The organism is Bradyrhizobium sp. (assembly GCF_049519115.1).
Lineage (GTDB): Bacteria > Pseudomonadota > Alphaproteobacteria > Rhizobiales > Xanthobacteraceae > Bradyrhizobium.
This window is the reverse complement of the sequence record NZ_JBEKRB010000033.1, coordinates 1-57671: the sequence shown is the minus strand read 5'-3', so window position 1 is coordinate 57671 and position 57671 is coordinate 1. Positions and strand designations below refer to the sequence as shown.

Genomic DNA, 57671 nt, shown 5'->3' with positions numbered 1-57671 from the left:
CCATCGTTTCCTATCCTGTTTCGTTGTCTTTTCTACTGTTGCTGCTGTTGTTGCTGGCTCGGCTCCAGCATCCGCCGTTTTGCCAATTCGATCGCCTCGCGCAAGACATCGAGATCACCGATGTGATTGGCGAGGATGAGAACCAATGCGGCGTCGAGATCGGCGCTCGCCTCATCGCTCAACCCCCGGTGCGCCTCGAGGATCGCACGAAAAGCGTCATCGGGCTTTTCAAAGTTCGAACGGGTCGATAGCGCCATGGGGACCTCAACTATTGCCTGATGCGCGCTTCAGCGCCGCCTCGATCATATCCAGCGTTGGCTTTCGGAAACGCGCGGCGACATAGCCGTCCGGCCGAAGCAGGTAAGCGGTTCCTGGTTTAGCATCGTAACGCGCAACCATGAGGCCCGAGGAATCAGAGAATTCCTGCCCACCGATATGAATAACGCCGATATCGCCCGGCGGATCGATCGCCGCCCCATTTGCAAAGGTGAGCAAGGTGAAGCGTCTGCCGGCTTTCCGGAAAGCGTCGGTCAGATACTGGGGCTCGCCATCCTGCCCTGCCATCGGCGCGTCCACCATCGAGGCACCGGGACCTGGGCCACTGCGCCACTCCTCGTCATCGGACGTCGACAACGAGGTTTCGTAAGTGGAAGGCACCGAAAGCCGGCCGCCATTGACCATGCGCTTGCTGAATTCGGTTTCCTTTGCCAGCGACAGCACCGCTTTGCGCAACCGCGCCTCGTAAGGCGAATTCGGCGCCATGAAATCGGTCGAACGGGTGGATTCGCGAATGTTGTCGTCGGCAGCCTGGCTGCGTTCAGTGTGATAGCTTTCCAGCAGGGCTTCCGGCGACGCCTTGCGCAGCACACGGTCGAGTTTCCAGCCGAGGTTTTCCGCGTCCTCGAGACCGGAATTGGCGCCGCGGGCGCCAAATGGCGAAACCTGGTGCGCGGCATCTCCGGCAAAGATCACGCGACCGTGGAGAAACCGCGCCATACGCCGGCACTGGAATTTGTAGAGCGATATCCATTCGAAATCGAACTGGCCGTGACCGAGCATGCGCGCAATACGCGGTCGCACGTTTTCCGGCTGCTTCTCGACCATCGGATCGGCGCTCCGATCAAGCTGCAGGTCGATACGCCAGACATCGTCCGGCTGCTTGTGCAGCAAGGCCGATCTTCCGGCATGAAACGGCGGATCGAACCAGAACCAGCGCTCGGTCGGAAATGCCGCCGTCATTTTGACGTCCGCAATCAGAAACTGATCCTCGAACACCTGGCCCGAGAACTCCGCGCCCACCATTTGCCGCAACGACGAACGCGCACCGTCGCAGGCCACGACATAATTCGCCGCAATACGATATGCTCCGTCGGGCGTATCGATCGAGAGGATCGCATGATCGTTGCGCTGCTCCAGCCCGATGACCTTGTTGCGCCACCGCAGGCAGATATCGGGCAACTCTTCGACGCGATCGACCAGATAGGCTTCGGCGTAGAACTGCTGAAGATTGATGAAAGCCGGCCGCTTGTGCCCCCGCTCCGGCAACAGGTCGAACTGATAGAGCAGAGAATCCCCGTGAAAGATCTTGCCGACCTGCCAGACCACGCCCTTGTCGACCATGCGCTGGCCGACACCGAGCCGGTCCCAGAATTCGAGCGACCGCTTCGAGAAGCAGATCGCACGCGAGCCATCGCCGATGCGGTCGGCGTCGTCGAGCAGCACGACCGGTTGCCCGCGCTGGGCGAGATCGATGGCGAGCGACAGCCCCACCGGCCCTGCGCCGACCACGACGACTGGATGCCGGGCGACGTCCGCGCCAACAAAATCCTGATCGGCATGGCGACGGTAGCCGAATCTCGTTTTGGCCTGGCTGTCGGTTTGAAGTCTGGTCTGCGCCATCTGCTCTTAGGCTCTGGCCAGAGGAACCGGTCTCGCTAGTGGAGTGGATTTGACATTCGCTACCCATCTGGCCGCGAGTTCGTCAAGCGAATGTCAAATCCAAAACTCCACCAGAAACCTATATTTGCTTGTGGTCCTTTTGATTCTAACATTCGCAAAAGTGGCCACTGAGACGGGATGCGAACGTTAGAATCGGACCACTAGATTAGCAGATGACTGAGGAGACCGGAACGGCCGATGGCTACCGGAGCGTCTCAAAGCCATCCTCTCCTTGCTGTCTTCACTTTGCTACTTTTTCACTTGGTCGCGGTCACGACGATCTCGACGATATGCGGCGGCTCCAGTTCGACGCCGATGCAGGCCCGCATCGGGGGGTTGGCCCTGTCGACCCATTCGTCCCAGGCGCGGTTCATCTCGCTCTTCAACGCCATGCCGTTGATATAGACGATGGCCGACAGGATCCTGCTCTTGTCGGTTCCGCAGAGTGCAAGGCTTTCGTCAATTCGTGCCAGCGCTTTCACGCTCTGCTCATACATCGATGGTGTGACTGGGTCGGGCGCGACCGCCACGGTGAATACGAGGTCGTCGTGGACGACCGCGCGGCTCCGGGTCGCGGTGAGGCCTGGAAAACGATTGATCATGGCGACCGTGTCCTCCCTTCGCCGCGCGAATTTACGTTGCAAAGGAGCGCGACGGCGCCTGATGCAGCGCGAAGGCGTCGACCTTGTCGCTGGCGCGCGGATAGAGTTCGGCGACCTGCGGATCGTGGCCAGGAATAACGCGGTCGGGGTGACCGGCGATGCGTTCGACGGTTTCCCAACCCGCGCACATGTCGCCGATGTTGTAGACGATTGGAAAAGGACTGCGGCGATGCAGGTTGCCGTAGAAATGCGCCGCATCCGATGCCAGCACGACCGGACCGCGGGCGGTCGCCACCCGCACCACCTGCAAGCCGTCGGAATGACCACCGACATGATGAACCGTGACGCCGGGAGCAACTTCGCCCTCGCCCGCATGAAAGGTCACGCGTTCGCCGTAGACGTGGCGCACCATCAGCGTCACATGCTCGACTGAAAATGGATGACGCAGCGCACCAAAGCACATGCAGCGCCCGGTGGCGTAGCTCATCTCGCGGTCTTGCAGGTGGAACCGCGCCTTCGGGAACAGGTCGAGATTGCCGGCGTGGTCATAATGCAGATGGGTGACGATGACATCGTCGATCGCCTCGGGGGCAACGCCAAAGCGCGTCAACGCTTCCGCCGGGTTGAGCGTCAGCTTGCGGCTGCGTAAGGCCGCTTCTTCCGCATTGAAGCCGGTATCGACCAGGATTTTGCGGCCGCCACCCCGGATCAGCCACACAAAATAGTCGAGGTCGGACGCCGCAGTCTCGTGCGGATCGGGCGTGATGTAGTTCATATTGGGGGTGCGCGGCGACATGGTGGCGTAGCGGAGCGCATAAATTTCGTAGGTCGTTTCCATCGGTTCAGCTTCTTTATGTTTGGCCGACCGGCAGCAAGCCACTACCATCTGAAAAGGTCAAACCCCTGATACCCTCATGCCGGGCACACGAAAATGGCGGTCGCCCTCGGTGTGTCGCTGCAATGACATCCGCGACATTTCCCCACAACATGTGAACGCCACGCCGCGCTGGATCGACTGCATGGATAGCCGTTCATGTTGGATGCCTCGTTGGATACCTTGCGCGTCGATTTGCCAGCCTTGCAGAGGTTGACACCGCTTGTGAGCGCGGTTTGATAATGCAATTTTCGTGGGATAAAGTCGGCCGGGCGCGAGCCTGGGGTCGGCGTCTAGTGGCTGAATTGCCACAGAATTTGGTTAGACTGAAGCAGAATGACTGTTCGCTTTTCATTGCTGGCTGCCTTGGTGTTTTCGCTGGTGCCGATCTTCTCGTCCGCCGCGATCGCCGCCGACCGGTTTGCCCTCGTTATCGGCAACGCGAAATATCCCGACGCGGATGCGCCGCTGAAGGAGCCGGTCAACGATGCGCGCAGCATCGCCGACGAACTCAAGCGTGACGGCTTCACGGTCGAGGTCGGCGAAAATCTGACCGGCGACGGAATGCGCAAGGCGCTTGAGCGGCTCTATGGCCAAATCAAGCCGGGCGCCGTGGCTCTGGTGTTCTTCAGCGGTTACGGCGTCCAGTCCAACCGCCAAAGCTTCATGATTCCCGTCGATGCCCAGATCTGGACCGAGGCAGACGTCCGCCGCGATGGCCTCAGCCTCGAGACGGTCCTGGGCGAAATCAACAACCGCGGCGCGGGCGTCAAGATCGCGCTGATCGATGCTTCCCGGCGCAATCCGTACGAGCGCCGTTTCCGCAGTTTTTCGGCCGGGCTGGCGCCGGTGATTGCGCCCAATGGCACGCTGGTGATGTATTCGGCGGCGCTGAGCTCGGTGATGTCGGACAACGGCGGCGATCACGGCCTGTTCGTTCAGGAACTGCTCAAGGAAATCCGTGTTCCCGACCTGATGGCGGAAGAGACACTCAATCGCACCCGGGTCGGCGTGACTCGCGCATCCCGCAGCGAGCAGGTGCCCTGGATTTCGTCTTCGCTGGCGGAAGACTTCTCATTCATTCCGGGCGCCCGGCCGGCGGTTGCCGCCCTTCCGCAACAACCCGCCGCTGAAACTCCACCGCCGCCACCTGCGGCAAAGGTCGATCCTCCCACGCCGCCAAAGGCCGAGACGCCAGTCCCGCCGGCGCCCGAGAAGCCTGCGGTCGCAAGCCTACCGAGTAACGATCCGCCGCGATCGCCGCCCCAGCCCGCGCTCGCCGACGATCCCACCATCAAGAGCCTGACGGCCAAGCTCGTGGAAAATCCCGACGACGCCGGTTCCCTGTATCGGCGCGGCCAGGTCTATGCGAGCAAGGGCGCCTACGACCTTGCCATCAAGGATTTCGGCGACACGATCCGCCTCAACCCGAAGGACGTCGAAGCCTACAACAACCGGTGCTGGGTGCGTGCTGTGACCGGCGAGTTGCAGTCGGCATTGAGGGACTGCAACGAAGCGCTTCGGCTGCGTCCGAACTTCGTCGATGCGCTCGATAGCCGCGGATTGGTCAACCTGAAGAGCGGATTGGCCAAGAATGCCATCGCCGATTTTGACGCCGCCCTCAAGATCAATCCACGGCTGACGTCGTCGTTATACGGGCGCGGTCTGGCCAGACAGCGCAGCGGCGCCATCTCGGATGGCGAAGTGGACGTTAATAATGCGAAGGCCATGGACCCGAATATTGTCAAGGAATTTGCAGGCTACGGAGTGCGCTGAGCCGCCGATACTCCGTCTTTTAAAACTCCGACGGAGCGACCCTGAATTGCCCCGCGCGAATGCGCCCTGAAGGAGGAGTGCCCATGTCACGGAATTCGGCAAAGCGTGCCTTCATCGCGATGCTTTCATTTTTCGCCATCGGCGTCGTGCTTTCGATCGGCACCGTCAAGGCGGAGGATGTCACTGAGGACCAGATTCTCAGGGCGCTGGCGCCGGAGAAGAAACCGCTCACACGCAGCCTGTCGATGGGACCGCCGGTGCAGGCGGATCCCGCGGTAGCGGAGACCGAAGGAAAATTACTGCAATCACTGCACAATCGATCGACGCGTTCGTTGTCGATCGGCGAGCGCGAGCAAATCACCACCATGGTCAAGGACAAGCCGAAGATCGATCTGGAGATCAACTTCGACTACAACTCCGATCGGGTCAGCGCCAAATCGCTGCCCTCGGTTCAGGCGCTGGGACGGGCCCTTGCAAACCCCGATCTGAAGGGATCGACCTTTATCGTCGCGGGCCATACCGATGCCGCCGGCAGCGACGCCTACAACCAGGAACTTTCGGAGCGCCGGGCCGACGCGATCAAGCGTTATCTGGTCGAGAAATCCGGCCTTTCCGCCGCCGATCTCGTGACGGTCGGCTATGGCAAGACCCAATTGAAGGATCCCGCCAATCCGCTGGCGGAAGCCAATCGCCGCGTCCAGGTCGTCAACACGGAAAACAAGGCCAGCGCCTCGAAGTGAGTTGACGTTAGTGTGGCGGTTCAGAAGTCCGCATCATTTTTGCCGCGGGTTCGTCATGCGGACTTCTGAACCAAAGCCACACTAGAACAATAGGTTTGCTAGTGTCCTTTCGATTCCAAAGCTCGAATCGTGGCCCCGCAATATGCTACGAGCTTCGGAATCGGGACACTAGCCTGCCCGACAAGGAGCGCTGAGCCCGGCAATGAATCTGTCCCCATATCTTAAGCCAGCGCTGGCAGTTGTGGTTTTCATCTTGCTTGGAATCGGCTGGTACTGGTTTGAGCACCGCTCGCGTCCTGAAGAGAAGGAGACCGCGAGCAATGCGCTCGTCGTCGTCACCAAATCCACCAACGCCTGCTTCTCCGACCTGGTGCGGGTGACCGGATTTGCGGTGCCGCGGCGCGAAGCGGTGGTATCGGCCGATCAGGAGGGCTCGAAGGTCACGGATGTGCTGGTCCGCGAGGGCGAGATCGTCGCCGAAAACCAGGAGTTGGCGCGGCTCACTCCGCCGGGCGCTGCGAACAATCAGCCGCGCGCGCCGATCTCACTGCGCGCCCCGGCCGCCGGCCTCATCACCCAGGTCAACACCCTTGCCGGCGCTCCCGCTTCCCCACAGGCCGGGCCGATGTTCCGCATCGCCGTCAACAATGACGTCGATCTCGACGCCGAAGTGCCCGCGGTCCACATGATGAAGCTCAGTCCTGGCGCGACCGTGCGGATCAGCCGCGACAACGGTCCGGATATCGTCGGCCGCGTAAGATTGGTGTTACCGCAGATCGACCGCAACACCCAGCTCGGCCACGTCCGGATCACCTTGCCCGGCAATCCCGCGATCAAGATCGGCATGTTCGCGCAAGCCAGCATCGACGCCAAGCGCAGTTGCGGCGTTGCAGTACCGCGTACCGCCATTGACCATCTCACGGTTCAGGTGGTCAAAGGCAATGTCGTCGAAACGCGCAAGGTCAAGGTCGGGCTTGTATCCGACACCTCGACCGAAATCCTGGAAGGCCTCGACGTCGGCGAAATCGTCGTGGCGGATGCCGGCTCCTCGCTGCATGATGGCGACCAGATCAAGACAATGTTCGCCGAGGACATCGATCGGACACGGGTACGCTGATGGCACTCAATATCTCGGCATGGTCGATCCGCAATCCGCTTCCATCGGTGGTTTTTTCGATCGTCCTTCTGGTGCTGGGCTGGGTCAGCTTCACCAAGCTTGCGGTGACGCGACTGCCGAGCGCCGATATTCCGGTGATTTCGGTGGCGGTATCGCAATTCGGCGCCGCTCCCGCCGAGCTTGAATCGCAGGTCACCAAGACCATCGAAGACGGCGTATCCGGCGTCGAAGGCGTGCGGCACATTTCATCCTCGATCACCGACGGGCTGTCGCTGACGACGATCCAGTTTGCGCTGGAAACCAATACCGACCGTGCCTTGAACGACGTCAAGGACGCCGTCACCCGGGTTCGCGCCAACCTGCCGCAGAACGTCAACGAGCCCTTGATTCAGCGCGTCGACGTCATCGGACTACCGATCGTCACCTATGCGGCGATCTCGCCCGGCAAGACGCCGGAGCAACTGTCTTACTTCGTCGACGACGTCGTCAAACGCGCGCTGCAAGGCGTGCGTAACGTCGCCCAGGTCGAGCGCATCGGCGGTGTCGAGCGCGAAATTCTGGTCTCGCTCGACCCGGACCGCCTGCAGGCCGCCGGCCTTACCGCCGTCGACGTCTCTCACCGCTTGCGCGGCACCAATGTCGATCTCGCCGGCGGACGCGCCGAAATCGGCAAGAACGATCAGGCGATCCGCACCCTTGCCGGCGCCAAGACCCTCAACGAACTCGCCGGAACCATGATCAGCCTGCCGACCGGCGGCGAAGTCCGTCTCGACGACCTCGGCACGGTCACCGACACCATCGCCGACCGCCGGACCTTTGCGCGCTTCAACGGCGAGCCGGTCGTGGCGCTCGGCATCAAACGTTCAAAAGGCGCCAGCGACGTGGTTGTTGCCGCTGCCGTGCAGAAACGCATCGACGCGCTGAAAATCGCCCACCCCGAAGTCGACCTCAAGCTGATCGACACCTCGGTCGAATTCACCAAAGGCAACTACGAAGCGGCGATCTCGACCCTGTTCGAGGGCGCGATCCTGGCCGTCGTGATCGTGCTTCTGTTCCTGCGCGACATCCGCGCCACCATCATTGCCGCGATCTCGCTGCCGCTGTCGATCTTCCCGGCGTTCTGGGCGATGGATATTCTCGGCTTTTCGCTGAACCTGGTCAGCTTCCTCGCCATCACGCTGTCGACCGGCATTCTTGTCGACGACGCCATCGTCGAGATCGAAAATATCGTTCGCCATATGCGGATGGGCAAATCGCCCTACCGCGCCGCGCTTGAGGCCGCCGACGAAATCGGCCTCGCCGTCATCGCGATCTCGCTCACGATTATCGCGATCTTTGCACCGGCCAGTTTCATGTCGGGCATCGCCGGGCAATTCTTCAAGCAGTTCGGCATCACGGTCTCAGTGCAGGTATTTTTCTCGCTGCTCGCCGCGCGCTTCGTGACGCCGGTACTGGCGGCCTATTTCCTCAAGGATCAGCCGCACGACGATCCACCGCCCGGCCGTCTGATGCAAAGCTACACCCGGCTCGTGACCTGGTCGGTGAAACACCATTTGATCACGGTCCTGATCGGCTTCGGCATCTTTGCCGCCTCGATCTGGAGCATCACGCTGCTGCCGCAAGGCTTCCTGCCGGCGCAAGACACCGCGCGCTCGCTGCTCGCGATGGAGCTGCCGCCGGGCTCGCAGCTCGCCTATACCGAAAAGGTCACTGAAGATATCGTCGCGCGCCTGCGCAAACGCCCCGAAGTGAGAAACGTATTCGTCGATGGCGGCCGGGTGCCCCCGGGAACGTTCGAAGTCCGCCGCGCGGCGCTGATCATCAACTACACACCGAAAACCGAGCGCAAGATCACCCAGCGCGAGCTTGAACTTTCGATCAGCCACGAACTCGAAAACGTGCCGGACATCCGATTCTGGTTCCTTGACGAAAACGGACTGCGCGCGATCTCGCTGGTCGTGACCGGCGCCGACAGCAACATCGTCAACAACGTCGCCAGCGAACTCGCCAACCAGATGAAGCGGATTCCGCTGATCGCCAACGTGATCTCGGAAACCTCGCTCGACCGTCCGGAGCTTCGCATCCAGCCACGCGCAGACCTGGCCGCCCGGTTGGGCGTTTCCACCGAGAGCCTTTCCGAAACCATTCGCGTCGCCACGATCGGCGATGTCGGGCCGGCGCTTGCCAAGTTCGATGCCGGCGACCGGCAGGTGCCGATCCGCGTCCAGCTCGAGGATGCCGCGCGGGGCGACTTGCAGACCCTCGAACAGTTGCGGGTGCCGCTCGGCGGCGGACGCGGCGGCGTCCCGCTGTCGGTGGTCGCCGACATCAAGCTCGACCAGGGGCCGACCAGCATCAACCGGTACGATCGCGAACGGCAAGCAACTGTGGCCGCCGATCTCGTCGGCACCGCCGCGCTCGGCGACGCCACCAGGAAGATCAACGAACTTCCGGTCATGAAGAGCCTGCCCAAGGGCGTGACGGTCAACCCATCGGGCGATGCCGAAAGCCTCAACGAATTGTCGTCCGGTTTTGCCACCGCCATCACCGCCGGCCTGATGATGGTGTATGCAGTGCTGGTGCTGTTGTTCGGCACCTTCCTGCAACCGATCACGATCCTGTTCTCGCTGCCGCTGTCGATCGGCGGCGCCATCGTGGCGTTGCTCCTCACCGGAAAGCAGCTCACGACGCCGGTGTGGATCGGCATCCTGATGCTGATGGGTATCGTCACCAAGAACGCCATCATGCTGGTGGAATTCGCGGTGGAATCGATCCGCGACGGCAAATCGCGCGAGTTCGCCATCATCGATGCCGGCATGAAACGCGCCCGCCCGATCGTGATGACCACGATCGCGATGGCCGCCGGCATGATGCCTTCCGCGCTGGCGTTCGGCGCCGGTGGAGAGTTCCGCTCGCCGATGGCGCTGGCCGTGATCGGCGGTCTGGTATTTTCGACCGTGCTGTCGCTGGTGTTCGTGCCGGCGATGTTCATGATGATGGACGATATCGGCGTATTGATATGGCGTTTCACGAGCCGGTTCGTCACGCCGAACCACGACGATGACCAGCACGCTCCCGACCCAGCCGGAGATCGCAAGCCACCGGTCGCTCTGCATTCGCCGGCGGCGGAATAATCGGCCGAAGCGGCGGCTAATCGACCGGCTACTCACTCGGCGGCCGCGGCCCGACTGAACCTGAAGGGTGTCATAAGTCACATATCTTTGCCGCACACGCGGCTTACGTTTCATGGCGGTGGCGGAACCGCAGAGCCGATCTGGAAGCGCGACATGAAGGCTTTGAAAATCGCAAGTCTGGTGATCGCAGCGATTGTCGTGATCGCGGCGTTGCTCCTGGTCGTCGGAATCCCCTCTGGCTTCCTGACTTCGACCATGGCCGAGCGCATCGAGCGCGAAACCGGCTACCGCCTCACGATAGCCGGTTCGACCCGGATCGGATTGTGGCCCTCGCTCCACGTCACCATGAGCAATGTGACGATCGAGCGGCTGAGCGATCCCGACACCGGCAATCGCCTGACCGCAGGCGACATTCAGGCCGACCTGACGCTCGCCAGCCTTTGGTCGGGCCATCCGGAAGTCACCGATCTGGTGATCAACCGTCCTGAACTTCGCATCCCGTTGCGGCGCGAGCGGCAGGCAGCGGCCGGACCTACTTCCTCTCGGCCAAACGCTGCCCCGGACACCGACTCGAGTCCGCCGAAAATCAACCGCATCACCGTCACCGACGGCACGGTCACGTTCTTCAACACGCGTGACCGCGTCGAAAACCGCGTCGAAGCCATCGGCGCGCATGCCATCATCGACGCCGACCGTCGCCTCAGCGTCGACGGCGATGCGAAAGCCGGCGGCCGCCCGCTCACCTTCACCATCAAGGCGTCGCTGCCCGACGCGTCCGTGACGCGGCAAACCATTCCCGTCGAACTGTCGCTGCAAGCGCCCGGCCTGTTGCGCGCGCCGCTGTCGAGCAAGGCCGACCTTCGGCTCAACGGCACGGTTGTCATGATCAACGGCCTGTCCGGCGCCATCGGCGATGGCGCCTTCGACGGCTGGGCCTCGGTCGATTTCGCCAGCAAGCCGCTCGTGAAACTCGACCTCGACTTCCGCCGGCTGGATGTTGCGACCGCCACTTCGCCAACCGCGCCGCAAATCTCCTCGCCAGCTGCCGCGCCAGAAACCACCGCAGCCACCTGGAGCAACGATCCAATCGAACTTGCCGGACTCAACTATGTCGACGCGCAGGTTCGCCTCTCGGCCGCCGAGCTCAATCTCGGCAGCGCGCATTTCGCGCCCGCAGCACTTGAAGCATCGCTCGCGGGCGGCGTTCTCAAGGGCACAGTCTCCAATCTCGGCGCCTATGGCGGCCAGGGGAGCGCCACCATCGATATCGATGTCTCGCGCGATGCAACTAGCTATGCGCTCCACAGCGACCTCACCAACGTGCGCGCGCTGCCGCTCCTGAAGAGTGCGGCCGACTTCGACAGCCTCGACGGCCGGCTGCAAGCTAGGATCGAGGTTCGTTCGAGCGGCCAAAGCCGGCAGGCGATCATGTCGAATCTCGTGGGCACCGCGACGGCCAATTTCCAGGACGGCGCCATTCGCGGGCTCAATGTCGCGCAGATGATCCGCTCGCTGACGTCGGGCACGCTTTCGGGCTGGCAGGAAAGCCGCGAGCAGACCACCGATCTGACACAGCTTTCGGCTTCGTTTCGGATCGAGAAGGGCCAGGCGACGACGTCCGATCTCAATCTGGTCGGACCGCTGGTGAAGATGACAGGTACCGGCACCATCGACCTCGGCGCGAAGTCGCTGGCCTTGCGGGTCGAGCCGAAACTGGTGATGACCACCCAAGGCCAGGGACGTGCAAGCGACCCGGTGGGCTTCGGCATTCCCGTTGTCATCGTTGGGCCGTGGGCCAGCCCGCAGATTTATCCCGATGTCGCCGGCATCCTCGACAATCCCGATGCGGCCTATGCCAAACTGAAAGAAATGGGCAGCGGGCTTTTTGCTCCTGGTGCATCGGGTGGCGGCTCGGGCAATCCGGCCGGCGGCAACTCGCTCGGCGACACCCTGGGCAACCTGATTCAACAGGGGCTGAATGCGGCGCGCGGCAACACCACGCAACAGCCTCCCTCGCCGAATAACCCTTCCGCGCCGAACCCGAACGATCCCTCGCGCCAGCAGGACAATCAGCCGCTGAATAACATCATGAAGCAGCTTTTCGGGCGGTGAAGGCCAATCCAAGCATACTCGCAGTTCGCTTGGCCTTGCCGCTGGACCTCTGCTAACGATTTCTTGAGAGAACCCACGGGAATGCCGATGACTAACGCCGCCTCACGCCCCCTCCTCGCCCCGCTCGCGGCGGCCCTCCTCCTTCTCGCCTCCCCCGCGCTCGCCGCGGACGAGCCGGCCGCAAAGGATGCGCCGCAGGGCGCGACGGTGACAGTGCTGAAGGCGTCGAAATTCTGCTTCCCCAATCTGGTCGAGGCGTTCGGCATTCTGATCCCGCGCGAGGAGACTTTTGTGCGCCCGGACCGGCCCGGGCTGAAGGTCGCGGAGATCCTGACCGACGCCGGTGAGACCGTCAGCGCGGGGCAAAATCTCGCCCGGCTCGGGCTGCCCGAAGGCGGCACGATCCTGGTGACCTCTCCGGTCGCCGGCACGATCCTGAGTTCGACCGCCGCGATCGGCGCGCCCGCCTCGCCGCGCGGCGAAGCTTTGTTTTCCATCATCGCGCGCAACGAGTTCGACCTGGTCGGCATGGTGCCGACGCAGGACCTGCCGAAACTTGCGGTGAATCAAACAGCGCGCATCAAGGTCGTCGGCGCCGGCGAGGTCGAAGGCAAGGTGCGCCGCGTCGCCTCCACCGTCGAGCCGAACAGCCAGCTCGGCCAGGTGTTCGTCGGCGTCACCACCAACCGCAAGCTGTTCGTCAATTCAAGTGGCCGCGCCATCATCAAGACCGGCCAGAGCTGCGGCGTGTCGGTGCCGCTCACCGCCGTGCTCTATGGCGCGGGCGGCACGGTGGTGCAGGTGGTGCGGCGCGCGCGGATCGAGACCAAGCGGGTCGAGGTCGGGCTGACCGACGGCGGCCAGATCGAAATCCGCGACGGGCTGATCGAGGGCGACATTGTCGTGGCGCGGGCCGGCGCGTTGCTGCGCGAGGGCGATCCGGTGCGGGCGATTACGGCCGAGGCGGGAGCAAGGTAGGGGCGCGATATGGCCTGATCTAACCGGTGTCGTCCCCGCGTTCGCGGGGACGACGAGCTCTAGCGGATTTAAGCTCTCTAGCCGCCCGACTTGCCGGTCGCCTGGGCGTTGAAGCTGACGTCTTCCATCAGCGAGGAAGAGACCGAGGGCACCTGGGCGCCGCCCGAGGCCCGCGAGATCGCGACGCGGGTCTGGTTGAAGATCGCTTCCGCCGCGCGGGCCTGCTCGGGCCTGGGAGCGTTGATATGGGTGAGCAGTTCGGTCACCAGCACCGAATTTTCGCCGGTGGAATCATCGGCCACCGCGCCGGGCGTGGCCGAGGTCAGTATCAGCGCGTTATCAGGCACGGTGATCGGCGCCAGCCCATGGGAGAAGGTGCGGAAACGGCGCTCATAGGGGTTGCGGCGCGAGGCATCGAGCACCACAAGCTTGGCGCAGGCGCCGAAATCCTTGACCGCATCGAGCACGGATTCGACGCTGACGCCCTCGCGGCGCACATCGGCTTCCTTCCAGATCGTCGCATCGACCGGGATCATGAAGCTCTCGCGGCCGACCTGGATGCCATAGCCGCCGAAGAACAGCATGACGACCGAATCCGAGCGCACCTTCGACTTCAGGCGCGCGACGGCGCGGGTCATGTCGTCGTGGCTGGCGTCCTCGATGACGTCGACGTCAAAGCCTTCCTGGCGGAGCGCCGCGCTCACAGCGCGGGCGTCATTGACCGGCTGGGTGAGAGGCGCGTTGGCGTCGGGATAATGACCATTGCCGATGACGAGCGCGATCCGGGACGGCCGCCTCAAAGCATGAGCCGCCTGCTCGGAGCCAGCCGCCGTGGCGACATCCAGCGAGCGCATGTTCAGCGCAGCATGGGCCCCGATCGCCAGTGACACCGTGCCGACCAGCGCTGCCGCAACGGCAAGCGATCGCCGGGAAATGCGGAGTCCGGAGAACTGACCAAACACATTCATCACAGGTCTCATCACTATCCGTCGCGCAGTCTCGGCGCAGTCTTTGTCGCGCCAGCCAGCCATTGGGTTTATCGGGATTGGCGGCCGTTTGCCGCTCAATTATGCTCAATTTGCGGCGCTGCAACAAACAAAGCATTAACCTGCCCGGTGACCTTCCGGCAACCTTATTTGTCCGTTAACGGCTGATGGAACCGGCCCGCCGGGTTCCGCCTGTCACATAAAAGTCTCTCCCCAAAAGAAGCCGCCACCGCTCCCCATTTCCTTGAAATTGCTGCGTCTTTCGTGGCATTGCTGCTGGGACTTACCGTCTGGGGAGAGGCCCCCGCGCGAATGGCCGATTTTCGCGTGCGGGCCCGTTAAACGTGTGGGCAAGCCGCACGGAAAGACATTCAATGGCGTTTCATGAGATGACAGGCGCCGCCTGCCGCGCGCTGACGGCCCGAAAAGACGGACCATCGCTTTACGACGTCTGCGATCCCCTTCTGCTCAATGGCGCCGGCGGTGACCGGCATCTCGCTCAATTCTACCGGACCGCGCTCGCCAATCCGGGCTTAAGGCCGCTGCTGCGCCGGACCGGGCTCATCGAGTTGAACGACACCTCGAAGCTCGGCGCGTTGCGCGAGGCATTGGTGCGAGCGCGCGACGACGAGACCCCGGACTGGGCCGCGATCGGCCAGCCGGTCGCAGACCTCCTCGATACGGTCAAGCTGCACCACCCCCGTCCCAAGCCGTCCGCCCAAGTCGAGGCGGCGGCACCGAAGCTTGCCGACATCGAGCGGGTGATCCGCGCCTGCGGCGCGCACCTCTTGCGCTCGTTCGGGAAGAACGGCTTCATCCCGGCCTACGCCGCCTTCAACTTGATCGGCGACCCTGATATGCGCGGGCGCGAATTCCTGATGGCGCTGACCGGGCTGGATGCCCGCGGCTACAAGAATTCGACGCTGCTGTTCAACCTGGCGCGCATCTTCATCGCGCGTTCGCCGGCCCGCGAGCTGATCAATCCGCCCTGGAAAGGCATCGCCGAGCCGATGTGGCAGCCGATGCAGATCCGTCATCGCTCGGCCTATTACGACGCGTTCTATATCGAGTCGCTGCTGGGTTTCATCGAGAGCGGGCTGGCCTCGACCGAAGAAACCAGTGCTGCGAAGCGCGCCATATCAGCGATGGCCGATTTTTGCCTGGGCGCAAGCCGCGAGCAGGTCCGCGGCGTGGACGGCACCGCGTTCGACGTCGTCACCGCGATTGCACCCGCGCCGCATCCGCGGTTTTCGCGCTTCTTTGCCGAGATCAAGGAGAAGCTCGGCTTTGGCCTCTACGTGCCGGATTGCGACACCACGGCCTGCGCGTTCTCTGCGGCGACCCAAGCCGGGCTCGAGGATCCCTTGCTCGATCAGCCGCTGCCGGATTTCTACCGCGGATATCAGGTCAAGGCCGGCGCCAACGCGCCCAAGGTCACGGTGCCGATCAACGATCATATCGACTATGACGGCGGCATCGTCACCTGGATCGACAACATCAACGGCGATCGGCCCTACGGCAACGACCTCGATCCGACGCTCAATCTCGATGTATTGGAGGTGAGCTTCCGCAATCTGTCGCGCTGGAAGATCCTGGAGACGCCAGAGCGGCTCGATCTGTTGCGCGGCATCGTCACCTTCCAGAAAAATCTCGCCGCCAGCGGCGCCTTCACCAATCCGCGCTCGCACATCTATTATTTGCCGGAGCTTTATTGCGCCTATTTCGGCCGCTGTTATGCGGCCTTCATGGCGTTGCCTGCGGAAGCTCGGGCGACGATCGATCCCGACGGCGCATTCGAATTCATCCGCGAACGCGTGCTCGCCTATGTGCGCGATGACTTGATCACCCACGAGATGAACCCGTTCGATGCCGCGCTGGCGCTGGTCGCGCTCGGGCATCTCGTCGCCGAGGTCTCACACTTCACGGCACCACTTCATTGCATCGTGCACCATCTCGGCGAAGGCGGCCGGCATGGGCCGTTCAAGGCCTATGAGTGGAACAAGATGAAGACGCCGACCCGCATTCTGGTCGGCGGGCCGGAAGCCACTTCCGCCTTTGTGCTGATGGGCCTGTCGCTGGCGCGCGCCGCACTCACGCGGGTGCAAGGCTGATGCAAGGCTGGTGTAAGGCTGGCGTAAGGCTGATGAAGCGGAACTGACACCGCCAAATCCGCTAGCGTTCCGGCCAAATCCGCATCACAATCGAGGCCCATTGTGGCACACCCGTTGTGATTTTCCATTTTGAACCGGCCTTTTCACATGCGCCTGAAATTCCTGTTCGCAACATTTGCGCTGTTGCTGCCCGTGGCAGTACAGGCCGCCGACATCACCGGCACCGCGAAGGTTCGCGAGGGCGATACCGTCGTGATCGGAACCAGCCGGATTCGTCTCGGTGGCATCGATGCGCCTTCGGTCGATCAGCTTTGCCTGAACAGCAAGGGCGAGCGCTGGACCTGCGGGGCCGCGGCCCGCGACGAACTCATCAAGCATGCCGACAACAAGAGCTGGACCTGCCACACCAACCAGGCTGCCGACCGCCGCGGGAGAATTGTGGCGCGATGCGACGTCGACGGCGAAGACATCCAGAAATGGATGGTGCGAAGCGGATGGGCGCTGTCCTATGTGCGGTTCAGCCACGACTACGACGAGGACGAGAAGGCCGCGCGCGACGCCAAGTCCGGCATGTGGCAGGGCGCGTTCATCGCGCCGTGGGATTGGCGGGTCCGCAACAAGAAGACCACCATCCTGGGCGCCACCAAGCCGCCGGAGAACGCGCATGCCATCCTACTGGCCTCGGCCTCCGGATCGGTCGCGCCGTCGCCGGAATGCACCATCAAGGGCAACGTCAATCGCGCCGGCGAGTGCATCTATCACCAGCCGACCAGCCGCTGGTACGCCCGGATCGAAATGAAGATCAGCAAGGGGACGCGCTGGTTCTGCTCGGTCGAAGAGGCCGAAGCCGCGGGCTGCCGCGAGACCCGACGATAGGCCAAAGCGTTTTCGAGCGAAGTGGGAACCGGTTCGCAGAGCAATCAAGTTTACGCAGATTGCGTAGACTTATCTGCGGTAGAAAACGCGTCAAAACAAATGACCAGGGCCCGGTGACGAATTTCTTTGGCAACTCCTTTGGCATCATGCCGTCCCACCACCCGCATGGGCGGCTGGAGCAGTTTCTGCTCGCCGCACTCGCGGTTGTCATGGCCTATACCGCGCTGGCCTATCAGGTGCTGCCCGCGGTCTGGAGCCATTACGAGCATCAACGCCGCCTCAAGGATTTGCCGATGGTGACGCGCACCGCGCAAGGCATTCCCGGCGATCCCATCAATGTCGGCCTGATCGGCGACAAGCTCGACGTGGTCTGCGCTATGCAGGCGGCGGGTTGGTATCCGGCCGATCCCGTGACGGCGCGCACGGCCGTCGAAATTGCCGGCAGTGTGCTGCTCGACCGCCCCTACCGCCGCGCGCCGATCAGTCCGCTGTTCTATCTCGGCCGCCCTGAGGATCTCGCCTTCGAGAAGCCGGACGGCCAAAGCGCCGATCGCCGCCATCATGTGCGGTTCTGGCAGGTGCTGGATAAAGGCCAGGAGAATCGCCCGGTCTGGCTTGGCGATGCCACCTTCGATCGCGGCGTCGGCGTCAGCCACTATACCGGCGCGATCACACATCATATCTCCGCCGATATCGACGCGGAGCGGAGCCTGCTCGCCTCGGATCTCGAGGCCGCCCAGGTGGTCGACGCCAAATATCAGGTGACCGGCATCGGCGTCACACTCGCCGGGCGAAACGGCGGCGGCGATTCCTATTTCACCGATGGCGAGGTGTGGATCCTGCGGCTGGTGGTGGCGTGCCAAAAACGAACAACGCCGGCGGATGTCATTCCGAGCCCGATGGCGACCGAGATCAAGGACCAGATCTGGCACGCGGTCGCCGATGCACTGCCGCAGCAAGTCAAGGAATAGCGGGATCTGGGCCGCCGCATGACAGCCTCACCCGAATATCTTCCTATCCCGGGTTGAATTTCCCGGCATTCCCCTGCATCCCTTGTCGGGTCAAACGTTCAGAGGAATCACGAAAATGGCCGTTCGCGCGGGCCGGGAATTCCTGGCGATCCCCGGACCCACTACCATGCCCGACGAGGTGCTCCGTGCGATGCACCGTCCGGCGCTCGACATCTATTCGGAGGAGATGGTTCAGCTCTCCGACGGCCTGTTGCGCGACCTCTCCCGGCTGTTTGCCACCAAAGGCAAATCCTACATCTACATCGCCAACGGCCATGGCGCCTGGGAAGCGGTACTCAGCAACGTGCTGTCGCGCGGCGACAAGATCCTGGTGCTGGAAAGCGGCCGGTTTGCCGTCGGCTGGGGCAACGCCGCCGCCGCGATGGGCGCCGACGTCGAAGTGCTCCAAGGCGACTGGCGCCGCGCCGTTCGGCCGGCCGATGTCGAAGCGCGCCTGCGGCAGGACAAGGACCACAAGATCAAGGCGATCCTGGTGGTGCAGGTCGACACCGCGTCGGCCGCCTATAATGACATCGAAGCGATCGGCAAGGCGATCAAATCATCCGGCCATCCCGCGCTGTATCTGGTCGACACCGTGGCCTCGCTCGGCTGCATGCCGTTCGAGATGGACGCCTGGGGCATCGATGTCGCGATGTCCGGTTCGCAGAAAGGCCTGATGACCCCGCCGGGCCTGAGCTTCTGCGCCGTCAACGACCGCGCCCAGCAAGTACACAAGAAGGCGAACCTGCGAACGCCCTATTGGGACTGGACCGAACGCGAGGGCACCGAGCACTACCGCAAATATGGCGGCACCGCGCCCATTCATCTGCTGTTCGCGCTCCGCCAGGCCATCGACATGATCGACGAGGAAGGCCTTGAAAACGTCTTCCTGCGCCATCGCCTGCTGGCCGAAGCGGTGCGGTGCGCGGTGTCGGTCTGGGCCGAGGGGCAGGTGCTCGGTTTCAATATCACTGAGGCCAGCGAACGGGCCAACACCGTCACCACGGTGCTGATGGCCGACAGCCACGACCCGGTCGCGCTCCAGCGCTACTGCAAGGAGAAATGCGGCGTGGTGCTCGGCGTCGGGATCGGCGACTTGGCCGGTCAGGCGTTCCGGATCGCCCATATGGGCCACGTCAACGCGCCGATGATACTGGGCACGCTGGGCGTCATCGAGGTCGCGCTGCAGGCGCTCGGCGTTCCCCACGGCAAAGGCGGCGTCGAGGCCGCGATCGGCTGGCTCGGCGACAACGTTCCGGCCTGACGCTTAAAACCCTGTTCGCCGGAATCGAGACGCGGGGAGGCTTTCCGGCCTCCCCGTATTCGTGCTTATATTGATCTGGCGATAAATAAGCGCGAATTCCGTAACCACGGGTCTGTCCTGTCATAATCAGGTTTCCGCCGAGGGCGTCGATCTGGTCGCGGCGGAATGCGCGAAAAAACTGCAGGGAGCGGTTAATTGGCGTCGGTTGAATTGCGTGACCTCACCAAGCGATTTGGACCGGTGACGGTCGTTGACAACGTCTCATTACGTATCGATCACGGGCAACTGGTCTGCCTTCTCGGCCCCTCCGGCTGTGGCAAGACGACGACGCTGCGGCTGATCGCTGGTTTCCTCGAACCGACATCCGGCGAGATCCATGTCGGCGACCGCCTGGTGTCGGCGGCGGCGCGCACGATGCCGCCCGAACAGCGCAAGATGTCGATGATCTTCCAGAGCTACGCGCTGTGGCCGCATATGACCGTCGCCGAAAACATCACCTATGGACTCAAACTGCGGAAGCTCGATCGAGACACCATCGCCAAAAAACTCAGGGCGATCCTGCAAACCACCAAGCTCGAAGTCCTCGCCGAACGCTATCCCGGCGAATTATCCGGCGGCCAGCAACAGCGCGTCGCGCTGGCGCGGGCGCTGGTGGTCGAGCCGGAAACGCTATTGCTCGACGAACCGCTCTCCAACCTTGACGCCAATTTGCGCGAAGAGATGCGCTTCGAAATCCGCCGGCTGCATGACGAATACCGCTATACGACCGTTTACGTCACCCACGATCAATCCGAGGCGATGACGACGGCCGACCTGATTGCCGTCATGAGCGGCGGCAAGATCGACCAGCTCGGCACGCCGGAGGACATCTACGACCGGCCGCAATCGGAGTTCGTTGCGCGCTTCATCGGCTCCAGCAACGTGATCAAGGGTGTCGCCCGCGACGAGAACCACATCTCGTTTTGCGGCGCGACCTTGCGTGTGGTCGGCGCAAAGCTCACAGCCAATCAGGACGGAGCGGTCGCTATCCGCCAGCACGACATTGGGCTGTCGACCAGCGCGCCGCAGGGCAGCGAGAATATCGTCAAGGCGACGGTGACGCGGCAAGTGTTTCTCGGCGCCAACCGCGATTACGTGCTTGAGACCGCCGACGGCACCAACCTGCGCGCCGTCACCTTGCCGCAAACCGCTATTCCCGCCGGCACCGAAGTGTGGCTAACGTTGCCGCCGGAGCGCTGCCGGGCGCTCAGCCGGTAATCGAGGCTTTGATGACGCGGCGAACATTATCCAGGCGCGGGCTCATCAAAGGATCGGCCGCGCTGGGCTTTACGGTTTTCGCCGCCCCTCTCAAGGCGGCGGCGCCGGAGCCGGTCGCGATCACGCCGCAACTGATCGATGCGGCCAAACGCGAAGGCAAGGTCGTGCTCTATTCGGCGATGGATTTGCCCGTCGGCGAAAAGCTCGGCAATGCCTTCCAGACGCAACATCCCGGCATCGAGATGCAGATCGAACGCTCCGGCTCGGAGCGGCTGTTTCAGCGCATCGCGCAGGAGTTTTCTTCCGACATCCACGCCGCCGACGTGATCACGACCGCGGATGCGTCTCACGTCATCTCGTGGAAGCGGAACGGCTGGCTGGCGCCCTTTGTCTCGGAGGACGTCGCGAAATATTTTCCAAGCGAGTATCGCGATGCCGATGGTCTGTTTGCAACATCGCGCGTCTGGCTGTCGTCGATCGCCTACAACACCAATCTCGTCAAAGCCTCTGACGCGCCCGCGAGCTTCGCCGACCTGCTCGATGTCAGATGGGCCGGCAAGATGGTCAAGGGACACCCCGCTTATAGCGGCACGATCATGACCTCGACATTCGAGTTGGTTCGCGAACTCGGCTGGGACTATCTGGAGAAGCTATCGAAGCAGCGCGTGATGCAGGTTCAGTCATCGACCGATCCGCCGAAGAAACTTTCGCTCGGCGAACGCGCTATCATGGCCGACGGCAACGAATATAACGTCGTGCTGTTGAAGGAAGCCGGTCAGCCGGTCGAACCTATCTATCCGGCCGAGGGTACGCCGACCATTTCGGGTCCCACCGCCATCTTTGCGACCGCACCGCATCCCAACGCCGCGCGGCTGTTTCAGGCCTGGTTGCATACGCGCGAGACGCAGCAGTTTTTCACGGACTTCACTGCGCAGTATTCGGCTCACCCGCAGGTGGCGCCGAAACCGGGTCGGCGCAAGATTGCCGACATCAAGCTGATGAAGGAAGACCCGGTCGCGGTCGAGAAGATGACGGACGAGATCAAGACGCGTTATGCGCGGTTGTTCAGGGTGTGAGAATGCTTAGCCCTGTTCACCACCGTCATTCCGGGGCGCCTCGCAGACGCGAACCCGGAATCCATTGCGGCACATTGATATCCGGCGGAATAGATTCCGGGTCTGCGCCAATGGGCGCATCCCGGAATGACGGCGAGAGAGTTTGCAGATGACGACTATCGACACCCCCAAAGCCAAGATCGACTGGACCAAACCGGTGCTGTGGCTGTTTGCGGCCGTCATGATCGTATTGATCGTGCTGCCGATGTCGTGGCTTGCGATCTACAGCGTCACCGACAAGGCCAATCACCTGACGCTGCAGAATTTCGTCACCCTGTTCACCGATCCCGATTTCCTTGACCCACTGCTGACGACCGCAATCATTGCGACAAGCTCGGCCCTCATCTGCTGCCTGGTTGCCGCGCCGATGGGATGGCTGGTATCGCGCACCGATATGCCCGGCCGGCAAACCATCCGCGCGCTCGTCACCGCGTCTTTCGTGACGCCGCCGTTCCTCGGCGCCATTGCCTGGGAATTGCTGGCCGCCCCCAACAGCGGACTGCTCAATCAGCTTTATCGTTTTGTCACTGGCGCGGAAGCCGACGAGCACCTGTTCGACATTTATTCTCTGCCCGGAATTATCTTTGTCATCTCCTGTTACACGTTTCCCTTCGTATTCGTGCTGGTCGCCAACGCGCTCGACAACATGCCCGGCGAACTGGAAGACGCGTCCGCAATTCTCGGAGGCAAGGCCTGGACCACCGCGCGGCGCATCACCATTCCGCTCGCGCTCCCTGCCCTTGTCGCGGGCGCACTGATCGCCTTCCTGCAAGCCATGACTTTGTTTGGCTCGCCCGCGATCCTGGCGCTGCCGGCCGGCTTCCACACCATGACCACCAAGATCTGGAGCTTGTTCCAGTATCCGCCCAAGCTCGAACTCGCGGCCACCGCCGCGGTGCCGCTTTTGGTCCTGACCATTCTGCTCCTGCAGGGGCAGAAATTCCTGCTCGGCCGGCGCGGCTTTTCAGTGCTCGGCGGCAAATATGGCGCGCCACGCCGGGTCGAAATGAAAAAGTGGCGCTGGGCGGCGCTCGCCTTCTGCCTCCTGATCCTGCTCAATCCGGTGTTCCTGCCGTATTTCGCGCTGTTCAATGCCGCGTTCTCACCGAACGCCACGACGCTGGTGACGCCCTCGACGTTGACGCTGCACAACATCGTGTTCGTGTTCACGGAGCTTTCCTCGACCCAGCTGGCGCTGAAGAACACCGTGATCTTGGGCACCGCGACCGCCACGCTCGGCACTCTGCTTGCACTCGTGATCGCCTATGTCACGACACGCCGGATGATCGCAGGCCACCGTATCTTGGGTTTTCTCGCCACTGCGCCGGTCGCCGTTCCCGGCATCGTGCTCGGCGTCGGCCTGTTCCTGAGCTACACGCGGCCGCCGTTCGTACTCTATGGCACGCTCTGGATTCTCCTGATCGCGTTTCTGACCATCAACCTGCCGTCGGCCTATCAGCAATTGCAGGCGGCGTTCGCCACCGTCCATCCGGAGCTTGAGGAAGCGAGCCGCATCCTTGGCGCAACACGGCTGCAAGCGCTACGCCAGATCACCGCGCCGCTATTGCGCACCGCCGTCATCGCCACCTGGTGCTTTATTTTCATCGGCGTGATGCGCGAATTGTCCGCGGCAATCGTTTTGTTTACTTCGCAAACGAAAGTGATCAGCGTCCTAATCTACGATCTCAACGAAAGCGGCGATCTCGCCGCAATCTCCGTGCTCGGCATCGCCATGCTTCTGATCACCTTCGCGGTCGTGCTCGGCGTCAACCGGATTCCCATGTTCGGCGGCAATGCCAGCGCGCGGCTGCGGAATTAGCGGGCTCCACAGGCCGTAATTGCGAGCAGTCCAGTCGATCGGAAGCAAGATTCTGGATTGCTTCGTCGCTTGCGCTCCTCGCAATGACGGAAAGAGCCACTATCGCTCAGCATCTCCCAACCGATACGCCTCGACCTGCGCCTTGAGCCGGTCAAGAGGTTCCGTCGGCGCCGACGCATCGACGCGATATTTTCCTTGCGCGAGCCAATCCAGAACCTTCAAGTCGATCGCTGGCGAATGGTGGATCACGTCGGAATAATTATTCAGATCGTGGGTAACTTCGCTGACGCTTCGAAAATCGAACAGCCGGACGTTCGGGAAATTCGTCAGCCGCCGGCAAAAGAGGGCCGAGAACGCATAGACGCTTTGCAATGTCTCGGGTGACGTGTCGCGCAACGCCACCCATTGCAGGATCGAATAAGGCGGCAGATAGATATCGAAGGTCGCGCCCGGATTGGCGCTGATGAGACCAACCGCATCCCGCTCGAACACACGGACCTTCATATCGTAGTCGGTATCGTCCAGCAGGTAGTTGCTGCGAAGGGGATCAGTAATGTACCGGAACGCCGCCATCGCCCGTTTGGCCTTGTAGATCGCGGCGACGTCGTCGTTAGGCTGTAACGTGTTGATATCATCGACACGGGACAGCGGAAATTTGAACAGCCCTTCGTTCGCCATCGGCGCGAGGACCGGCTTCAACGGCGGGATCGATCGCACCACCGTCCACACCGACTCCCACGCCATCGCGCCACTGAGGAGGTAAGAGGCGATGCCCTTCACATTTCCCCGGTAAAGATCTGCCGGAAGGTACGTGTTCGCGTCGATGTCAGGCGTGTCGTGAAAGATCCAGTCGTCCACCTCCCAGATCACCCGCTTTGGATGCCGGGCCATCGCGGCGGCGAGCACGAACGCCTGTTCGCGGGAGCTTGAACCGCTCATCGCGAGCTTGAGCGACGTCACGCCCATGATCCGGTCGATGTCGCTCTGGCGAAAATGAATCGCGAGCGACGTCCCTATGAAAACCGTGTCAAACGTCTGGCTCCTGATCAGCCCGGCATTCTGGAGCCGGCTGTCCTGCGAATACACCGCCGTCAACAGCCGTGCGGGGCGGAAGATCTGCAGGGGATCGACCGTAAAATTGAGCGCCGCCGCCGCCAGCATGATGAGCAGGCTTGCGGCAAAGAAGCGAACTAGATTTTTGATCGATTGATCCACTAGAGTTCCGGTTCCGAAGTTCGCAAACTATCGTGGCTACCTCTGACGCGAACTTCGGAATCAAAGGAACTCTAGCAATTTATTGATCCTAGTGCGGCTTTGAATTTGAAGTTCCTATGACGAACTCCCGGCGAAACCGATAGGAACTTCAAATTCGCCGCACTAGAACCGGAAATAGATGAATTCGCTGTGGCGCTGGATGCCGAGAATTCCGAAGGCAAACGCCGCCGCGCCGCCGTAGACGAGCCATGGCCGCACCCGCCACGCGCTCACATTTTCGCCGACAAACCTGTTTTTGTGGTCGTAACCCACGATCGCTTGCGTATTCGGCGCGAACCAGGCAATCGCGGCATAGATCGCGATCATCAGGCTTTGGGCCATCTCGGTAGGACCGAACACAATCCGGCCGGGATCGGCCATGTCAGACAGCACCGATAGCGCGGAGGCCAGGCTATCGGCGCGGAAGAAGACCCAGGCGACCACGACCGCAAGAAAAGTGAGGAGAAACGCGACAACGCCGGCGGGGCGCGCCAAACGCTCAGGCGTCGGCGGGCCATAATTAACCCAGGCATGGTTGATGCAAAGGTAAAGCCCATGCAACGCGCCCCAGACGACAAATGTCCAGGCTGCACCGTGCCAGAGGCCGCCGAGAAGCATCGTGATCATGAGGTTCACATAGCGCAAGAGCCGGCCATGCCGGTTGCCCCCGAGCGGGACGTACAGATAGTCGCGCAGGAACTGCGACAACGTCATGTGCCAGCGGCGCCAGAAGTCGATGATGCTCGTCGCCTGATAGGGCGAATTGAAATTCAGCGGCAGGAAAATGCCGAACATCAGCGAGATTCCGATCGCCATGTCGGAATAGCCGGAGAAGTCGAAATAAAGCTGAAACGTGTAGGCCAGCGCGCCGATCCAGGCCTGATCGAACGACGGCGAGGCCTGGTTGAAGGCGAGCGCGACCAAAGGCTGGATGCCATCGGCAAAAACGGTCTTCTTGAACAGGCCGATTCCGAAAATAATCAGCCCATACAACATCAGACGCGGATTCGGCCGCTTCGTGTCATCTGATTCAAACTGCGGGATCATGTCCCGGTGGTGCAGGATGGGACCAGCGATCAAATGCGGGAAGTACGTCACGAACAGCGCAAAATGCGCCAGCGCATAGTGAGCGACCTTGCCCCGGTAGGCATCGACCAGGAACGCGATCTGCGTGAATGTGTAGAACGAGATGCCGACCGGAAGCAGGATGTTCACTACAACCGACGTCGAGAATATCGCGTTGAAATTGGCAGTCAGAAAGCCGGCATATTTGAAGATGCCGAGCACCATGAGGTCCCCGCTCACACCGACCGTCAACGCGGCAAAACGAGGGGCCGCGCGAAGACGGCGCGAAATCAGGAGCCAGCCGACAAGATAGTTGAATGCGATCGAGCCCAGCAGCAATGCCACGAACGGCCAGTTGCTGAACGAATAGAAAACCAGCGAGGCCAGCGCGAGCCATACGACCGGCGCCTGCGCACCGAAGCGGCCGGCGGCGAAATACCCAAAGAGAACAACCGGCAAAAAGACGAAAATGAAGGAATAGGAGTTGAAAAGCATCGGTTTCCTTGCGGGGGAAGCCGAGCCTAATCCTACCAGCCGTAAAATCAACAAGCTGGTCGGAGGCCATCATTCCGGGGCGCGAGCGAAGCAAGCGAGCCCGGAATCTATCTCACCTCTGGCTGCGTGGATAAATGGATTCCGGGCGTGCGCCTTGCGGCGCACCCCGGAATGTCGAAGATAAGAACGATCGAGGCGACGACAGCATCTGGCAATGTGCCCGGCAAACCCGATATGACATTGCAAACGATAAGAACAGAGTGACAAAACAGATGGACCAAAAGAGCCCCCTGACGCCGCCGGTCGCGCCGCGGCGCCCGCATGCCTTCACCACCCACGGCATTACGGTCGTCGATGATTATGCGTGGCTGAAAGATGAAAACTGGCAGGAGGTACTGCGCGGTCCGGCGATTCTGGATTCGGATATCCGCAAATATCTGGAATCCGAAAACGCCTACACCGAGAGCCTGCTTGGGCATACCGCGCCGTTGCAGAAGCGGCTGGTCAAGGAAATGCGCGGGCGCATCAAGGAAGACGATTCAAGCGTGCCCTCGCCCGACGGCGTCTACGCTTATTTGCGCAAGTTCCGCGAGGGCGGGCAACACGAGTTGTTCGGACGCAGTCCGCGCGAGGGCGGCGAGGCCGAGATCATTCTCGATGGCGACGAACTTGCGGCGCATCATGAATACTTCAAGTTCGGCGGCGGGCGGCATTCGCCCGACCACCGGCTTGAAGCCTGGAGCGCGGACACCAAGGGGTCTGAATATTTCTCGATCCGGGTTCGCGACTGGGCGACCAAGAAGGATTTCGACGACCTCGTCGAGGAGACCGATGGCACGGCGGTGTGGAATGCCGATTCGAGCGCGTTCTTCTATGTGAAGCTCGATGACAACCACCGGCCGATGCAGGTCTGGCGTCATCGTCTCGGCACGAAGCAGGCCGAAGACCTGCTGGTCTTTGAAGAGAAAGACCCCGGCTGGTTCACCCATATTCATGAAAGCGCCAGCGGCCGCTATTGCGTGATCGCCGGCGGCGACCACGAAACCTCCGAGCAGCGCCTGATCGATCTTTCCGACCCGAAAGCGACGCCGCGGCTGGTGGCCGCACGTGAAGAGGGCGTGCAATATTCGGTCAACGATCGCGGCGATCAGCTGTTCATTCTGACGAATGCTGACGGCGCCATCGACTTCAAGATCGCTACCGCGCCGTTGAATGCGCCGGAGCGGGCGAACTGGCGCGACCTGATTCCCTATCGCGAAGGCATCTATGTGCTCGATGTCGAACTGTTCTCTGGCCACATGGTGCGGCTCGAGCGCGCCAACGCGCTGCCGGCCATCGTCATCCGCGATCTCTCAAATGGCGAGGAACATGCGATTGCGTTCGACGAGGCCGCCTACTCGCTCGACACCATTGGCTCCTACGAGTTCGAGACGACGAATTTGCGTTTCTCCTATTCGTCGATGACGACGCCGAACGAAGTCTATGACTACGACATGGCGAAACGAACGCGCGTTTTGCGCAAGCGCCAGGAGATTCCGTCCGGCCACAACCCCGTCGATTACGTCACCACCCGCATCATGGCGAAATCGCACGATGGCGCCGAGGTGCCGGTTTCCATCCTGCATCGTCGCGATCTTGCGCGCGACGGCAACGCGCCGCTACTGTTGTATGGCTACGGCTCCTACGGCATGGCGATGCCGGCCTCGTTTTCCGCCAACCGGCTGTCGCTGGTCGACCGCGGCTTTGTCTACGCGATCGCCCATATCAGAGGCGGCGCCGACAAGGGCTGGGGCTGGTATCTCGACGGCAAGCGCGCGAAAAAAACCAACAGCTTCGACGATTTTGCGGCCAGCGCCCGTGCGCTGATCGCGGAGAAATATACCGGCACCAAGCGCATCGTCGGCCATGGCGGCAGCGCCGGCGGCATGCTGATGGGCGCGGTCGCCAACCGCTCCGGTGAATTATTCGCAGGCATCGTCGCCGAAGTGCCTTTCGTCGATGTCCTCAATACCATGCTCGACGACACGCTGCCGCTGACGCCGCCGGAATGGCCGGAATGGGGCAACCCGATCGAGAGCGAAGCCGATTTCAAGACCATCCTGTCCTATTCGCCTTACGACAACGTCGCGGCAAAGGACTATCCCGCGATTCTGGCGATGAGCGGCCTCACCGACCCGCGCGTCACCTATTGGGAGCCGGCGAAATGGATCGCGCGGCTGCGCGCGACCATGACCGGCGGTGGCCCGGTTTTGTTGCGCACCAATATGGGCGCCGGCCACGGCGGCGCGTCTGGCCGCTTCAACCGGCTCGACGAAGTCGCGATCGCGTATGCGTTTGCGCTCTGGGCGGTCGGGTTGGCGGAGAAGAGCGAGGCGTGAGCGTCTCGTGTCCCGGACGCGGCGCGTCACGAAGTGATGCGACGCAGCTCCGGGACCCACGGCTTCATGGACCCCGGATCTGCAGCGCACCGTTTCACGCTGCGCTGCGTCCGGGGAACGGCACAAGCGAAGAGCGAGCTTACCGCCCCTTCTCTTTCCGCCAGGCGGCGAAATCGACCGAGGTCTGTTCGTCGGTGGCCGGATAAAGCCCGAGGATCGATTTGCCTTTGTGGACCTGTTCGGTGACGAAATCCTCAAACGCCGTCATCTCGACGGCCTCATTGGCGATCTCGTCAGTCAGATGCGCCGGGATCACGATCACCCCGTCGCTGTCGCCGAGGATGACGTCGCCGGGAAAAACCGGTGCATCGCCGCAGCCGATCGGCACGTTGATTTCGATCGCCTGATGCAGCGTGAGATTGGTCGGCGCGCTCGGCCGGTGATGGTAGGCGGGAAAACCGAGGCTGGCGATTTCGGCTGAATCGCGAAAGCCGCCGTCGGTGATGACGCCGGCAACGCCGCGTTTCATCAGCCGCGTGACGAGAATGGCGCCAGCCGACGCGGCGCGCGCGTCCTTGCGGCTATCCATCACCAGCACCGCGCCCACCGGGCAGTCCTCGACCGCCTTGCGCTGCGGATGGGCGCGATCGCGGAACACCTCGATCTTGTTGAGGTCCTCGCGCGCCGGCATGTAACGCAAGGTAAAGGCCTCGCCGACCAATACCGGCTGATCGGCGCTTAGGGGGTGCACATCCTGGATCATCTGGACGCGAAAACCGCGCTTGAACAATGCGGTGGCGACCGTCGCGGTCGAGACGGTCTTCAGCTTGTCGCGGGCGGCGTCGGAAAGTTTGGTCATTGGTTCAATCCCTATCTATCGTCATTCTCTGATGTGCAATTGCGCATCGGAGATGCGCCGTCGCGACAAAATAGCGAGGTCATTTTGCGCGGAAGGCGCAGGCCCGGAATCTATTTCTCCCAGCATTCGTGCGGCATCATGTTTTCCGGGCTAGAGGCTTCGCCTCGCCCCGGAATGACGGTGAAGCTTAAAAAATCGACGGCTCGCCGACCGGCTTGCCGAACGTCGTTTCAAGAAAATCGAAGTCGCAGCCTTCGTTGGCCTGCTTGATGTGCTTGGTGAACATCCAGCCGTAGCCGCGCTCGAACCGCGTCTCCGGCTGCTTCCATTCGGCGCGGCGTTTTTTCAGTTCGGCCTCGGATACATCGAGGTTGATGGTGCGCGCGGCGACATCGAGCGTGATCTTGTCGCCGTTCTTCACCAGCGCGAGCGGCCCACCGATATAGGATTCAGGCGAGACATGCAGGATGCAGGCGCCATAGCTGGTGCCGCTCATGCGCGCATCGGACAGCCGTACCATGTCGCGCACGCCCTGCTTCACGAGCTTGGTCGGAATCGGCAGCATGCCCCATTCCGGCATGCCCGGACCGCCTTGCGGCCCGGCATTGCGCAGGATCAGGACATGATCGGCGGTGACATCGAGATCGGGATCGTCGATCGCCTTTTTCATCGACGGATAATCGTCGAACACCAGCGCGGTGCCGGTGTGCTTGAGGAAACGCGGTTCGCAGGCGGAAGGCTTGATGACGCAGCCGTCGGGCGCGAGGTTGCCTTTGAGCACCGCGAGCGCGCCCTCCGCATAGATCGGATTCTCGACCGTGCGGATGACGTCGTCGTTGTAGACTTCGGCACGCGCAATATTCTCGCCCATGGTCTGGCCCGTCACTGTCAGGGCATCGAGATGCAGATGCGGTTTGATCCGGCTCATCAGGCCGGGCAGCCCGCCGGCGTAGTAAAAATCTTCCATCAGATATTTGTCGCCGGATGGCCGCACATTGGCGATGACAGGCACCTTGCGGCTGGCTTTTTCGAAATCGTCGAGGCTGATGTCCTGTCCGGCGCGGCGCGCCTGCGCGAGCAGGTGAATGATCGCATTGGTCGAGCAACCCATCGCCATCGCCACGGTAATGGCGTTTTCGAACGCCTTGCGCGTCTGGATCTTCTTCGGCGTCAGATCCTCCCAGACCATTTCGACGATGCGCCGGCCGCATTCCGATGCCATCCGGATGTGGCCGGCGTCGGCCGCCGGAATCGAGGATGCGCCGGGCAGCGTCATCCCGATGGATTCGGCGATCGCCGTCATGGTCGAGGCGGTGCCCATGGTCATGCAGGTGCCGTAGCTGCGGGCAATCCCGGCCTCGACATCGACCCAGTCCTTGTCGGAAATCTTGCCGGCACGGCGCTCGTCCCAGTATTTCCAGGCATCCGATCCCGAACCCAGCGTCTTGCCTTTCCAGTTGCCGCGCAACATCGGCCCCGCCGGCAAATAGATCGCCGGGATGTTCATGCTGGTGGCGCCGAGCAAAAGCGCGGGCGTGGTCTTGTCGCATCCGCCCATCAGCACCACGCCGTCGACCGGGTGGCCGCGCAGCAATTCCTCGGCGTCCATCGCCAGCAGATTGCGATAGAGCATGGTGGTAGGCTTTAAGAACGACTCGGAGAGCGACAGCGCCGGCAGTTCCATCGGAAAGCCGCCGGCCATCAGGATGCCGCGCTTGACGTCGTCGACCCGGCTTTTGAAATGCATGTGGCAGGGCTGGGCGTCCGACCAGGTGTTGAGGATCGCGATCACCGGGCGGTCTTTCCATTCCTCCGGCGCATAGCCCATCTGCATGGCCCGCGATCGGTGACCAAAGGCCCGCAAGTCGTCGGGCGCGAACCAGCGCGCGCTGCGGAGCGTTTCCGGTGTTTTCTTGTTTTCTGTCATGATGCTACCCGTGCCAAATTCTGCCTGTGTCTTCTCACAGGCGATCCATGGCGAGCAAGCCCGCTGATGTCGAACCGGCAATTTTTGCAGTGCCAAATTGCCATCCGCGAGGCGCTGATCGCCAAGCCTCGACGACAGGCGGAATCTGTCAGGACGCGCGGGCGGCGGTCATCACGATCCGGACCAGATCGGCGGCATTTTTCGCGCCGAGCTTTTTCATGATGTTGGCGCGATGGTCTTCGATGGTGCGGGGGCTGATTCCCAATTGCCGCCCGGCCTCCTTGTTGGAGGCACCGGCGGTGAACTGCTCCAGCACTTCGCGCTCTCGCCGGGTCAGCGGCTCGCGGCCGGGGAAATGCAGCGAGCCGACGTTGGAAGCGGAACGATCGGCCTGGCGGCGCTCATAGGCCTCGATCGCCTCGTTGAGGCGCGCGACAAGCTCACTTCCACGAAACGGCTTCTCGATGAAATCCAGCGCGCCATTCTTGATCGCGCTGACCGCCATGGCGATGTCGCCCTGTCCGGAGATGATGAAGATCGGCGCCGGATAGTCCTCGCCGCGCAGTTCCTTCAAAATATCCAGACCCGATTGGCCGGGAATATGCACATCCAAAAGAATGCAGGCGGGAATACGGTTTCGCGCGATCGACAACAGCGCGGCACCGTCGGCAAAGCAGATGACTTCGTAGCCTCCCGCCGACAAGACGATGGAAAGAGTTTCGCGGACGGCGGGATCGTCATCGACGACGAAGATCTCACCGCGAGAGGGTGGCTTTTCGGTCATGTGACACCGTCCTTGGTCGCGGAAAAAGCAACGCGGACTTATCGACGCAAACCCGTGGCGCAAATCGCCATCCCGTGTTTCTACGGGACGATGACTTAACGCACAAGTAGCAACCTGTTCCCGTCTAACGCGAAAAACTAGCACCCGGCGCCCGACATCTGCCGCTCGTGCCAGTTCCGCGATTTCGTTCAATCGCTTCCGAAATGAAATCATCCTCATTGGGATGATGGCGACATGGAAGAAAGAGTTGGACGAACTACCCGTCTTCCTGCGCGCCGTCGCCTTCACAAGCCGGATGTCCTTGTCGGTTCCGTTGACGCGGGCGAGTTCGCAACGGCGATAACCAGCCCGTGGAAGACAACAGCAGAAGAATGCCCTCGTCGGGTTGAGACCCTGGCTGGAGCCTTGCACCGTCACTACAGCAACGTTGTCTTCACTCGTCGTTGCGGCCGGGTTTCGCAGCGGAAGCATGATCCGGCAGGAGGAAATGCCGACATCTCCGCAAAATCGAAGATCTTGCTTTCTGCAACCCGTAGTGGGCGGCCGCCAACTTCGCATTAATTTTCGCGCCCGGGCCAATACGGTGCATGGAGCGCTGTACGGCAGCGGCCGCGATCATGTTCGGCTCGTCAGTCGACACGGTTAAATTTCGACTAATTGGTGCTCTGCGAAAAGAACAGTTAGAAAAATGCCGCGTTTCGAGCGACATGCGCGGTCTCGCATTCCTGCCGTCGATGCTCTCGGCAATGTGACTACGTAATTCTCCGGAGCAAGGTGGCGGCTTACCGTTTTCTTTACGACTTAATTTACGGCGCCCTGCTTTGATCGTGCGACCGGAGCCTGGACAACACAGGCTTTCTTCACCAATCGCACCATCTTGCAATGATTCAGACCCGCATAAAGGAATTCTTGCAACGATTGACGCCTCCGACGCGCAGCAATCTGCTGGAAGAGTTGGAGCGGCTGGAACTTTGCGGCGCCGAAATACCCGGCGCCGGCGAGGTCATGGAGACGTTGCGCGCCGAGTTTCGCGGCGGCGGACAGACCCAAAAACGCAACAGCGCTCCAGCGCGCTATTTTTTTGCGCCATTAGAGCCGTTGCTGGTCGAAGGCTCCCCTCAACACGGCACGACGGGCGGAATCCAGCGCGGGTCGTTATCGGCGATCTGGGAGTGGGTCAGCCGCGATCTCTTGCCGACGATGGCGCGCGATTACGTGAAGAACGTTACCGACCTGATTGCGTCGGACAAGCAGCGCGAAGCTCGTCAGGCCGCCACGACATTCCAGACCAAAGTCGCCAAGAGCATGGAGAACATCCTCTCCTCGCCCGACAGCGCCGGCCAGATTCGCAGCCGGCTTGCCTTCTATACAGCCTCGCCGCTCGCCTTCGACGATCTGGCCAAGATGCTTGGCGCGCTCCGCGCCCGCGACGAACTCGCGAAATTAAACGAGGCGCTGCCGGCGAAGCTCACCCGCTTTGAAGACGCCGAGATTGCCAAAATCGCGCCGCTGTTGGACGCGTTCGCCAAGACCCGCCGCGAGCAGGTTCCCTTCGCGCTGATGCTGGTGGCCAAACGCCTCAAGCCCCATTGGCAATTGATCCATCTCGCCACCAAAGCCGCGTCGAACAAGACCGCGGCCAGTGTCGCCGCCACCCCCTATGCGGTCGCGGTCGCGATGGTTCTGGACCGTCTGGAGGACAAACGCGGGTTGTTGCGCCTTGCGCTCAAACAGGAGCGGATTCTGGTCGCCAAGGAAATCCTGGTCGATATCTACGACACCGAATTCGCGCTGAGGGTTCGCATCGATCAGTTCGCGGAATCCGATTGGGGACGAAGGTTGGACGCGCTGATGGCGTCGATCACCGAGCTCGTGGAAAACGAGATCAGCCGGTTTCCCGACAATGTCGGTCACGTGCTGGGATCGCGCCGCTTGCGCCGCCAAAATACCCTCTCCGGCCGGCTGACCTATTGGGCGTGGAAGAGCCGCGATATCGCCAATGATGGGGTCGCTCTTTGTAAAGAGATCCTCGGCAGCTCGGAAAAATCCCGCGCCTGATCCGCCTGCGTCGCGGCCAGCACGGTCATCTCACCGATAGCGGCCGCGCCGATGGCCGACGATACCCCCAAGGATATCTCCGCCTGACATCAATCACGATGATATCAGCTTGAAAACTGCGTTGGCCCGGCGATGATGGCAACATGCAACATCATGCAGCCGCGCGACGACGATGTGGTGCGGTTTGATGATCCGGGCGGGCTACAGCGAGCAGCTGAAGTTCGGATGTCGAGGCGCTTTGGACGAGTTCGCAGCAGCCGTCCGGGGCGGTGCCAAAGCATTCGATCGAAGCAAGTAAACCGCCTGACGGAATTTAAGCTTTGAGTAAGGGTACGATGGTAGCTATCTGAACGCGGATCAAGCTGACTGGTCAGATTTTATGCCATTGGTGTTGAATTAAGTCGCTCGGTCGCATATTTGTCATGATTGCGAGAGGATTTGTCATCCCTCGTAGAGGGGAAAACCCTCGGGAGAGACGTCCATGGCCAGACCCAGCCTGCGCGAGAAACTCGCCAGCAGCGCGGTAGATACGCTGCATACGCTCGGCTTCAAGGGATGTTCGATCCAGGACATTACCGAGGCCGCGGGCGTCCCCAAGGGGTCGTTCTTCAATCATTTCGAGAATAAGGAAGATCTCGCGATCGACGCGTTGCGGCGTTATCTCGAAGGCACCCGCTCGGACATGTTGTTCGACGAGAGTGTCGCGCCGCTTGAACGTCTCAAAGGCCATTTCAAGTTCTTGTCGGAACGCCTAATTGATCAGGGTTTTGAACGCGGCTGCATGCTTGGGCTGTTCGCGACGGAAATGGCCCGCGAATATCCCAAGATGCGCGAAGAGCTACGGTCGGTGTTTGAAAGATGGTGTGGCGCCGTTGAATCGGTGCTGCGCGAGGCGCAGGCCAAGGGCGAGATCGATCCCCGCCATGACGCAGGCGAACTGGCGCGTTTCCTGGTCAATGCCTGGGAAGGCGCGACCATCCGGCTCAAGATCACCAAGGACCGCGAGCCGATCGACGACTTCCTGAACACCGCCTTCAAGGCGCTGTTAAAGTGAACGTGATTTAACTCCGGTTGACATTTCAAGCTGACTGGTCATATTGACTGCATTGCGTTTCTGTAATGGAGTTTGGGTTTAGTACGCCCTGATTTCAAGGTGACCAGTCACCTTCCTTTCGAGAGAGGCGTATTATGATACCTGAAACCATTCGGATAACGCGTTAACCGAGAGAGAAGCATCATGCTGAAATTCATCCCGAATACCCGCATTTCGAGCCTCGTTTTCGCCTCTTCCGCTTTGATCGCGCTGATTTCCGCGGCTCCGGTTACCCCGGCGGCGGCGCAAGGCGTGCCCGCCGGTCTCCTCCGGCTCGACTCTCCGACGCCATCTTTGAATGCCCAGGCGAACCTGGTCGATGAAGTCCAGCAGCCGACGAAGTTCCGCACCCACGTGCGCAAGCACCACATCGCCCAGTAATTCAAGATAACGGCGTCGCAGATCCTCCCGCGACGCCGAGCGGACCCCTCTAAGTGCGATGGCTGCCCCTCTTGCCATCGCACTCTTTTTTGTCGCAAGGCCATTGCGGTCGAAGGCACCGCATTGCGGCAATCCGGTCTCGCCGACGAAGGCAAGCCCGCAAAGAAAGCTCTCCCCTGCGTCGGGATAACAACGTCCTCACCTAGTGGACATGCTTGGGCAGGAATTCGAGCATCCGCGCCGCGATTTCATCGACCTTCTCGTCAAGCGCGAAGTGACCGGCGTCAAGCAGGTGAATTTCGGCGTCAGGGACGTCGCGCTTGTAGCCTTCGGCTCCGGCCGAGATGAATGAGCTGTCGTAACGCCCCCAGACGACCAATGTCGGCGGATTGTACTGGCGGAGCCACGCCTGCCACGCTGGATAGGAAGCCACATTGGTTCGATAGTCGTAGAGAAGCGGCTCGAGAATCTCAGGCTCGCCGGGCCGCGACATGAAGGCAAATTCCTCGAGCCAGATTTCGGGATTGTAGCGCTCGGGATTGGGGCTGCCGCCGGCATGGCGAACTTTGGCGGCTTCGAGCGAAGTGAACGCAACCGCCACCTCCGGATGCGCCTTGGGGTCCGCCCAATATTCGGCGATGCCCTGCCACTTGACGCCAAGGCCTTCCGCGTAGGCGTTGCCGTTCTGGATCACCAGCGCCTGCACCCGCTCGGGATGCGCGAGCATGATGCGGTAACCGACGGGAGCGCCATAGTCCTGCAGATAAAGGCTGTAGCGATTGATCTTGAGCTGTTCGAGCAGCCCATTGATCGTCGCGGCCAGGTGATCGAAGGTGTCGGTGTACTGCGAAGGCAGCAGCGCGTCGCTCTGGCCGAAGCCCGGATAATCCGGCGCGATCGGATGATAGCGCGTTGCCAGCAACGGAATCAGCGTGTCGTACATCCGCGATGACGACGGAAAACCGTGCAGCAGCACGATAACAGGCGCGTCCTTGGGACCGGCCTCGCGATAGAACACGCCAACACCACCGACCTGGGTACGGTGATAGGTGGTCGTGGCCGAGGTCGAAGGCAGCGCGGAAGCAGTGGAAGCGCTGGCTACGGTCAGCGCCAAGGCCGTCGAGATGGCTGTCGCGATATATTTGGCTGGGGACATCAGATTTTTCCTTCCAGGCGAATTACCCAACCCGAAGCCTGCCTCTTCTCATCCGTCCGGTGAATACGCTAAGATTGAGACCAATCTTCTCGTATTATGAGAAAGTGGATGGACCGGCTCGAAGCCATGTCGATGTTTCTGACGGCCGTCGAGAAAGGCAGCCTGTCGGCCGCGGCCCGTGAAATGCGCGTTCCCGTGCCGACACTCAGCCGGAAGGTCGCAGACCTCGAGGCGCAGCTCGGAACACAACTGCTGACCCGCACCACCCGTCAGCTCATCCTTACTGATTCCGGCGTAGCCTATGCGGAATCGGCACGGCGCATCCTTGAACAGGTGGATGAAGCGGAACGCCAGGCGGCGGGCGAATTCACGACTCCCAGAGGAGAGCTGGTCATCACTGCGCCCGCGCTCTTCGGCCGTCTCCATGTCCTGCCGGTGGTTGCCGACTTCCTGGCGCAGTTCTCCGAGGTCAACGTCCGGCTCATGCTCGGGGATCGCAACGTCAATCTGGTCGACGATCAGATCGACATGGCTGTTCGAATCGGGAAGCTGCCCGACAGCGGCATGATCGCGACGCGCGTAGGATCGATGCGCCGAGTGGTTTGCGGAAGTCCAACGTTGCTTAAAAGCCGGGGCATTCCTCGAACACCGGAAGAATTGGCCGGGACGCCATGTGTGACGAGCATCGGGGTTCAGACGCTCGGATCCGGATGGCGCTTCCGCCATCCCGGAACGGGCACCGACACTGAAGTTGCGATCTCTCCGCGGCTGGCGACATCAGCGGAGGCAGCCGTAGATGCCGCGCTTCGGGGCGTCGGCTTCGTGTGCCTGCGCCATTATCAGGTCGTGGACGACATCAAGGGCGGAAAGCTTCGGATTGTCCTGGAGAAGTATGAGACCGAACCGGCGCCGGTTCACCTCATCCATGCAACCCGCGGTCAGATGCCGCTCAAGATGCGCCGCTTCCTCGACTTTGCGGGGCCACGCCTGCGGAAAGCACTGTCGAGGATCGGTTCAGCCGCGTAACTTGACGGAATGGCGAAGCTTTCCAGCCAACGCGGGAATCCTCACTGAGTCATCTTGCAATCCGTGCCGGCCGGAAATGCGGTTGCCGCGGGCACCGTCGCCAGGATGTTGTACCAGGCATGCGGCTCCGGAAGCTCGGCCGATGCTCTGACCTTTGCGACATAGAGGTCATGGACGACCATATGATCGCTGGCGCGAAACTCTCCGCCGTGGGCAAACAAGTCATCGAACTTGCGACCGTCGAGAACGTGAATAACAGCATCGGCATCGGTGGTGCCGGCGGTACGCACGGCATTCAGCCACTGCGTCGTCGCCGAGTAATCCGCCGCTTGAGCCGCGGTGGGCCGGCGCCCGTCATGCGCGGCGGCGAAGCGATCAGACCATGCCCGGGCCGTCGGATCGAGGTTCCAATACCACGGCACGGTCGCGACCAGGCCAGCGTAGCCATCTTTAATGCGATCGACGTCAGACAGATAAAGCAGCCCCGTGGTCGTGATCGCCGAAAGCTTCGCCTTCGTCACCGCAGATACAACGGCATCGTCCTTTGCACCGGCGTTGATGACCGCGACCACGTCAGGTTTCAGGCCCCGGACTTCCTCGATCACGGCCGCGTAGCCATCTTCCGTCGGCGGCGTCAAAAAGGTCTTCACGACCTCGCCGCCATGCGCCGTGATCTTCGGCGTCATGGTCGCAAGGCCAGCGCGGCCGAAGCCGCTATCATCAGCGATGAAGACCCAACGCTTGCTTTGTGCCGCTAGATAATCTGAGGTCGCGCTTTCAATGGCCGTCAGGTCAAACGAGTAATGGTAGAAATAGCGGCTGCATTCGCCTCGAGTAAGCGCGGGAGAAGCTGATCCGGTGCTGATTGCGAGCTTACGCCGTTCGGTCGCGACCTTGGAGATGGCGAGCGCGATCGGCGCATTCTGCACATCCATCAGCAGGTCGGCGCCGGCGTCAAAGGCCTGCTTGGCAAGCACCGGTGCTTCCGCGGGCTTGTTGTGATCGTTCAAGGCATCGATGATCACGGGCCGCCCCAGAACCGTCCCGCCGAAATCTTCGACCGCCATCCGCGTGGCATCGACGCCGCCATGTCCGGCGCGCGCATCGTAAATATCATCGTCCTGATCGGAAATCACGGTGATCCGGACGGGGTCGGCAGCCAGCGCGGCGCCAACCAAGCCGGAGGACGCGAAACTACACGTGACGAGCAACAGAACTTTTAGCCTAGCAAGCATGCGACTGCCTTTCCGGTGCGACCAAGACATCGATGTCAATAACCATGGATGAAAAAGGGCTGATGACACGGTCATCTCAGTCCTTATGGGCACCTTCGATGTTGGATCATCGTGGCGGCTTGACGCAAGAAAAACGGCTCAAGATCCGTTGAACACATGGTGAGCGCAGGCCCTCCATCTGCCCGGCCACAGGATTGTGGACCGGGCCCGTGGCGTATCCGAACGTCTTTATTTCGTAGGCTCAGTCGTCGACCAAAGCACGGTGCTGGCGCCCTTCTCGTAGGCCATGCCCTTGGGATAGCTGATCAACTCCATCTGCATTCCCCACGGGGTGAGGAAATACAGAATCGACTGACCAGCCGCGGGACCTTCATTGACCGGAATCGGTCCTTGCATCGTCTTGACGTTCTTCGAACGCAAATACTCCGCCGCCTTCGCAATGTCGTCGACATAGAGTGCGATGTGGTGGCCGCCGTAATCGCTGTTCTTGGGCTCTGTCTTGGCCTGGTCGGGCGACTGGTACTGGAACAGTTCGATGTTCGAGCCGTAGCCGCAGCGAACCATGACGATCTGCTCAATGACGGCGCGCGGATTGACGTTGACGGCATCCTGCATGAACGTGCCCTTGTCGTCCATGAATGGCCCGAACGACATCGCATGCTTGCAGCCGAGCACATCGGTGAAGAAGGCGGTCGCCGCTTTCACGTCCGGCACGGTGACGCCGGTGTGATCGTGGCCGCGCAAGCCGGGAATGGAATCGGCCAGAGCCGGCGCTGCGGAGGCGCCGAATGCGAGCACAGCGGTAGCAAGCAGGTATCTCAACTTGGTCATGATCGCTCCCTTTGGTTTTGTAGCTATTGAACTTGATCGACTAGCCGGGCGACGCGAGTTGCCGTTCGACCCCCTTGGGGTCGTGGGCCAGCCCTTGCGCCAGCCCGCGCGCCATCTCGCCGACGTAAATCTCCTCTTCGCCCGCCTCGAACCCATCGAGGATTTCCTTGGCGGCATCCGCCGTCGACATCTTCGGGATGCTCAGCATCGCCGTCATCCGGGTATCGATGGCGCCGGGAAGTGCGGCGGCTATGCGGACGCCCTTTGGCGACAGTTCGCCGCGCAGGCCCTGGGTCAGGCTAAGGCCGGCCGCTTTCGACGCGCAGTAGGAGCCCATGAACGGCAAATTGACCCGCGCCAGAATGGTCAGGAGGTTTAGCACCGCGCCCTTGTTCTTGATCAGCACCGGCGCAAACGCCTTGGTCACGCGTAACGGAGCGAGATAGTTGATCTCGATCTCCTCGCGCGCAATCGCGACATCCGGCGCCACCAGGAACGCGGTGTTGTGGTTGACGCCGGCATTGTTGATCAGCAACGTGACGTCGCCCGCGGCAGCGACGGCTTTCGCCACGTCATCGTCCTCGGTGACATCCATCTTGATCGGCACCAGCCCATCGGAGGCCTTGAGAGACGAAACATCGCGCGCCGCCGCATAGATCTTGGCGGCGCCACGCGCATTTAGTTCGGCAATGAGCGCCTGTGCAATCGCGCCGGTGGCGCCGGTGAGGAGAACGACGGAACCCTTGATGGTCTCGGTCATGCGGCTGATCCTTGCTGTTGGGGGGTGGCAAGCGGAGGCGTATCGTCGAGCCAGCCCGGCTCGACATCGGGCAATGGAATCGCGGCGAGCAACTGCTGCGTATAGACATGCTGCGGAGCGCCGAACACGCGCGCGACCGGCCCGTATTCGACGACTTCGCCATGGTACAAAATCGCGACGTCGTCGCAGAGCACCCGCACCAGCGACAGGTCATGGCTGATGAACACCATGGTGAGACCGAGACGGGCGCGCAGTTCCTTCAGCAGCAAAAGAATGTGCGCCTGGGTCGAGACGTCGAGGCCCGAGACGATCTCGTCGGCGACGATGAAATCGGGCTCGAGCGCGAGCGCCCGCGCAATGCCCGCGCGCTGGCGCTGACCGCCCGAGAGCTCGTGCGGATAACGGTCGGCGAATTCCGCCGGCAGGCCGACCAGATCGAGCAGCGCGCGCGCGCGTTCGCGCTGGTCTCGTTTTCCCTTCAGCCGCCCATGCGCGCTTAACGGTCGCGTCAGCGTGGTACCGAGCCGCAGCCGCGGATTGAGCGAGGATTGCGGGTCCTGGAAAATCATCTGGATTCGCGCGCGCAACGGGCGCAATTCGACGTCGCCAAACCCACCGATCTCGACGCCATCGAACTGGATGCCGCCGGAGGTCGGCTGGAGCAGCCGGACCAGCAAACGGCCCAGCGTGGTCTTGCCGGAGCCGGATTCGCCGACAAGGCCGAGCACCGATCCGCGCGGCACGGCGAGGTCGACGCCTTTGATCACCTCGCGCAGGCTGGTTTTGCGAAACAGGCCGCTGTGTTGCGGATAGCCGAAACGAAGACTGCCGGTGCGAACCAGAATGTCGCTCATGCCGGCACCGCCGTGGCCGGACGGTCGAGCCTGCGCGCTTCGGACCATAATTGCTCGATCAAGGCCGGCGGCACCGGCCGCAAGGTCTCCGCCGGCCGATCGGCCCGCGGCGTCGCCGCCAGGAGCGCGCGCGTATAGGCGTGGCGCGGGCGCATCAGCACGTCGGCGGTCTCGCCCTCTTCGAGCACGCGGCCGGCATGCAGCACGCTGACGCTGCGGCAGATCTTGGCGACGACGCCGAGGTCGTGGGTGATGAACAACACCGCGCTGCCGTGACGCTTGCGCAATCGTTCAACGAGCTGCAGCACCTGGCGCTGCACGGTGACATCCAGCGCCGTGGTCGGCTCGTCCGCGATCACGAGCGAGGGATCGCAGGCGAAGGCCATCGCGATCAGTACCCGCTGCCGCATGCCGCCGGAGATCTCGTGGGGATAAAGCAACAGCACGCGCTCCGGCTCCCGGATCGCGACCTCGGTCAGGAGTTCGGCGGCACGCAACAATGCAGCCCGCTTCGATAGATCCAGATGATGCCGCAACAGGCTGCTGATTTGCGCGCCGACGCGCTTTACTGGGTTGAGCGATGTCATCGGGTCCTGTGGAATCAGCGCAATGCGGCGGCCGAGCAGGCTGCGCCGTTCGACCTCACGCATCGCGAGCAGATCGCGGTCCTCGAAAGCGATACGGCCGGATGTGACGGTCGCATTCGCCGGCAACAGCCCGAGCACCGCGCGGCCCAGCATGGATTTGCCGGCACCGGACTCGCCGACCAGCCCGCGGACTTCACCCGGCGCGACCTCGAGGCTGATCCCGCGCAACACGTTGGCGTCACCGATGGCGACCTTCAGGCCTTCGACGGTGAGCGTGGCGGTCATGAGCGCTGCACCGGATCGAGCGCATGCCGCAAACCGTCGCCGAGCAGGTTGAGGCCGATCACGCTCAAGATGATGCAACCGATCGGCAGCGCCATGATCCACGGCACCTGATAGACGATCTGACGTCCTTCCGCGATCATGCTGCCCCAGGTTGGCGTATCGCCCGCGACCGAAATCCCGACAAAGGACAGGATCACCTCGACCAGGATCGCAATCCCCATCTCGACCGCCAGCAGCGTAACTAACAATGGAACAAGGTTGGGCAGGATTTCCAGCCATAGCACCTTGGCGCGGCTCAAGCCGATCGCGCGCGCCGCAGCCGCATAGTCGCGGGTCAATTGCACCATGGTTTCGGCGCGCACCACGCGGGCGAATCGAGTCCAGTCGATCACGACAATCGCCACGATCACCGAGGTGAGACCCGCACCGATCACCGCCGCCAGCACGATCGACAGCAGCACCGGCGGAAACGCCATCCAGACGTCGACCAGCCGCGAGATCAGCTGATCGACCCAGCCGCCAAAACTGCCGGCGAACAGGCCAAGCGCAACGCCGATCAACGCGGCAAGCGACGCCGCAATCAGCGCTACCATGACCGCGATGCGCGCCGAATAGATCAGGCGCGACAGCACATCGCGGCCAAGACTGTCGGTGCCAAAGATAAAGTCCGGATCGCCGCCCTGCAGCCACATCGGCGGCAATTGCGCCGACAACAGATCCTGCTCAAGCGGATCGTGCGGCGCCAGCATCGGTGCAAGCAATGCGGCCAGCACCAGTATCGCTGTCAATGCCGCGCCGATCCACAGACGCGGGCCGCCACGTTTCAAGGCGGCGACCAATCGCGACGGTGGGGTGGCAGGCGACGTGATCGCGATATCAGCCATCATGTCAGCCATGGCGCAGCCTCGGGTCGAGCAGCGCCACGACGAAATCGACGATGAGGTTGAGCGCGATGAACATCACGGCGAACGTCAAGACCAGTCCCTGGATCAGCGGAAAGTCGCGGTTGATCACGGCATCGATCGCCATGTTGCCGATGCCCTCATAGGAGAAGATGCGCTCGACCAGCACGGTGCCGCCAAGCAGCAGCGTCGCCTGCACGCCGCCGAGCGCAACCGTCGGGATCAACGCGTTGGGAAAGACTTCGTGGAGCAGGATCGAGGGGCGCGAATAGCCGCGCGCGCGGGCGATCTGGGCGTAATCCTGGTCCTCGGCTTCCGCGAGCGAGGCCTTCAGCAGGCGGGCGATGATCGCCGCGAACGGCAGCGCCAGCGCCAGCGCCGGCAGGATCATGTGGTGCAGCAGCGCGTAGGCGATGTCGAAGCGGCCGGTCAAAAGGCTTTCGATCAGATAGAAGTTGCTGCGAAGATTGATCTCGACCTGGGGATCGATGCGGCCGGAGATCGGCAGCAACGGGATCAGCACGCCGAACAGAAGCAAAAGAATCAGCGCCCAGAGGAAATCCGGAATCGCCAACAACACGCCGACGGCGCCGTCGACCGCCCACTCGGCGCGGCGGCCGCGCGAAAAGATGCCGGCCAGCGCGGCCAACACGCCGATCGCAACGGCAATCATTGCCGCCAGCAGCGACAATTCAAGCGTCGCCGGCAGCCGCGTCAGCAACAGGTCGAGCACGCCCTGGCGGATGCTGATCGACCGGCCGAAATCACCGCTTGCGACCTGGCCGAGCCAGATCGTGAATTGATGAAAGATCGGCTGGTCGAGGCCATACATCGCGCGCAACCGGACGATGTCGGCTTCCGAAGCGCCCGGCGGAATCATCATCGCGATGGGATCGCCGGGCACGACACGCAGCAGCACGAACACGATCACCGCCACGCCGAACAGGGTGGGCGGCACGAGGACGAGTCGCCTGATGATCTCGCCCCATCGCATCGCTATGCGTTGCTCCCTGTGGCTACCCTAGTGGTCCGATTCTAACATTCGCATTCCTTCTCAGCGGCCACTTTTGCGAATGTTAGAATCAAAGGACCACCAGCAAATATAGGTTTCTAGTGGAGTTTAGGATTTGGCATTCGCTTGACGGACTCGCGGCTAGATGGATAGCGAATGTCAAATCCACTCCACTAAGCTGGCGTGATGAATTGCGGAAGGATCATGCCGCTCGATTGCGCCACCACCTTCAAGCCCTTTTTGTGGATGATCGGCTGCACATACTGGAACAGCGGGATCACCTCGCCTTCCTCGGCGATATATTTGTCGACCGCCTTCCAACCCGCGATCCGCTTGGCCTCGTCTTTTTCGCCCCACAACGGCCCGATCCGCTCGATCAGATCCTTGCCCTTCCAGGCTGAGTGCGGCGAGGGCCCGAACATGGCAAAGCCGGTCGAGCAGGAAGGATCGCCGATCGCGTCGCCCCAATTGTAGAAGGCCGCCGGCGCCAGCGCGTGCCGGGCGCGCAGTTCGAAATGCTTGGCGATTTCGTAGACCTCGATATTGGCATCGATGCCAACCTTGCGCCACATGCCGACGATCGCCTGGATCATCTCGTAGTCTTTCGGCTTGAAGCCGCGCGTGGTCTGGATAGTGAACTTGACCGGCTTGTCCGGCGTGTAGCCGCTCTTGGCGAGCAAGCTTTTCGCCAGTTCCGGATCGTAGGAAACCTTGATCGAGGGGTCGAAGGCGGCATAGCCCGGCGCTTCCAGCGTCGAGATCGGAACGCCGTAGCCCTTCAGGAGCTTGTCGACGATCGCCTTCTTGTCGATCGCATGGTTCGCGGCGAGGCGAACGTTGCGGTCGAGCATCGGATCGATGTCGGTCAGGAAGATCATCGCGATATCGGACACCGGCTTGGTCTGACCGGCAAGACCCGGCTTGTTCTTCAACCGGTCGAATTCCTCGTAGGGAATTTCGAAGGTCAGATCGGAACCACCGGATTCCATCTCCGCGACGCGGCTGGTGGAATCGGTGATGAACTTGAACACCACGGTCTCGAAGGCGGGCTTCGGGCCCCAATAGCCGGGATGCGCCTTCAGCCGCAGGAACGCGTTGCGCTCGAACGCATCGACCTTGTAGGGACCCGATCCGATCGGCGCCTTCTCGAACCCTTCCGCGCCGACCTTCTCGTAATAGGCTTTCGGCAGCACGTAGGCGGTGAGGAACGCCATCCACTTGAAAAATGTCGGCTCGAACTCCTTGACGTCGCCGGTGATGGTGTTGCCGTCGATTTTGTAATTGCCGACCTTGGACCAGACGAACTGGATCGGATTGCCGCTCTTGGGATCGGCGGCGCGCTCCAGCGACCACACCACGTCCTCAGGCGTGACCGGCGAACCATCATGCCAAGTTGCGCCCTTGCGCAGCTCCAGCGTGATCTTGCTGCGGTCTTCGTTCCAGCCCCATTTGGTGATCAGGCCGGGCTTGAACGAGAGATCCGCCGCTTGCCCGATATAGGGATCGAACACCGACTGATAGATCGACTGGATCGTCGGATTGACCGCCGAGAGACCAACGGTCGGATCGAACGACGGCAGGTTGACATTGTAGGCGATGGTCAGCGTGCCGGACGTTGCGGCATGCGCCACGCCGCCACCAAGGAGATTGGAAGTGAGCGGCAGCGCGGCTGCGCCACCGGCGAGTTGCAAAACGGAACGACGAGACACCGAACGGCGAGACAAGGAAGACTTCATGTGCATTACCCCAACGCTATGAGCCAAATTACATCAACACTTGCGGCATGCGCCGCGCCGTCACTTCGTTTCGATTATCCGCTCGATTATTTGCTCGACTATTTTCCTGCGCTTTCGGACCAGCGCGCCATCAACGTGTTCGACGGCAACGACTCGTCGACCAGCTTTTTCGCGGTCTCGACGCCCGCGACCGGAAGGTTTTTCGGGTCGAGCAGCCCGATCTGGACCAGCACCGAAGCCTGATCCCAGAAGATATGCTCGTTGTAGAGCTTGTCGCCGCGGAAGCGGACGATCGCGATCAAGGGTATCTCGACATATTTGCCGGTCGGCTTAACGCCCGGCAGCATCCAGTCGATCTCGATGTCATGGGTGAAACAAAACAGCATCTCGTCGACGATGCGATCGGCGCCGATGGTGCGCGAGATCGGGACAAGCTTGGTGTCCTTCGGCGTCTTCGGAATGAAGTGGTTCTTGTAGAAGCGCAGCAGATCCTTGTAGCCGACGCCGCCCGTTATGGTCGGGATGTGGTTCACATAAGGCTCGGCGACCATCGTCCCCATGGTCTGCTCCGCCGAACGCACTCCGAATTCGAGTTCGGTATGCTTGTCCCACAGCGCCGAGAGATCGTAATGCGGACCCATGACCTTGCGGAACAGCGCGATCGAGCGCGAATGCGCCATCAAGGTCGCGGGCTTGTTGAAGCTGGTGCGCTCAGGTGCGGCAAAGGCATGATCGCAGCCGGGATAGAGATAGAACTCGACATCGGAACGGCCTTTGAACGCGCCCTTGATCTGCTCGCGCGCCTCGGCCGGCGCGTATTTGTCGAGTTCGGCAAAGTGAAAGACCATCGGCCCCTTGACGTTGCCGGCTTCGGCCAGATCGGCCTCGATGCCGACGCCGTAATAGCTGACGGCGCAGTCGACATTCGTACGCGCGGCGACGAGGTAAGCGAGCTTGCCGCCGAGACAGAAGCCGAGCGCGCCGACCTTGCCTTTGCATTCCGGCCGGGCGCGCAGCATCTTCAGCGCGTCGTCGGCGTCCTTGATCGACTGGTTGGCATCGAAGCGCTGGAAAAAGCCGAACGCCTTGTTGAAATCGGCCTCGGAATAGCCGAGATCGACACCGGGCTCCATGCGCCAGAACAGGTCCGGCGCCAGCACGACATAACCTTCTTCCGCGTAGTAGTCGGCGGTCTCGCGCATCGACTTGTTGACGCCGAAGATTTCCTGCAACAGCAGGATGCCGGGACCGGAGCCCGACGCGGGGACAGTGAGATAAGCCTTGAACGTGCCGCCATCCCTGGCAGCGATGTCGATCCATTGTCCCGCCATATCAATCCCTCTCTTCTTTGAGTCCCTTAAGCCTTCCCGCATCGGCACTTATTCGCTGCGCCTCGCATGACTGGTTTGCGGAAGCCCCATCTGCACAGACAGGAGGCCTCTGCCTTTTCATCATGCTTTCTTAATTGAATTTTTAATGTAAGAATCAAACTTGTAAATAGCATAGATTGGGCACGGCCTGCCTAGGCGGTGAGCGCAAGACAAGAATCAAGACAGAATCAAAGACGGAATCGGAAGGCGAGATCGGGAGACGATGTTGAGGAAGACGCGAGAGGCTGCAGCGAAGCGAACCGGCGGGGCGACCAAGCCAAAACAACAGCCCGCGACCGCTGAGCGGCCAGGCTCCTGGCATCTGGCGCGCACCGAGACCGAACGGCGATTGTCGGAATTCGAATTCCGCCTGGAGCGGCTGGCGCAGGCCTATTATCGCTGGAAGGCCGCGTGTCTTGCCGCGGTGTGCGATGTGCCGCTGACGGGCGACGATGTCGCCGTGCTCAACGTCATCCGGATGGGCGACGAGCCGAAGCGGCTTTCCGAGATCGGCCAACTGCTGAATCGTGTCGATGTGCCCAACCTGCAATACGCCACGCGAAAGCTGGTGAAGGCCGGCCTGATCGAGACCGAAGGCTCCTCATCGCGCAAGGAAACGCGCTACCGCGCGACGGCAACGGGCCGCTCCGTCACCGAGGCCTATGCGGCGTTGCGCGCCACGACCTTGCCGCCGATGCTGGAAGCGCTGGAAGGCTGGGCGGATAAATCGGAAAACGCCGGCTCGCATCTCGAACTGGTATCGAGCCTTTATACCCAGGCTGCCCAAGTGGCGATCACGCGCCGGCATCAGCCGTAACGCTGATTCGTTCAGCGAGATGAAACGATCGAGACTAAACGCGCTGAACACGTCAGCGCGTTTCGTCTGTCTCGGGTAGACTTACAGCAGCGCGTATTGCGCGCGTTCGCGTTTGGCGAGCAGCGGCAAGGCCTGGCCGGCGATATAGGTTTTGAAATAATCACTTTCCTGATGCGCTTTCAGCGCCGCTTCATCGCGGAACAGTTCATAAAAGAGAAACTGCGCCGGGTTGTCCTTGTTGCGGCCAATCAGAAACAGCTTCGCGCCGGGATCCTTTTGCGCTTCCGGCAGAAAGCCGTCGAGGATTGCAGCAACCTTGTCGGCCTGCCCTTCCTTGGCTTCCCATTGCGCCACCACTAGCAGGCCACCGCCACTCACGGCCTCACCAATCGTCTTATTCGCTGCATATTGCTTCATGATCTTATCTCCCTGTTCCTTTGATCGTGAGGGTGAAATGGTCCATGGCGTGAAATTGCCAATCGCCAGTACCGCGCCGAGTATTCCGATCGCCGACCGGCGACCGAACACTTCGGCACGACGCGGCACGAGCCGCGTATCCGTCGAACGCTCCATGATGTTCTCCGTTGTCTCGTTTCGATCGAGACCAACACGCGTCATGTAGCATTCGTTGCGACGGGAACATTCGACAGCGGTCGAAGTGTCGAAGCTGGGAACGTGCGGTCGGTATTCGATCGCGGGGGCGGTCGCGCTGGAATTGTTCGGCGCGGGCCAATCTGAGGCGGACGGATACTAGCTGGATAGCGGATCCGCGATGCTTTCGAGAGATTTTCCTTCCGCATCTATTCCGAGCATCCATTCGGTCGCGCCGGCAATCAGCAGCCACGCGGCAGCCAGCGCGTACCCCCCACTCACCCGCAAGGCTGATCCCGACTGGATGAGCCAGCCAAACAAAAGAGGGGACGTGCTTCCGCCGATGGCCGTGCCCAGTGCGTAAAAGCAAGCGATCGCCAGCGCACGCGTCTCGAGCGGGAATATCTCGCTGGCGGTCAGATAGGCGGAACTCGCCGCTGCGGATGCAAAGAAGAAGATCGAAAACCAAGCGATCGTTTGCGTTACCGGAGTGAGAAAACCGGCAGCGAAAAGACCGGCCGTGATCAGCAACAGCAAGCCACTGACAGCGAACGTTCCAGCGATCATAACCTTGCGGCCGATCGTGTCGAACAGCGAACCCGCTCGCTCGCGTGCGTCGGATAAACAACAAGGCGCGGCCCGATGTCCAATACATCGGGATCGATATCGAGCCGGAATTTTGCAGGTACTGGGAAAGACACGGCGGAGTTAACCTTCGCTTCGAGGTGAGCGATGCGCGCACGTATGAATTTGAGAATGCCTCCCTCATCCTCTGCGAGTTTACGGTCCAGTTCGTTCGGCCGATGGACAAGGCTGCCCTGCTTAAGCGGTTTTACGACGGTCTCGTAGACGGGGGCGCCCTGATCATCGCGGAGAAGACCCTCGCGGAAACGCCTCGGCTGCAGGAGACGCTCAATTCTCAATATCTGGACCACAAGCGCGGCGCGGGATTTTCTGCCGAGCAGATCTTGGACAGAGATCGCGCGCTGCACGGCCAGATGACCACGTGGACCGAAGCAGAGCTGCGAGTTGCTCTCCAAGCAGCTGGATTTCGGGAGCTGACGCCTTTTTGGCGCCGAGGCCTCTTCGTCGGCTATCTGGCGCTGAAATGAACAGCCGAAGCAGCCCCCAAGATTATTAATGATCAACCATCAACCAAAACTTTAAAAGAAGGAGAACTAATATGTCGACTATTGAAAACAACGATCTCGTGACTGCCAACACTACCAGGAAAGGAACCCGTGCATGAGCCAGAACGAGGGCAGCGGGAATACAAGTAAGAATAGCTGGACCGGCGAGAACCCACCTGTTCTGAACCCTTTTGTAAATTTAGCAGCCACCTAGTGATCTGACGGCCCTTTATAACGAGATCTTTTTTTGATCGAGGCGATTGTCGGCGAGGGCAAATCAACCTTAAGCCCCGATCATGAGCCAACCTAGAACACACCTAGACGCAGGGAAGCCTTCAGCAGCCGCACCGCGAACGGAGCGCAGTTGCGGCGAGGCATCGACGGCCGCTCGCACATCGCGCGGCGCTTCCGAGACATCCCGCGCTGCTAACGGGCGCCCTTCAATATGTGATCGGCTCAAATGAATCCGAGTCCTTTGGACACTTGATCGAGGGACCAAGGCCCCTGCCAGAGATTCGTCCGCGTAGGGAGTTCAGCATGCTGGCAGTGAAAGAGCAGCGTCCCGCAATTCGAACACTAGAGGGATGGGCAATCTCCGTGTTGCTTGAGGTCGGGGCAATTGAGAATGCGAGGACCATGGTTAGATGCGGGACCGCACGGATCCACATGCGCGCGAGCGAGCCTTCGACCTGGTCCGCTCGAATCCGTCGGCCGGCGCATCCGCGCAGACGGCAAGCGTCGCGATCGCGGACGTTCTCGCCTCGCTCGGCGATACCTGTTCGGAATGCCCTCCCGTCTGATGGGTCGAAGGACAGTGATATTTGCAAGGATATAAAAGGGTGCCGGTTAAGTCGAATATCCTGGCTCGGGGCAGCCAAGCGGACTTTCGTCGCTGTTTCGCCGTCGGTTTCTTTGCGGTCTCCTTATTTTCCGGTCAACTAACTCAACCAAGCCACCCTTGTTCGCCTGATGATTTGCGAAGCAATCCTTTGCGAATGAGCAATATGTCAGCAATCTCGGTCGTTTCCGCGCAGTCATAGCCGGCATCGGCACAGCATTGCGCGATTTGCTCATGAGTTATTTTCTCGATTGCAGTCAAACGATCCTCCAAACAGTTCCTGTCCAAATTGTTTATCAAAGCAGGCGGCTGCGGCAACACAAGCTTATCTGGACCATGCTCCCAGCCAAAGGCGTGCTCAAAATCAATTGCGACAATTCGGTACTCGTCTTCCCCAATTGTGTCCCGTACCAAATTTGTATCGTCACCGTGGTGGTCATCAGCCGAAACCCAAGCCAGAAACGGAAGCAGCCCGCTAGCGAGCTTAAGCGCCTTCCGCTCCGCGACTGAGTAGACTCGCGTTAGTTTCTCCTTAGAGGCTAACACCTCGCTGGCCACACTGTGTACGTACGATATTGCGAAAAGTCCCGCTCCCTCCACTTCACTGATTTCAACATAGGGGACGGGGGCGCCCGCGATGACGGCGAGACACGATGCCAACCGCTCACGCTCTATTCCGTTTGGTTTTGCAAATCCGAGCTGACTTTCCCGTTCAACGAAAATGCCGCTGTTCGTTGAACTTTTCAGCTTGGTCGTCGCGTGCCACGCACTCATCGTTCGCAAAGATAGATGCCCCCGGCAATCACTATTCTGATGCTTTCATCCGAGCTGCGACCAGTACTTTTGATCGCTGCTTGGCCGCTTCGGATTCGCGGTTGAACTCGTCGAGGTTCTTTAAGCAGAGTTGGAGCCGCTCGGGGACAATCTCGTCTTGCAGGTCGAGATTGTAGCGCTTGATGAAATAGAAGGCGACCGGGAGACGCATCTCGACGGTTAGTTCCCCATCCTCCATTCGGTAGTCATGAGCAACAGCCGCTTGCTGCCGCGGATCGAGTGAAGGATGTGCGGTCAGTCGCAACTTAATATGCGTGTGCCACTCAACGTCATCGGCGGGATCGGCGTTTGACGGCTGCGGCGAGTTTATCGAGAGAATACGCCCCAGTACGTAGTCGCGAAACTCGCGGCGTTCGGTATCAAGCGCGCGGCAATGCCAGCGGAATCCGTCCGTGACAAGCGCATGCGGACAAATGTACCGCATGCCGGTGCGCGTCAGCGACTGGTAGTAGATGCCGATAGATGAACGCGTTTCGATCGCACGTACCAACGGTCGCAACGTATACGCCTCTGGCCCGCGTGCAATTGTCGGGACGGCGTCGATCGGTGGCACCTTACCGAAGAACGTGTCGCGTTTCCGGATCGCGTGGGTTTCCAGTGCCTGGAGCTGGAGCAGATAACGTTCCGGCGAGAGTTTGAGGAAGACCGGCCGGAAATCGCGGGTTGCGATGTAAGCCTTATCAGAAGGGTTGTACTCGATGTTGTTGGCTGCAACCTCCAGGTAGTCGCGCAGGACAAGCGATGCCTGCGGTGTCGAGATGTCGAACTGATCTTCCAGATCCTTTCGGTTGACGCGGCCGGTCCAGAACACGCGCCACTCGATGAACTCGTAGCGTTGGTAGACCGGCCAGCGTGGGTCGTTCTCAGCCATTTTCAACTTCCCACAGATTCCGCTTGACCTATTTCTTGCCTGCACCGAAAGTCGTCGGGAAAGCACGCGAAAGACCCTTCAAAACTGTCTAACAAGAAAGTGGATCCAGTACCGTGGGGCGACCGACGACGGCTTCCCGAAGTATGAGACAACGCAACTCGGTCGCGACCAATTGGAGGCGTCACGAAGCGTTCCGGTCACACCGGACCACGCCTTTGCGGCCGGCCTTGGGGACTCGTTTGAAAAATAGCCAAAGACAGCCTTCGCCGTCATCCAAGCGAGTAAACTATCGTTTTCGGCTTTAAGGTGACCCAACGATCTAGCCGCAATGCCAAACTCTTCTACACTGCATGTACATCATCATGCATCGCGTTAGGATCGGGCGGGTTTATCCAACAACCGGAGAACCCACATGCCAGTCCTCAAGTCACTCTCGTTCACCGCCCTGCCGAAGTCCGCCAACGACCCCGTCCAGATGCGCCGGGCCAAGTTCGTCGCCCGGCTGGAGGAGCAGAAGCTTCTCCTGAAGGACCCCAACCACGTCCGGACCGTCCAGCGATGGACCAGGGTCGACGGCGAGCGGCAGGCCACCACCAAGCAGCAAGCCGTCCGGCCCTGGTGGAAGACGGACGCATCCGGTCAGGTCGTCATGTCCATCAAGTTCGGGGCCAAGCCCGTAGAGTTCGAGAAGGGCAAGGCCGGCATCGTGGTCGGTTCGAAGGACAAGCTGCCGGCGTTGATCGACGCGCTGATCGCCGCCGTCCGTGCCGGTGAACTGGACGAGCTGTTCAGCCAGGCGGCGAAAGCCGGAGTCATCGGGAAGCCGAAGAAGGCAGCTTGATAATCAGTCAGCTGGCTACCGCGAACTCGTCGGTAGCCGGCCTCATTTTCGGGACGAACCCGCGAGTATCAGCACTTACGGCAGATGTCGTTGATCTTGTGATCGACTGCTTTCTCGCCCGCCGTTGGTCCGATGCCACCGTCTGGATTATTTGCCCGCCGAGGCTGGTGATGCGGCGCGATACGCGAGAAATGATGATGCCGAGTGCGCTGCTTCGCCGACACGGGCGACGACCCTAGTATCAGGGTGACTAGCACACACCCCGCAATGAACTTTTGCATCTACAAACTCCTTTTTGCACATTCAGCGCTGTCTTGGCTGCATGAGTCCACGCGTGTGCTCACTCGACTTCAGTTTTACGTGGGAAATCTCAAGGGATGCAAAGCCGATTTCTAGGGTGGCGTCCGAGGCAGAATGCCAAAAGAAGAAGCCCCAGCCCTTGCCCGGATGTTCGGGGTCGGCAAAAATAGGCGTCCGCTTTAGCTTCGAGAGCCGACGTCGTGAGTGCGTTCAGACATTTCGGCTGAGTGCCACAACGGACTTACGCACTGCAACAAAGCCTCGCTATTCAATCACCACATCAGCCGCAGCTGCGCCGTTTCTCCATTCCGGAAATTCGATCAGCGTTCCGACGGTTCGCGGCAATTCCACCGCTGCTCCATTTGATCCTTGGGGAATTTCACTACCCCGGACGCTGTGTTGGTCGAAATACAAAGGCAAATGTCGACCTAAAAAAGATACGCGGATAGACTTGGCTTCGTACCTGCGCGCAATAATAGAGCATTCACGCCAGCTTTGAGCTATGGGAGAAAAAAGCAGGTCGAACCGATCTGGCACCGCAAATGGATTATGCACCATCAACTCGGCGCCATACTCAGAAACGAAGGTCATTTCACACTGGTAAAGCGGCGAGCTAGGCACGCGGATCCAAACCGGAATTAAAAGCGATCTGTGAGTACATTCGCGCATTTGGATGGACTCCCCAGTCAACCCGACCTGTTGGCTCGTGACTATGGTTGCAAACTAGCAGTACTTACAAAGTCAGGGAGTTGATGAGAATATTGCAATTGCTGGGCCGCCGCGGCAGCCGGTACAGGACGTGCGAACAAATAACCTTGTGCCGCGTCACAACCGATGGCTTTGAGAAAATCTGCCTGTGCTTGCGTTTCCACGCCTTCAGCAACGATGCTCATCGACAGACTATGCGCTAAGCCTACCATCGCGTTAACAATCGTAGTCGTATTCTGACCCTGCCCGAGCCGATTGATGAAGGATCTGTCGATTTTGATGATGTCCACCGGGAAGTCGCGCAAGTGCGTGAGCGAAGCAAAGCCGGTTCCAAAATCATCAAAGGCAATGCGGACTCCGCCTTGCTTTAAAACTTTGCAGGCGTTTAGGACCGCATCCGAAGTGGCGGACAAAAATACTCCCTCGGTTACCTCCACCTCGATCATCCGCGGGTCCAGGTTGGTAGCCGCAATTGCATTTAGGATGCGGTTTCCGAGCTGGTCATCGCGAAATTGGCTCGCGGAAAGATTTATGGCGATGCTGACGAACGGGACGCGGGCTATCATCCAGCGCCTCGCTTGGTCTATCGCCGAAGCAATCACACAGTTTCCGATTTCCATCGACAGTGACGGATCGTCAAATGCCGCCATGAAGGAACCCGGCGGTAAAACCTGCCCGCCGCCCTTGTTCCATCGGAGCAGGGCCTCGAAGCCGCTGTGAGTTCGATCGTGCAGTGTGATTTTTGACTGGTAATATAGTTCAAGCTGGCCGGCGGCGAGCGCGCTTCGCACACCTCGTAAAGTCTCGACTTTCTCGTTGCAGGTTGTGCGAAGGACTCGCCGGAAGACGCGATGACAATTTTTTCCCGAAGTTTTAGCTTCGTCCAGAGCAAGTGCGGCGTCTCGAATAAGTTCATCAGGGTTGAATCTTCGGCCGTCGCAGCGAACCGCGATGCCGATGGATGACGTGAGGTGAAATATGTATCCGTCAAAGCTGAACGGCAACGCAAGCGCCTCCTGTATGTCCTTTAGGATGTAGCTAAGTGACTGACGGGTGTGTCCCAGAAGAAGGAGGGCGAATTCGTCTCCTCCCATCCGTGCAAGGAAGCCAACGGTGCCCACTGTTGCGATCAGACGGCTAGCAACGTGTTGGAGGCACTCGTCCCCCGCAGCTTGACTATACGTGTCGTTGACATCGTTAAAGTCGTCGAGGTCTAACAGGATGAGCGCAGCGGATTGACCAAGGGCTTCGGCATCGCGGGCGCTTTTCCCCAGCTTCTCCCGCATAGCCATCCTGCTGTAAAGTGCCGTTAGGTTATCGAACCTCGCGAGGTAGGGAGCTCGATCGACCAACTTCCCTGCGAATCCTGGTTGTCCCCTGGGGTTTATTTGGCGGACACTGGAGATTGCGTGATCACCGTTCACGATCGGGCCGCCTGTCGGTACTCGCAAAACGCCAGGCAGCTCTGTCAAAGTGCTCAATCCCAATACGTCCTGTATTTCCTCTGTATTACGGGGTCGCCGGTCGCAGGTTCCATGACCAATTTGCTGCTTTAGCCCATAGTTGCACGGACTGTCCGGCGTCGAGTTCATCCCCTTTCCAAACACTTCGGTAATCATGTCATGCGATCCTTCGAAGCCGGAGACCAACGACGCGTTCAGCTTGGAGATAGATCGTATAGCGTGATTGGGGTCTCGGATCGGCTGTTTCGGCTCTCTCCGTCGGCTCTTTGATGGAAAAGGAAACGCTGCATGAAAACTGTGTTTTCGACGAACAATTTGCATGCTCGCGACAGATTTGATTTTTGGCATGGCGTGGCCTGCAAAAATCTCGTCGATCACGACTCTCTCCCGGAATGCCGGCCAACTTTCCACGCTCAAATCGAGACGGGAAATCTGGGCAATCTGGAGCTTGTCCTTTTCCATAATTCTCCAATGCAGGTATCACATACCGCGCGCCATATCGCCCATGTCAAATCAGACCACCTGTTCGTGTGCCGACAGATTGCGGGCCGGGTTTTGTTTGAGCAGGACACTCGGGAGATCGCCCTAGAGGCCGGTGATGTGGCGCTGTTGGATCCTCTGCTTCCTTACGAGGGTAGCTTCTCGGCCGATTCGGAAACGTTAGTCCTCAAGGTTCCGCGCCGCGAGCTCGAGGCACGTGTCGGGAAGACCCGCGACATGGTCGCGCGGTCGATAAAGCCGGTCAGGACGGAGGACCGTCTGATGTCATCCTTGTCGGCAATGTTGCCGTCGCTTGCCGGAAAGATGAATTCTATAAGCGAGGAGATGGTCGGAAATCACACGCTCGATTTGCTCGCTGTATCGCTCGCCAAAACTATGGAGGCTGACCGCCCGCGAGTTTCCTCAGCCAAAGCGCTCGTGCTGTTAAATATTCGTTCGGTTATCGAAGTGAGACTGAGGGATCCATCCCTTGGCGCGCAAGCGGTCGCTGATGCCGTTGGGGTCAGCGTGCGATATGCCAACGCCGTTCTTGCAGATCACGATACGTCCATCATGCGTCTCATTCAGGCGCGGCGGCTTGCACGCTGCCGTTACGCCCTTGAAGATCCGAATCAAGCTCATCGAACCGTCAGCGAAATCGCATACGGCTGGGGGTTCTCCGACATGACCCATTTTGGACGACGGTTTAAGAAGGCTTACGGAATTCTGCCCAGCGAATACCAAACTATTGCGAGGCGGACGGGACGCGGAAGCCAATTTTAGGAATCCGCGCGGGATGGCTCGCCGATAAGCGCGGCTTCCGACACGGGGCATTTGCGTCCTTTATACGATGTCGGCGCTGAGTCCGCTTTACCCCCCACGAACCGACATCGTCAGTCAGACTTACCACGTCGCAAAAGTGCCATGGCACAAAGTCGCTGCGCTCCAGCCCGCTGCGCGGGGGCAAAGGCCGAGAGAGCGGAAGCCCGCCGAGGGTAAAGCGCTGGCGGGTTTGAGAGCCCCGTCCTGAGATCGAGGTGT

General features: G+C 60.9%; 51 protein-coding genes (1 of these 51 running past the window's edge). 23 read left to right on the top strand and 28 right to left on the bottom strand.

Annotation, left to right across the window (positions count from 1 at the left end; all coding sequences use genetic code 11):
* From ABSE61_RS22985 to ABSE61_RS22965, 5 genes are all read right to left on the bottom strand, one after another.
* Positions 1-4, bottom strand: partial view of an MBL fold metallo-hydrolase gene (locus ABSE61_RS22985; protein WP_423873433.1) — the 5' end (the start) only. It extends 962 nt beyond the left edge of the window; 4 of the gene's 966 nt are visible here — the first part of the coding sequence; it begins with the start codon at positions 2-4; its stop codon lies off the left edge, out of view.
* Between the two features lie 28 nt (positions 5-32).
* Complete coding sequence (locus ABSE61_RS22980; protein WP_423873432.1) at positions 33-257, bottom strand: DUF2783 domain-containing protein; 225 nt, start codon at positions 255-257, stop codon at positions 33-35.
* A gap of 7 nt (positions 258-264) precedes the next feature.
* Positions 265-1899, bottom strand: coding sequence for an FAD-dependent oxidoreductase (locus ABSE61_RS22975; protein ID WP_423873431.1), 1635 nt, complete (start codon positions 1897-1899; stop codon positions 265-267).
* A 296-nt stretch (positions 1900-2195) separates the two neighbouring features.
* Positions 2196-2540, bottom strand: coding sequence for a RidA family protein (locus tag ABSE61_RS22970; RefSeq protein WP_423873430.1), 345 nt, complete (start codon positions 2538-2540; stop codon positions 2196-2198).
* A gap of 31 nt (positions 2541-2571) precedes the next feature.
* Positions 2572-3378, bottom strand: a complete 807-nt coding sequence (locus ABSE61_RS22965) for an N-acyl homoserine lactonase family protein (RefSeq protein ID WP_423873429.1) — start codon at positions 3376-3378, stop codon at positions 2572-2574.
* A 372-nt stretch (positions 3379-3750) separates the two neighbouring features.
* On the opposite strand from ABSE61_RS22965, the gene ABSE61_RS22960 reads away from it, so the two are divergent.
* From ABSE61_RS22960 to ABSE61_RS22935, 6 genes are all read left to right on the top strand, one after another.
* Positions 3751-5190 (top strand): caspase family protein, encoded by a 1440-nt coding sequence (locus tag ABSE61_RS22960; RefSeq protein WP_423873428.1) that lies wholly within the window; start codon positions 3751-3753, stop codon positions 5188-5190.
* 83 nt (positions 5191-5273) lie between these two features.
* Positions 5274-5930, top strand: a complete 657-nt coding sequence (locus ABSE61_RS22955; RefSeq protein ID WP_423873427.1) for an OmpA family protein — start codon at positions 5274-5276, stop codon at positions 5928-5930.
* Between the two features lie 202 nt (positions 5931-6132).
* Positions 6133-7047: an efflux RND transporter periplasmic adaptor subunit gene (locus tag ABSE61_RS22950; protein WP_423873426.1), complete on the top strand. Its 915-nt coding sequence runs from the start codon at positions 6133-6135 to the stop codon at positions 7045-7047.
* Positions 7047-10181, top strand: a complete 3135-nt coding sequence (locus ABSE61_RS22945) for an efflux RND transporter permease subunit (RefSeq protein ID WP_423873425.1) — start codon at positions 7047-7049, stop codon at positions 10179-10181. The genes ABSE61_RS22950 and ABSE61_RS22945 overlap by 1 nt, the downstream gene beginning before the upstream one ends.
* 153 nt (positions 10182-10334) lie before the next feature.
* Positions 10335-12293, top strand: coding sequence for an AsmA family protein (locus ABSE61_RS22940; protein ID WP_423873424.1), 1959 nt, complete (start codon positions 10335-10337; stop codon positions 12291-12293).
* Positions 12294-12380: 87 nt separating this feature from the next.
* The gene (locus ABSE61_RS22935; RefSeq protein ID WP_423873423.1) at positions 12381-13271 is read left to right on the top strand and encodes an efflux RND transporter periplasmic adaptor subunit; all 891 of its coding nucleotides are present in this window, start codon (positions 12381-12383) and stop codon (positions 13269-13271) included.
* A gap of 77 nt (positions 13272-13348) precedes the next feature.
* Here the strand turns inward: ABSE61_RS22935 and ABSE61_RS22930 are convergent, their stop codons facing one another.
* The gene (locus ABSE61_RS22930) at positions 13349-14239 is read right to left on the bottom strand and encodes a caspase family protein (RefSeq protein WP_423873422.1); all 891 of its coding nucleotides are present in this window, start codon (positions 14237-14239) and stop codon (positions 13349-13351) included.
* 392 nt (positions 14240-14631) lie between these two features.
* On the opposite strand from ABSE61_RS22930, the gene ABSE61_RS22925 reads away from it, so the two are divergent.
* The 7 genes from ABSE61_RS22925 to ABSE61_RS22895 all read left to right on the top strand — a co-directional run bounded on the left by ABSE61_RS22925 (position 14632) and on the right by ABSE61_RS22895 (position 23709).
* A complete protein-coding gene (locus ABSE61_RS22925; protein ID WP_423873421.1) occupies positions 14632-16368 on the top strand; it encodes a hypothetical protein in 1737 nt (578 codons plus the stop codon).
* Between the two features lie 147 nt (positions 16369-16515).
* Entirely contained in the window at positions 16516-17244 is a 729-nt protein-coding gene (locus ABSE61_RS22920; RefSeq protein WP_423873420.1) for a thermonuclease family protein, read from the top strand.
* A 209-nt stretch (positions 17245-17453) separates the two neighbouring features.
* Positions 17454-18215, top strand: coding sequence for an LssY C-terminal domain-containing protein (locus tag ABSE61_RS22915; RefSeq protein ID WP_423873443.1), 762 nt, complete (start codon positions 17454-17456; stop codon positions 18213-18215).
* Between the two features lie 115 nt (positions 18216-18330).
* Positions 18331-19518 (top strand): pyridoxal-phosphate-dependent aminotransferase family protein, encoded by a 1188-nt coding sequence (locus ABSE61_RS22910; protein WP_423873419.1) that lies wholly within the window; start codon positions 18331-18333, stop codon positions 19516-19518.
* Positions 19519-19713: 195 nt separating this feature from the next.
* The gene (locus ABSE61_RS22905) at positions 19714-20775 is read left to right on the top strand and encodes an ABC transporter ATP-binding protein (RefSeq protein ID WP_423873418.1); all 1062 of its coding nucleotides are present in this window, start codon (positions 19714-19716) and stop codon (positions 20773-20775) included.
* Positions 20730-21851 (top strand): ABC transporter substrate-binding protein, encoded by a 1122-nt coding sequence (locus ABSE61_RS22900; protein ID WP_423873417.1) that lies wholly within the window; start codon positions 20730-20732, stop codon positions 21849-21851. The genes ABSE61_RS22905 and ABSE61_RS22900 overlap by 46 nt, the downstream gene beginning before the upstream one ends.
* 148 nt (positions 21852-21999) lie before the next feature.
* Entirely contained in the window at positions 22000-23709 is a 1710-nt protein-coding gene (locus ABSE61_RS22895) for an ABC transporter permease (RefSeq protein WP_423873416.1), read from the top strand.
* A gap of 99 nt (positions 23710-23808) precedes the next feature.
* Here ABSE61_RS22895 and ABSE61_RS22890 read toward each other — a convergent pair whose 3' ends face one another.
* Together ABSE61_RS22890 and ABSE61_RS22885 are read right to left on the bottom strand one after the other, a co-directional pair.
* Entirely contained in the window at positions 23809-24924 is a 1116-nt protein-coding gene (locus ABSE61_RS22890) for a hypothetical protein (protein ID WP_423873415.1), read from the bottom strand.
* Positions 24925-25086: 162 nt separating this feature from the next.
* The gene (locus tag ABSE61_RS22885) at positions 25087-26523 is read right to left on the bottom strand and encodes an MBOAT family O-acyltransferase (protein ID WP_423873414.1); all 1437 of its coding nucleotides are present in this window, start codon (positions 26521-26523) and stop codon (positions 25087-25089) included.
* A gap of 272 nt (positions 26524-26795) precedes the next feature.
* Between ABSE61_RS22885 and ABSE61_RS22880 the strand changes: the two genes are divergently transcribed.
* The gene (locus ABSE61_RS22880) at positions 26796-28901 is read left to right on the top strand and encodes a S9 family peptidase (RefSeq protein ID WP_423873413.1); all 2106 of its coding nucleotides are present in this window, start codon (positions 26796-26798) and stop codon (positions 28899-28901) included.
* 139 nt (positions 28902-29040) lie between these two features.
* Here ABSE61_RS22880 and ABSE61_RS22875 read toward each other — a convergent pair whose 3' ends face one another.
* From ABSE61_RS22875 to ABSE61_RS22860, 4 genes are all read right to left on the bottom strand, one after another.
* Positions 29041-29760, bottom strand: coding sequence for a ribonuclease activity regulator RraA (locus ABSE61_RS22875; RefSeq protein ID WP_423873412.1), 720 nt, complete (start codon positions 29758-29760; stop codon positions 29041-29043).
* A gap of 187 nt (positions 29761-29947) precedes the next feature.
* On the bottom strand, positions 29948-31687 hold the full coding sequence (gene araD, locus ABSE61_RS22870; protein ID WP_423873411.1) for an L-arabinonate dehydratase: 1740 nt from the start codon (positions 31685-31687) through the stop codon (positions 29948-29950).
* A 148-nt stretch (positions 31688-31835) separates the two neighbouring features.
* Positions 31836-32471, bottom strand: a complete 636-nt coding sequence (locus tag ABSE61_RS22865; RefSeq protein ID WP_423873410.1) for a response regulator transcription factor — start codon at positions 32469-32471, stop codon at positions 31836-31838.
* A gap of 433 nt (positions 32472-32904) precedes the next feature.
* Positions 32905-33180, bottom strand: coding sequence for a hypothetical protein (locus ABSE61_RS22860; RefSeq protein WP_423873409.1), 276 nt, complete (start codon positions 33178-33180; stop codon positions 32905-32907).
* Positions 33181-33353: 173 nt separating this feature from the next.
* Here ABSE61_RS22860 and ABSE61_RS22855 point away from each other — a divergent pair, with 173 nt between their 5' ends.
* From ABSE61_RS22855 to ABSE61_RS22845, 3 genes are all read left to right on the top strand, one after another.
* On the top strand, positions 33354-34529 hold the full coding sequence (locus tag ABSE61_RS22855) for a hypothetical protein (RefSeq protein WP_423873408.1): 1176 nt from the start codon (positions 33354-33356) through the stop codon (positions 34527-34529).
* A gap of 481 nt (positions 34530-35010) precedes the next feature.
* A complete protein-coding gene (locus ABSE61_RS22850) occupies positions 35011-35583 on the top strand; it encodes a TetR family transcriptional regulator C-terminal domain-containing protein (RefSeq protein WP_423873407.1) in 573 nt (190 codons plus the stop codon).
* Between the two features lie 183 nt (positions 35584-35766).
* A complete protein-coding gene (locus ABSE61_RS22845; RefSeq protein WP_423873406.1) occupies positions 35767-36003 on the top strand; it encodes a hypothetical protein in 237 nt (78 codons plus the stop codon).
* Between the two features lie 202 nt (positions 36004-36205).
* Here ABSE61_RS22845 and ABSE61_RS22840 read toward each other — a convergent pair whose 3' ends face one another.
* Positions 36206-37159, bottom strand: a complete 954-nt coding sequence (locus ABSE61_RS22840; RefSeq protein WP_423873405.1) for an alpha/beta fold hydrolase — start codon at positions 37157-37159, stop codon at positions 36206-36208.
* A 108-nt stretch (positions 37160-37267) separates the two neighbouring features.
* Between ABSE61_RS22840 and ABSE61_RS22835 the strand changes: the two genes are divergently transcribed.
* Positions 37268-38185, top strand: coding sequence for a LysR family transcriptional regulator (locus ABSE61_RS22835; protein WP_423873404.1), 918 nt, complete (start codon positions 37268-37270; stop codon positions 38183-38185).
* Positions 38186-38226: 41 nt separating this feature from the next.
* Here ABSE61_RS22835 and ABSE61_RS22830 read toward each other — a convergent pair whose 3' ends face one another.
* The 9 genes from ABSE61_RS22830 to ABSE61_RS22790 all read right to left on the bottom strand — a co-directional run bounded on the left by ABSE61_RS22830 (position 38227) and on the right by ABSE61_RS22790 (position 47718).
* Positions 38227-39420: an ABC transporter substrate-binding protein gene (locus ABSE61_RS22830; RefSeq protein WP_423873403.1), complete on the bottom strand. Its 1194-nt coding sequence runs from the start codon at positions 39418-39420 to the stop codon at positions 38227-38229.
* 228 nt (positions 39421-39648) lie between these two features.
* Positions 39649-40251: a VOC family protein gene (locus ABSE61_RS22825; protein ID WP_423873402.1), complete on the bottom strand. Its 603-nt coding sequence runs from the start codon at positions 40249-40251 to the stop codon at positions 39649-39651.
* A 40-nt stretch (positions 40252-40291) separates the two neighbouring features.
* Positions 40292-41011, bottom strand: a complete 720-nt coding sequence (locus tag ABSE61_RS22820) for an SDR family oxidoreductase (RefSeq protein ID WP_423873401.1) — start codon at positions 41009-41011, stop codon at positions 40292-40294.
* Positions 41008-41865 carry an ATP-binding cassette domain-containing protein gene (locus ABSE61_RS22815; RefSeq protein WP_423873400.1) on the bottom strand — a complete coding sequence of 286 codons (858 nt, stop codon included), beginning with the start codon at positions 41863-41865 and terminating at the stop codon, positions 41008-41010. The genes ABSE61_RS22820 and ABSE61_RS22815 overlap by 4 nt, the downstream gene beginning before the upstream one ends.
* Positions 41862-42737: an ABC transporter ATP-binding protein gene (locus tag ABSE61_RS22810; RefSeq protein WP_423873399.1), complete on the bottom strand. Its 876-nt coding sequence runs from the start codon at positions 42735-42737 to the stop codon at positions 41862-41864. The genes ABSE61_RS22815 and ABSE61_RS22810 overlap by 4 nt, the downstream gene beginning before the upstream one ends.
* Positions 42734-43621, bottom strand: coding sequence for an ABC transporter permease (locus tag ABSE61_RS22805; protein ID WP_423873442.1), 888 nt, complete (start codon positions 43619-43621; stop codon positions 42734-42736). Before ABSE61_RS22805 ends, ABSE61_RS22810 begins: the two co-directional genes overlap by 4 nt.
* Before the next feature lie 4 nt (positions 43622-43625).
* Complete coding sequence (locus ABSE61_RS22800; RefSeq protein WP_423873398.1) at positions 43626-44633, bottom strand: ABC transporter permease; 1008 nt, start codon at positions 44631-44633, stop codon at positions 43626-43628.
* Positions 44634-44824: 191 nt separating this feature from the next.
* Positions 44825-46387 (bottom strand): ABC transporter substrate-binding protein, encoded by a 1563-nt coding sequence (locus ABSE61_RS22795; protein ID WP_423873397.1) that lies wholly within the window; start codon positions 46385-46387, stop codon positions 44825-44827.
* Between the two features lie 98 nt (positions 46388-46485).
* A complete protein-coding gene (locus ABSE61_RS22790; protein WP_423873396.1) occupies positions 46486-47718 on the bottom strand; it encodes a dienelactone hydrolase family protein in 1233 nt (410 codons plus the stop codon).
* Positions 47719-47980: 262 nt separating this feature from the next.
* Between ABSE61_RS22790 and ABSE61_RS22785 the strand changes: the two genes are divergently transcribed.
* Positions 47981-48574 (top strand): helix-turn-helix domain-containing protein, encoded by a 594-nt coding sequence (locus ABSE61_RS22785; RefSeq protein WP_423873395.1) that lies wholly within the window; start codon positions 47981-47983, stop codon positions 48572-48574.
* An 81-nt stretch (positions 48575-48655) separates the two neighbouring features.
* On the opposite strand, the gene ABSE61_RS22780 is transcribed toward ABSE61_RS22785, so the two are convergent.
* Both ABSE61_RS22780 and ABSE61_RS22775 read right to left on the bottom strand, forming a co-directional pair.
* The gene (locus tag ABSE61_RS22780; protein WP_423873394.1) at positions 48656-49192 is read right to left on the bottom strand and encodes a putative quinol monooxygenase; all 537 of its coding nucleotides are present in this window, start codon (positions 49190-49192) and stop codon (positions 48656-48658) included.
* A 132-nt stretch (positions 49193-49324) separates the two neighbouring features.
* The gene (locus ABSE61_RS22775) at positions 49325-49732 is read right to left on the bottom strand and encodes an MFS transporter (RefSeq protein ID WP_423873393.1); all 408 of its coding nucleotides are present in this window, start codon (positions 49730-49732) and stop codon (positions 49325-49327) included.
* A 44-nt stretch (positions 49733-49776) separates the two neighbouring features.
* On the opposite strand from ABSE61_RS22775, the gene ABSE61_RS22770 reads away from it, so the two are divergent.
* Both ABSE61_RS22770 and ABSE61_RS22765 read left to right on the top strand, forming a co-directional pair.
* Positions 49777-50277, top strand: coding sequence for a methyltransferase domain-containing protein (locus tag ABSE61_RS22770; RefSeq protein ID WP_423873392.1), 501 nt, complete (start codon positions 49777-49779; stop codon positions 50275-50277).
* 662 nt (positions 50278-50939) lie between these two features.
* Positions 50940-51095, top strand: coding sequence for a hypothetical protein (locus tag ABSE61_RS22765; protein ID WP_423873391.1), 156 nt, complete (start codon positions 50940-50942; stop codon positions 51093-51095).
* 143 nt (positions 51096-51238) lie between these two features.
* Here ABSE61_RS22765 and ABSE61_RS22760 read toward each other — a convergent pair whose 3' ends face one another.
* A complete protein-coding gene (locus tag ABSE61_RS22760; RefSeq protein ID WP_423873390.1) occupies positions 51239-51907 on the bottom strand; it encodes a hypothetical protein in 669 nt (222 codons plus the stop codon).
* A gap of 31 nt (positions 51908-51938) precedes the next feature.
* Positions 51939-52838 carry a WYL domain-containing protein gene (locus ABSE61_RS22755; protein ID WP_423873389.1) on the bottom strand — a complete coding sequence of 300 codons (900 nt, stop codon included), beginning with the start codon at positions 52836-52838 and terminating at the stop codon, positions 51939-51941.
* A 412-nt stretch (positions 52839-53250) separates the two neighbouring features.
* On the opposite strand from ABSE61_RS22755, the gene ABSE61_RS22750 reads away from it, so the two are divergent.
* Positions 53251-53679, top strand: coding sequence for a DUF6641 family protein (locus ABSE61_RS22750; protein WP_423873388.1), 429 nt, complete (start codon positions 53251-53253; stop codon positions 53677-53679).
* A gap of 564 nt (positions 53680-54243) precedes the next feature.
* Here ABSE61_RS22750 and ABSE61_RS22745 read toward each other — a convergent pair.
* Both ABSE61_RS22745 and ABSE61_RS22740 read right to left on the bottom strand, forming a co-directional pair.
* On the bottom strand, positions 54244-54570 hold the full coding sequence (locus ABSE61_RS22745; protein WP_423873387.1) for a hypothetical protein: 327 nt from the start codon (positions 54568-54570) through the stop codon (positions 54244-54246).
* A 119-nt stretch (positions 54571-54689) separates the two neighbouring features.
* Entirely contained in the window at positions 54690-56306 is a 1617-nt protein-coding gene (locus ABSE61_RS22740) for a putative bifunctional diguanylate cyclase/phosphodiesterase (protein WP_423873386.1), read from the bottom strand.
* 132 nt (positions 56307-56438) lie between these two features.
* Between ABSE61_RS22740 and ABSE61_RS22735 the strand changes: the two genes are divergently transcribed.
* A complete protein-coding gene (locus ABSE61_RS22735; protein WP_423873385.1) occupies positions 56439-57413 on the top strand; it encodes an AraC-like ligand-binding domain-containing protein in 975 nt (324 codons plus the stop codon).
* Positions 57414-57671 lie beyond the last annotated feature (258 nt).

Bases quoted from the DNA above. Each gene is read 5' to 3' on its own strand.
- ABSE61_RS22760 (WP_423873390.1), bottom strand. From the start codon at position 51,907: ATGAGTGCGTGGCACGCGACGACCAAGCTGAAAAGTTCAACGAACAGC.
- ABSE61_RS22965 (WP_423873429.1), bottom strand. From the start codon at position 3,378: ATGGAAACGACCTACGAAATTTATGCGCTCCGCTACGCCACCATGTCG.
- ABSE61_RS22820 (WP_423873401.1), bottom strand. From the start codon at position 41,011: ATGACCGAGACCATCAAGGGTTCCGTCGTTCTCCTCACCGGCGCCACC.
- ABSE61_RS22780 (WP_423873394.1), bottom strand. From the start codon at position 49,192: ATGACGCGTGTTGGTCTCGATCGAAACGAGACAACGGAGAACATCATG.
- ABSE61_RS22750 (WP_423873388.1), top strand. From the start codon at position 53,251: ATGCCAGTCCTCAAGTCACTCTCGTTCACCGCCCTGCCGAAGTCCGCC.
- ABSE61_RS22845 (WP_423873406.1), top strand. From the start codon at position 35,767: ATGCTGAAATTCATCCCGAATACCCGCATTTCGAGCCTCGTTTTCGCC.
- ABSE61_RS22915 (WP_423873443.1), top strand. From the start codon at position 17,454: ATGGCCTATACCGCGCTGGCCTATCAGGTGCTGCCCGCGGTCTGGAGC.
- ABSE61_RS22975 (WP_423873431.1), bottom strand. From the start codon at position 1,899: ATGGCGCAGACCAGACTTCAAACCGACAGCCAGGCCAAAACGAGATTC.
- ABSE61_RS22850 (WP_423873407.1), top strand. From the start codon at position 35,011: ATGGCCAGACCCAGCCTGCGCGAGAAACTCGCCAGCAGCGCGGTAGAT.
- ABSE61_RS22790 (WP_423873396.1), bottom strand. From the start codon at position 47,718: ATGGCGGGACAATGGATCGACATCGCTGCCAGGGATGGCGGCACGTTC.
- ABSE61_RS22830 (WP_423873403.1), bottom strand. From the start codon at position 39,420: ATGCTTGCTAGGCTAAAAGTTCTGTTGCTCGTCACGTGTAGTTTCGCG.
- ABSE61_RS22835 (WP_423873404.1), top strand. From the start codon at position 37,268: ATGGACCGGCTCGAAGCCATGTCGATGTTTCTGACGGCCGTCGAGAAA.
- ABSE61_RS22895 (WP_423873416.1), top strand. From the start codon at position 22,000: ATGACGACTATCGACACCCCCAAAGCCAAGATCGACTGGACCAAACCG.
- ABSE61_RS22930 (WP_423873422.1), bottom strand. From the start codon at position 14,239: ATGAATGTGTTTGGTCAGTTCTCCGGACTCCGCATTTCCCGGCGATCG.
- ABSE61_RS22925 (WP_423873421.1), top strand. From the start codon at position 14,632: ATGGCGTTTCATGAGATGACAGGCGCCGCCTGCCGCGCGCTGACGGCC.
- ABSE61_RS22950 (WP_423873426.1), top strand. From the start codon at position 6,133: ATGAATCTGTCCCCATATCTTAAGCCAGCGCTGGCAGTTGTGGTTTTC.
- ABSE61_RS22775 (WP_423873393.1), bottom strand. From the start codon at position 49,732: ATGATCGCTGGAACGTTCGCTGTCAGTGGCTTGCTGTTGCTGATCACG.
- ABSE61_RS22960 (WP_423873428.1), top strand. From the start codon at position 3,751: ATGACTGTTCGCTTTTCATTGCTGGCTGCCTTGGTGTTTTCGCTGGTG.
- ABSE61_RS22755 (WP_423873389.1), bottom strand. From the start codon at position 52,838: ATGGCTGAGAACGACCCACGCTGGCCGGTCTACCAACGCTACGAGTTC.
- ABSE61_RS22935 (WP_423873423.1), top strand. From the start codon at position 12,381: ATGACTAACGCCGCCTCACGCCCCCTCCTCGCCCCGCTCGCGGCGGCC.
- ABSE61_RS22765 (WP_423873391.1), top strand. From the start codon at position 50,940: ATGCGGGACCGCACGGATCCACATGCGCGCGAGCGAGCCTTCGACCTG.
- ABSE61_RS22860 (WP_423873409.1), bottom strand. From the start codon at position 33,180: ATGTCGCTCGAAACGCGGCATTTTTCTAACTGTTCTTTTCGCAGAGCA.
- ABSE61_RS22880 (WP_423873413.1), top strand. From the start codon at position 26,796: ATGGACCAAAAGAGCCCCCTGACGCCGCCGGTCGCGCCGCGGCGCCCG.
- ABSE61_RS22970 (WP_423873430.1), bottom strand. From the start codon at position 2,540: ATGATCAATCGTTTTCCAGGCCTCACCGCGACCCGGAGCCGCGCGGTC.
- ABSE61_RS22825 (WP_423873402.1), bottom strand. From the start codon at position 40,251: ATGACCAAGTTGAGATACCTGCTTGCTACCGCTGTGCTCGCATTCGGC.
- ABSE61_RS22785 (WP_423873395.1), top strand. From the start codon at position 47,981: ATGTTGAGGAAGACGCGAGAGGCTGCAGCGAAGCGAACCGGCGGGGCG.
- ABSE61_RS22805 (WP_423873442.1), bottom strand. From the start codon at position 43,621: ATGGCTGATATCGCGATCACGTCGCCTGCCACCCCACCGTCGCGATTG.
- ABSE61_RS22800 (WP_423873398.1), bottom strand. From the start codon at position 44,633: ATGCGATGGGGCGAGATCATCAGGCGACTCGTCCTCGTGCCGCCCACC.
- ABSE61_RS22735 (WP_423873385.1), top strand. From the start codon at position 56,439: ATGAAAACTGTGTTTTCGACGAACAATTTGCATGCTCGCGACAGATTT.
- ABSE61_RS22955 (WP_423873427.1), top strand. From the start codon at position 5,274: ATGTCACGGAATTCGGCAAAGCGTGCCTTCATCGCGATGCTTTCATTT.
- ABSE61_RS22815 (WP_423873400.1), bottom strand. From the start codon at position 41,865: ATGAGCGACATTCTGGTTCGCACCGGCAGTCTTCGTTTCGGCTATCCG.
- ABSE61_RS22740 (WP_423873386.1), bottom strand. From the start codon at position 56,306: ATGATTACCGAAGTGTTTGGAAAGGGGATGAACTCGACGCCGGACAGT.
- ABSE61_RS22910 (WP_423873419.1), top strand. From the start codon at position 18,331: ATGGCCGTTCGCGCGGGCCGGGAATTCCTGGCGATCCCCGGACCCACT.
- ABSE61_RS22865 (WP_423873410.1), bottom strand. From the start codon at position 32,471: ATGACCGAAAAGCCACCCTCTCGCGGTGAGATCTTCGTCGTCGATGAC.
- ABSE61_RS22855 (WP_423873408.1), top strand. From the start codon at position 33,354: ATGATTCAGACCCGCATAAAGGAATTCTTGCAACGATTGACGCCTCCG.
- araD (WP_423873411.1), bottom strand. From the start codon at position 31,687: ATGACAGAAAACAAGAAAACACCGGAAACGCTCCGCAGCGCGCGCTGG.
- ABSE61_RS22885 (WP_423873414.1), bottom strand. From the start codon at position 26,523: ATGCTTTTCAACTCCTATTCCTTCATTTTCGTCTTTTTGCCGGTTGTT.
- ABSE61_RS22875 (WP_423873412.1), bottom strand. From the start codon at position 29,760: ATGACCAAACTTTCCGACGCCGCCCGCGACAAGCTGAAGACCGTCTCG.
- ABSE61_RS22795 (WP_423873397.1), bottom strand. From the start codon at position 46,387: ATGAAGTCTTCCTTGTCTCGCCGTTCGGTGTCTCGTCGTTCCGTTTTG.
- ABSE61_RS22745 (WP_423873387.1), bottom strand. From the start codon at position 54,570: ATGACCTTCGTTTCTGAGTATGGCGCCGAGTTGATGGTGCATAATCCA.
- ABSE61_RS22940 (WP_423873424.1), top strand. From the start codon at position 10,335: ATGAAGGCTTTGAAAATCGCAAGTCTGGTGATCGCAGCGATTGTCGTG.
- ABSE61_RS22945 (WP_423873425.1), top strand. From the start codon at position 7,047: ATGGCACTCAATATCTCGGCATGGTCGATCCGCAATCCGCTTCCATCG.
- ABSE61_RS22980 (WP_423873432.1), bottom strand. From the start codon at position 257: ATGGCGCTATCGACCCGTTCGAACTTTGAAAAGCCCGATGACGCTTTT.
- ABSE61_RS22920 (WP_423873420.1), top strand. From the start codon at position 16,516: ATGCGCCTGAAATTCCTGTTCGCAACATTTGCGCTGTTGCTGCCCGTG.
- ABSE61_RS22810 (WP_423873399.1), bottom strand. From the start codon at position 42,737: ATGACCGCCACGCTCACCGTCGAAGGCCTGAAGGTCGCCATCGGTGAC.
- ABSE61_RS22840 (WP_423873405.1), bottom strand. From the start codon at position 37,159: ATGTCCCCAGCCAAATATATCGCGACAGCCATCTCGACGGCCTTGGCG.